Source organism: Litorisediminicola beolgyonensis, from assembly GCF_042679605.1.
Lineage (GTDB): Bacteria > Pseudomonadota > Alphaproteobacteria > Rhodobacterales > Rhodobacteraceae > Litorisediminicola > Litorisediminicola beolgyonensis.
Genome location: NZ_JBHTMU010000033.1, coordinates 1 through 46,281 on the forward strand (window position 1 = coordinate 1; position 46,281 = coordinate 46,281).

Annotated in this window: 49 protein-coding genes; 39 read left to right on the top strand and 10 right to left on the bottom strand. The window is 67.4% G+C overall.

Going from position 1 to position 46,281, the window contains the following annotated elements; all coding sequences use genetic code 11:
• A partial coding sequence (locus tag ACFQ4E_RS15665) for a UdgX family uracil-DNA binding protein (RefSeq protein ID WP_386805183.1) occupies positions 1–1,375 on the top strand: 1,375 nt, incomplete at its 5' end.
• Positions 1,376–1,378: 3 nt separating this feature from the next.
• On the opposite strand, the gene ACFQ4E_RS15670 is transcribed toward ACFQ4E_RS15665, so the two are convergent.
• Entirely contained in the window at positions 1,379–2,755 is a 1,377-nt protein-coding gene (locus ACFQ4E_RS15670) for an FAD-binding oxidoreductase (protein ID WP_386805184.1), read from the bottom strand.
• 95 nt (positions 2,756–2,850) lie between these two features.
• On the opposite strand from ACFQ4E_RS15670, the gene rimO reads away from it, so the two are divergent.
• Positions 2,851–4,224, top strand: a complete 1,374-nt coding sequence (gene rimO, locus ACFQ4E_RS15675; protein ID WP_386805187.1) for a 30S ribosomal protein S12 methylthiotransferase RimO — start codon at positions 2,851–2,853, stop codon at positions 4,222–4,224.
• A gap of 387 nt (positions 4,225–4,611) precedes the next feature.
• Here rimO and ACFQ4E_RS15680 read toward each other — a convergent pair whose 3' ends face one another.
• On the bottom strand, positions 4,612–5,484 hold the full coding sequence (locus tag ACFQ4E_RS15680; RefSeq protein WP_386805189.1) for a helix-turn-helix transcriptional regulator: 873 nt from the start codon (positions 5,482–5,484) through the stop codon (positions 4,612–4,614).
• 184 nt (positions 5,485–5,668) lie between these two features.
• On the opposite strand from ACFQ4E_RS15680, the gene ACFQ4E_RS15685 reads away from it, so the two are divergent.
• Complete coding sequence (locus tag ACFQ4E_RS15685; RefSeq protein WP_386805191.1) at positions 5,669–6,262, top strand: thymidine kinase; 594 nt, start codon at positions 5,669–5,671, stop codon at positions 6,260–6,262.
• A 41-nt stretch (positions 6,263–6,303) separates the two neighbouring features.
• Here ACFQ4E_RS15685 and ACFQ4E_RS15690 read toward each other — a convergent pair whose 3' ends face one another.
• From ACFQ4E_RS15690 to ACFQ4E_RS15705, 4 genes are all read right to left on the bottom strand, one after another.
• Positions 6,304–7,422 (bottom strand): beta-ketoacyl-ACP synthase III, encoded by a 1,119-nt coding sequence (locus ACFQ4E_RS15690; RefSeq protein WP_386805193.1) that lies wholly within the window; start codon positions 7,420–7,422, stop codon positions 6,304–6,306.
• 65 nt (positions 7,423–7,487) lie between these two features.
• A complete protein-coding gene (locus tag ACFQ4E_RS15695) occupies positions 7,488–7,826 on the bottom strand; it encodes a tRNA-binding protein (protein ID WP_386805195.1) in 339 nt (112 codons plus the stop codon).
• The gene (gene proC, locus ACFQ4E_RS15700; RefSeq protein WP_386805197.1) at positions 7,819–8,634 is read right to left on the bottom strand and encodes a pyrroline-5-carboxylate reductase; all 816 of its coding nucleotides are present in this window, start codon (positions 8,632–8,634) and stop codon (positions 7,819–7,821) included. The genes ACFQ4E_RS15695 and proC overlap by 8 nt, the downstream gene beginning before the upstream one ends.
• A gap of 129 nt (positions 8,635–8,763) precedes the next feature.
• On the bottom strand, positions 8,764–9,264 hold the full coding sequence (locus ACFQ4E_RS15705; protein WP_386805199.1) for a type III secretion system chaperone family protein: 501 nt from the start codon (positions 9,262–9,264) through the stop codon (positions 8,764–8,766).
• A 325-nt stretch (positions 9,265–9,589) separates the two neighbouring features.
• Between ACFQ4E_RS15705 and ACFQ4E_RS15710 the strand changes: the two genes are divergently transcribed.
• The 3 genes from ACFQ4E_RS15710 to preA are packed head-to-tail and all read left to right on the top strand — an operon-like array spanning position 9,590 to position 13,028.
• Positions 9,590–10,918: an NAD(P)-dependent oxidoreductase gene (locus ACFQ4E_RS15710; RefSeq protein ID WP_386805200.1), complete on the top strand. Its 1,329-nt coding sequence runs from the start codon at positions 9,590–9,592 to the stop codon at positions 10,916–10,918.
• Positions 10,918–11,700 carry an Fpg/Nei family DNA glycosylase gene (locus tag ACFQ4E_RS15715; RefSeq protein ID WP_386805202.1) on the top strand — a complete coding sequence of 261 codons (783 nt, stop codon included), beginning with the start codon at positions 10,918–10,920 and terminating at the stop codon, positions 11,698–11,700. Before ACFQ4E_RS15710 ends, ACFQ4E_RS15715 begins: the two co-directional genes overlap by 1 nt.
• Before the next feature lie 20 nt (positions 11,701–11,720).
• Positions 11,721–13,028, top strand: a complete 1,308-nt coding sequence (preA, locus tag ACFQ4E_RS15720) for an NAD-dependent dihydropyrimidine dehydrogenase subunit PreA (RefSeq protein WP_386805204.1) — start codon at positions 11,721–11,723, stop codon at positions 13,026–13,028.
• Between the two features lie 100 nt (positions 13,029–13,128).
• Here preA and ACFQ4E_RS15725 read toward each other — a convergent pair whose 3' ends face one another.
• Both ACFQ4E_RS15725 and ACFQ4E_RS15730 read right to left on the bottom strand, forming a co-directional pair.
• Positions 13,129–13,368 carry an N-(5'-phosphoribosyl)anthranilate isomerase gene (locus tag ACFQ4E_RS15725; RefSeq protein ID WP_386805206.1) on the bottom strand — a complete coding sequence of 80 codons (240 nt, stop codon included), beginning with the start codon at positions 13,366–13,368 and terminating at the stop codon, positions 13,129–13,131.
• Positions 13,369–13,403: 35 nt separating this feature from the next.
• On the bottom strand, positions 13,404–14,027 hold the full coding sequence (locus ACFQ4E_RS15730; protein ID WP_386805207.1) for a TetR family transcriptional regulator C-terminal domain-containing protein: 624 nt from the start codon (positions 14,025–14,027) through the stop codon (positions 13,404–13,406).
• Positions 14,028–14,193: 166 nt separating this feature from the next.
• Here ACFQ4E_RS15730 and ACFQ4E_RS15735 point away from each other — a divergent pair, with 166 nt between their 5' ends.
• The 28 genes from ACFQ4E_RS15735 (at position 14,194) to pnp (ending at position 41,029) form a co-directional block, all read left to right on the top strand.
• Entirely contained in the window at positions 14,194–15,444 is a 1,251-nt protein-coding gene (locus tag ACFQ4E_RS15735; protein WP_386805209.1) for a Zn-dependent hydrolase, read from the top strand.
• A gap of 90 nt (positions 15,445–15,534) precedes the next feature.
• Positions 15,535–15,780 carry a hypothetical protein gene (locus ACFQ4E_RS15740; protein ID WP_386805211.1) on the top strand — a complete coding sequence of 82 codons (246 nt, stop codon included), beginning with the start codon at positions 15,535–15,537 and terminating at the stop codon, positions 15,778–15,780.
• Between the two features lie 86 nt (positions 15,781–15,866).
• Entirely contained in the window at positions 15,867–17,327 is a 1,461-nt protein-coding gene (gene hydA / locus ACFQ4E_RS15745) for a dihydropyrimidinase (protein ID WP_386805213.1), read from the top strand.
• The gene (locus tag ACFQ4E_RS15750) at positions 17,327–17,653 is read left to right on the top strand and encodes a hypothetical protein (protein ID WP_386805215.1); all 327 of its coding nucleotides are present in this window, start codon (positions 17,327–17,329) and stop codon (positions 17,651–17,653) included. The genes hydA and ACFQ4E_RS15750 overlap by 1 nt, the downstream gene beginning before the upstream one ends.
• Positions 17,644–18,147 (top strand): hypothetical protein, encoded by a 504-nt coding sequence (locus tag ACFQ4E_RS15755; protein WP_386805217.1) that lies wholly within the window; start codon positions 17,644–17,646, stop codon positions 18,145–18,147. The genes ACFQ4E_RS15750 and ACFQ4E_RS15755 overlap by 10 nt, the downstream gene beginning before the upstream one ends.
• On the top strand, positions 18,144–18,917 hold the full coding sequence (locus ACFQ4E_RS15760) for an ABC transporter ATP-binding protein (protein ID WP_386805219.1): 774 nt from the start codon (positions 18,144–18,146) through the stop codon (positions 18,915–18,917). The genes ACFQ4E_RS15755 and ACFQ4E_RS15760 overlap by 4 nt, the downstream gene beginning before the upstream one ends.
• 77 nt (positions 18,918–18,994) lie before the next feature.
• On the top strand, positions 18,995–19,918 hold the full coding sequence (locus ACFQ4E_RS15765) for an ABC transporter permease (protein ID WP_386805273.1): 924 nt from the start codon (positions 18,995–18,997) through the stop codon (positions 19,916–19,918).
• A gap of 79 nt (positions 19,919–19,997) precedes the next feature.
• On the top strand, positions 19,998–20,849 hold the full coding sequence (locus ACFQ4E_RS15770; protein WP_386805220.1) for an ABC transporter permease: 852 nt from the start codon (positions 19,998–20,000) through the stop codon (positions 20,847–20,849).
• 28 nt (positions 20,850–20,877) lie between these two features.
• Complete coding sequence (locus ACFQ4E_RS15775) at positions 20,878–21,861, top strand: ABC transporter substrate-binding protein (protein WP_386805222.1); 984 nt, start codon at positions 20,878–20,880, stop codon at positions 21,859–21,861.
• A gap of 122 nt (positions 21,862–21,983) precedes the next feature.
• Complete coding sequence (locus ACFQ4E_RS15780; protein WP_386805226.1) at positions 21,984–22,856, top strand: DMT family transporter; 873 nt, start codon at positions 21,984–21,986, stop codon at positions 22,854–22,856.
• 272 nt (positions 22,857–23,128) lie between these two features.
• The gene (locus ACFQ4E_RS15785) at positions 23,129–24,385 is read left to right on the top strand and encodes a multidrug effflux MFS transporter (protein ID WP_386805228.1); all 1,257 of its coding nucleotides are present in this window, start codon (positions 23,129–23,131) and stop codon (positions 24,383–24,385) included.
• Positions 24,386–24,422: 37 nt separating this feature from the next.
• Positions 24,423–25,460 carry a succinylglutamate desuccinylase/aspartoacylase family protein gene (locus ACFQ4E_RS15790; RefSeq protein ID WP_386805230.1) on the top strand — a complete coding sequence of 346 codons (1,038 nt, stop codon included), beginning with the start codon at positions 24,423–24,425 and terminating at the stop codon, positions 25,458–25,460.
• A 140-nt stretch (positions 25,461–25,600) separates the two neighbouring features.
• Complete coding sequence (locus ACFQ4E_RS15795; protein WP_386805232.1) at positions 25,601–26,842, top strand: AIPR family protein; 1,242 nt, start codon at positions 25,601–25,603, stop codon at positions 26,840–26,842.
• Positions 26,843–27,066: 224 nt separating this feature from the next.
• Positions 27,067–27,855 carry an exodeoxyribonuclease III gene (locus ACFQ4E_RS15800; RefSeq protein WP_386805234.1) on the top strand — a complete coding sequence of 263 codons (789 nt, stop codon included), beginning with the start codon at positions 27,067–27,069 and terminating at the stop codon, positions 27,853–27,855.
• Between the two features lie 194 nt (positions 27,856–28,049).
• The gene (locus ACFQ4E_RS15805) at positions 28,050–29,534 is read left to right on the top strand and encodes an FAD-dependent oxidoreductase (protein WP_386805236.1); all 1,485 of its coding nucleotides are present in this window, start codon (positions 28,050–28,052) and stop codon (positions 29,532–29,534) included.
• On the top strand, positions 29,534–29,941 hold the full coding sequence (locus ACFQ4E_RS15810; RefSeq protein ID WP_386805237.1) for a hypothetical protein: 408 nt from the start codon (positions 29,534–29,536) through the stop codon (positions 29,939–29,941). The genes ACFQ4E_RS15805 and ACFQ4E_RS15810 overlap by 1 nt, the downstream gene beginning before the upstream one ends.
• Before the next feature lie 3 nt (positions 29,942–29,944).
• Positions 29,945–30,991, top strand: coding sequence for a hypothetical protein (locus ACFQ4E_RS15815; RefSeq protein ID WP_386805239.1), 1,047 nt, complete (start codon positions 29,945–29,947; stop codon positions 30,989–30,991).
• The gene (locus ACFQ4E_RS15820) at positions 30,981–31,271 is read left to right on the top strand and encodes a hypothetical protein (protein ID WP_386805241.1); all 291 of its coding nucleotides are present in this window, start codon (positions 30,981–30,983) and stop codon (positions 31,269–31,271) included. The genes ACFQ4E_RS15815 and ACFQ4E_RS15820 overlap by 11 nt, the downstream gene beginning before the upstream one ends.
• Positions 31,272–31,354: 83 nt before the next feature.
• On the top strand, positions 31,355–32,269 hold the full coding sequence (gene trxA, locus ACFQ4E_RS15825) for a thioredoxin (protein ID WP_386805243.1): 915 nt from the start codon (positions 31,355–31,357) through the stop codon (positions 32,267–32,269).
• 27 nt (positions 32,270–32,296) lie between these two features.
• Positions 32,297–32,938, top strand: coding sequence for an LON peptidase substrate-binding domain-containing protein (locus tag ACFQ4E_RS15830; RefSeq protein WP_386805245.1), 642 nt, complete (start codon positions 32,297–32,299; stop codon positions 32,936–32,938).
• The gene (locus tag ACFQ4E_RS15835) at positions 32,935–33,117 is read left to right on the top strand and encodes a Trm112 family protein (RefSeq protein ID WP_386805247.1); all 183 of its coding nucleotides are present in this window, start codon (positions 32,935–32,937) and stop codon (positions 33,115–33,117) included. The genes ACFQ4E_RS15830 and ACFQ4E_RS15835 overlap by 4 nt, the downstream gene beginning before the upstream one ends.
• Before the next feature lie 77 nt (positions 33,118–33,194).
• Entirely contained in the window at positions 33,195–34,583 is a 1,389-nt protein-coding gene (locus tag ACFQ4E_RS15840; protein ID WP_386805249.1) for an MATE family efflux transporter, read from the top strand.
• Positions 34,584–34,638: 55 nt separating this feature from the next.
• Positions 34,639–35,547: a tRNA pseudouridine(55) synthase TruB gene (gene truB / locus ACFQ4E_RS15845; RefSeq protein WP_386805251.1), complete on the top strand. Its 909-nt coding sequence runs from the start codon at positions 34,639–34,641 to the stop codon at positions 35,545–35,547.
• Positions 35,544–36,074: a DUF1643 domain-containing protein gene (locus tag ACFQ4E_RS15850; RefSeq protein WP_386805253.1), complete on the top strand. Its 531-nt coding sequence runs from the start codon at positions 35,544–35,546 to the stop codon at positions 36,072–36,074. The genes truB and ACFQ4E_RS15850 overlap by 4 nt, the downstream gene beginning before the upstream one ends.
• 77 nt (positions 36,075–36,151) lie before the next feature.
• The gene (locus ACFQ4E_RS15855) at positions 36,152–37,132 is read left to right on the top strand and encodes a calcium-binding protein (RefSeq protein WP_386805254.1); all 981 of its coding nucleotides are present in this window, start codon (positions 36,152–36,154) and stop codon (positions 37,130–37,132) included.
• A 430-nt stretch (positions 37,133–37,562) separates the two neighbouring features.
• Positions 37,563–37,832: a 30S ribosomal protein S15 gene (gene rpsO / locus ACFQ4E_RS15860; RefSeq protein ID WP_386805256.1), complete on the top strand. Its 270-nt coding sequence runs from the start codon at positions 37,563–37,565 to the stop codon at positions 37,830–37,832.
• 126 nt (positions 37,833–37,958) lie between these two features.
• Positions 37,959–38,675, top strand: a complete 717-nt coding sequence (locus tag ACFQ4E_RS15865; protein ID WP_386805258.1) for a sterol desaturase family protein — start codon at positions 37,959–37,961, stop codon at positions 38,673–38,675.
• Between the two features lie 209 nt (positions 38,676–38,884).
• The gene (pnp, locus tag ACFQ4E_RS15870; protein ID WP_386805259.1) at positions 38,885–41,029 is read left to right on the top strand and encodes a polyribonucleotide nucleotidyltransferase; all 2,145 of its coding nucleotides are present in this window, start codon (positions 38,885–38,887) and stop codon (positions 41,027–41,029) included.
• A 51-nt stretch (positions 41,030–41,080) separates the two neighbouring features.
• Here pnp and ACFQ4E_RS15875 read toward each other — a convergent pair whose 3' ends face one another.
• Together ACFQ4E_RS15875 and ACFQ4E_RS15880 are read right to left on the bottom strand one after the other, a co-directional pair.
• Positions 41,081–41,491 carry a DUF4304 domain-containing protein gene (locus ACFQ4E_RS15875; protein ID WP_386805261.1) on the bottom strand — a complete coding sequence of 137 codons (411 nt, stop codon included), beginning with the start codon at positions 41,489–41,491 and terminating at the stop codon, positions 41,081–41,083.
• Between the two features lie 217 nt (positions 41,492–41,708).
• Entirely contained in the window at positions 41,709–42,395 is a 687-nt protein-coding gene (locus ACFQ4E_RS15880; RefSeq protein ID WP_386805263.1) for a response regulator transcription factor, read from the bottom strand.
• A 120-nt stretch (positions 42,396–42,515) separates the two neighbouring features.
• Between ACFQ4E_RS15880 and ribA the strand changes: the two genes are divergently transcribed.
• The 5 genes from ribA to ACFQ4E_RS15905 all read left to right on the top strand — a co-directional run.
• The gene (gene ribA / locus ACFQ4E_RS15885; RefSeq protein WP_386805265.1) at positions 42,516–43,589 is read left to right on the top strand and encodes a GTP cyclohydrolase II; all 1,074 of its coding nucleotides are present in this window, start codon (positions 42,516–42,518) and stop codon (positions 43,587–43,589) included.
• Positions 43,590–43,705: 116 nt separating this feature from the next.
• Positions 43,706–44,707: an LLM class flavin-dependent oxidoreductase gene (locus ACFQ4E_RS15890; RefSeq protein WP_386805267.1), complete on the top strand. Its 1,002-nt coding sequence runs from the start codon at positions 43,706–43,708 to the stop codon at positions 44,705–44,707.
• Complete coding sequence (locus ACFQ4E_RS15895; protein WP_386805269.1) at positions 44,704–45,219, top strand: L,D-transpeptidase family protein; 516 nt, start codon at positions 44,704–44,706, stop codon at positions 45,217–45,219. Before ACFQ4E_RS15890 ends, ACFQ4E_RS15895 begins: the two co-directional genes overlap by 4 nt.
• Positions 45,216–45,809: a uracil-DNA glycosylase family protein gene (locus tag ACFQ4E_RS15900; RefSeq protein WP_386805271.1), complete on the top strand. Its 594-nt coding sequence runs from the start codon at positions 45,216–45,218 to the stop codon at positions 45,807–45,809. Before ACFQ4E_RS15895 ends, ACFQ4E_RS15900 begins: the two co-directional genes overlap by 4 nt.
• 8 nt (positions 45,810–45,817) lie before the next feature.
• Positions 45,818–46,281: SseB family protein (locus ACFQ4E_RS15905; RefSeq protein WP_386805275.1), on the top strand; the 464-nt coding region annotated here is incomplete at its 3' end.

Genomic DNA, 46,281 nt, shown 5'->3' on the forward strand with positions numbered 1-46,281 from the left:
CCGCCGCCTCGCCGCGGACGGCACGCCCCCCGAGGCCGTGCTCTGGTCGGTGCGCGAGGCACCGCGCGATCTCTTCGCCGGAACCGCGCCGCCCGCCTCCGGCCCCGCCCGACAGCTTCACCTCCCGCGCGTCGCCGTCGACGGTCTCGAATCCGCGCTCTGCCATTCCGACCCGCAGCGCTTCGCGCGCGCCTACCGCACGGTGCTCCGCCTCTCGTCCGGGGAGCTCTCTTGGGGCGACCGCCGCGACGCGGAGATGGCGCTGATCCTGCGCCAGGCCAAGGCGGTGGGCCGCGACGTCCACAAGATGCACGCCTTCGTCCGCTTCCGGGAAGTGCCGGGCGACGGCCCCCGCCGTGCCTTCGCCGCCTGGTTCGAGCCCGAGCACCCGATCTGCGAACGCGCCACGCCCTTCTTCGCCAAGCGCTTCGGCGACATGGACTGGATCATTGCGACGCCCACGGTCACCGCGCGCTTTGAAAAGGGACGGCTCAGCTTCGAGGAAACCGCCGACCAGCGCCCGCCGCCCGAGGACGCGACCGAGGATCTCTGGCGCACCTATTACGCCTCCATCTTCAATCCGGCGCGCGTCATGGTCAAAGCCATGTGCGCCGAGATGCCCAAGAAATACTGGAAGAATCTGCCCGAGGCCGAGCTGATCCCCGGTCTTATCGCCGGGGCCGAGACCCGGGTGCGCCAGATGGCCGAGGCGCAGCCGCGTCTCGATACCGACCGGCGCACCGCCGCCATCCACGCCCGCCAGCGCGCGCCCGCGCCCGAGCCGAAACATGCCGCCGAACGGCTCTCCCGCGATCTCGACGCCTGCACCCGCTGCGGGCTCTGCGGTCCCGCGACGCAGGTCGTGAAGGGCGAGGGGCCGATGGACGCGCGGCTGATGATCGTGGGCGAACAGCCGGGCGACCAGGAAGACCTGGCCGGGCGGCCCTTCGTCGGACCGGCGGGCGAGGTCTTTGACGACTGTGCGCGCAGCGCGGGGCTCGACCGGTCGCGCGCCTACATCACCAACGCGGTCAAGCACTTCAAGTTCGCCCCGCGCGGCAAGCGCCGCATCCACCAGCGCCCCGACACGGGCGAGGTCGAGGCCTGCCGCTGGTGGCTCGACATCGAGCGCCGCCTGGTCCGTCCCCGCCTCATCCTCGCCATGGGGGCCACCGCGGCGCAGTCCCTCACCGGGGACGGGACGGGCCTTCTACGACGGCGCGGCACAGTCGAGGAGACGCCCGACGGCCAACCCGTCCTCCTGATGCTCCACCCGAGCTACATCCTGCGCCTGCCCGATCCGCGCGCGCAGTCCGACGCGCGCACCGCGCTCGCCGAGGATCTCGCGGCCGCCTGGGAGGTCTGCACCACCTAGCGCTCAGACGGTGACGAGCTTGCCGGGATTGAGGATGCCGCGCGGATCGAGTGCCTGCTTCAGCTCGGCCATCACCGCGTAAGCCGCGCCATGCTCGGCCTCGAGATAGCGCAGTTTCCCGGTGCCCACGCCATGCTCGCCCGACACGGTCCCGCCAAGCGACAGCGCGATCTCGTTGACCTCTCCGGCCAGCCGCTTGCCGCGCTCCACGTCGCCGGGATCGGCCGGATCGACAAGGATGAGAAGGTGGAAATTGCCGTCGCCCACATGGCCCACGAGCGGCGCGATCAGCCCCGAGGCGGCGATGCGCTCCTTAGTGCGCCGGATCGCCTCGGCCAGCGCCGAGATCGGAACGCAGGTATCGGTGACCATGCCCTCCGCGCCCGGGCGCAGCGCCTTTCCAGCGTAATAGGCGTCGTGGCGCGCCTTCCAGAGCCGGTTGCGCTCTTCCATCTTCGTCGCCCAGGCGAAATCCGACCCACCCATCTCCTCGGCGATCTCGCGGAAGCTTTCGACCTGCTCGGCGACGCCCGCCTCGGTGCCGTGAAACTCGAGAAACAGCGTCGGCACCTCGGCCAGCTGCATGTCGGGGTTGTAGAGGTTCATCCCGCCCATCTGGACCTCGTCCAGAAGCTCGATCCGCGCCATCGGCAGACCGGACTGGATGGCGAGGATCACCGTGTCGACCGCCGCCTCGACGGTCGGAAACCCGCAGACGGCCGAGGAGATCTTCTCGGGAATGCCCCAGAGCTTGACCGTCAGCTCGGTGATGACCCCGAGCGTGCCTTCCGACCCGATCATCAGCCGCGTCAGGTCGTAGCCGGTGGCGCTCTTGCGGGCGCGCGACCCGGTGCGGATCACCCGTCCGTCCGCCAGCACCACCTCGAGCGCCAGGATATTGTCGCGGATCGTCCCGTAACGCACCGTGTTGGTGCCCGAGGCCCGCGTCGCCGCCATCCCGCCGAGGCTTGCATCGGCACCGGGATCGACGGTGAACATCAGCCCGGTGTCGCGGAGCCGGGCGTTGAGCTCGGTGCGGGTCACGCCGGGCTGCGCCACCGCGTCGAGATCGGCGTCATTGACGGCCAGGACCTTGTTCATCCGCATCATGTCGAGCGCCACGCCGCCATGGGCGGGCACCACGTGCCCCTCGAGCGACGAGCCGACACCGAAGGGGATCACCGGGCAGCGCGCCGCGTGGCAGAGGCGCAGGATCTCGGAGACCTCGGCGGTGCTTTCGGGAAAGAGCACGGCCTCGGGACGGGCAGGGGAGGTGTAGCCCTCGTCGCGCCCGTGCTGATCGAGCACGCTCTCGCCGGTGGCGCAGCGGGCGCCCAGAAGGGCAGACAGGGCGTCGAGCGGTGCGGGTCCGTAGGTCATGAACAGTCCTCCTCGTGGCCGCTTATCGCGCCGGCACCGCGCGGCCACAAGTCACGCTCTTTCCCCGAGCATCGCTCTCGCCTATATCCGCGCGCATGGCTCAGAACCCGCCCAACCTCCGTCCCGACCTCGCCAACGCCCGGCTGGAGCGCGACCTCTCGACCGTTCGTCCCGGACAGCAGCCGACGATCGGCATGGTCTCGCTCGGCTGTCCCAAGGCGCTGGTCGACAGCGAACGCATCCTCACGCGCCTGCGCGCCGAGGGCTACGCGATCTCGCCCGACTATGCCGGGGCCGAGGCGGTGATCGTGAACACCTGCGGCTTTCTCGACAGCGCCAAGGCCGAGAGCCTCGACGCCATCGGCGAGGCGCTCAAGGAAAACGGCCGGGTCATCGTCACAGGCTGCCTGGGCGCCGAGCCCGATTACATCACCGGCGCGCATCCGAAGGTTCTCGCCGTCACCGGCCCGCATCAATACGAGCAGGTGCTCGACGCCGTTCACGCCGCGGTGCCGCCCGACCCCGATCCCTTCGTGGACCTGCTGCCCGCGTCGGGCGTCAAGCTCACGCCGCGCCATTACAGCTACCTCAAGATCTCCGAGGGCTGTAACCACAAGTGCCGGTTCTGCATCATCCCCGACATGCGTGGCCGCCTGCAGTCGCGCCCGATGAAGGCCGTCCTGCGCGAGGCCGAGAAGCTCGTCGAGAGCGGCGTGAAGGAGCTTCTGGTCATCAGCCAGGACACCTCGGCCTATGGCACCGACTGGTCCGACCGCGACCACAAGTTCCCGATCCTGCCCTTGGCCGAAGAGCTGGGCCAGCTCGGCATCTGGGTCCGGATGCATTACGTCTATCCCTATCCGCATGTCCGCGACCTCGTGCCGATGATGTCCGAGCGGGGCGTGCTGCCCTATCTCGACATCCCGTTCCAGCACGCCCATCCGGACGTCCTGAAGCGCATGGCGCGGCCCGCAGCGGCCTCGCGGACGCTCGACGAGATCCGCGCCTGGCGCGACACCTGCCCGGACATCACCCTGCGCTCGACCTTCATCGTCGGCTATCCCGGCGAGACCGAGGCCGAGTTCCAGCATCTTCTCGACTGGCTCGACGAGGCCCAGCTCGACCGTGTCGGCTGCTTCCAATACGAGGATGTCAAGGGCGCGCGCTCGAACGCGCTGCCGGATCACGTCGCGCCCGAGGTGAAACAGGAGCGCTGGGAGCGTTTCATGGAGAAGGCGCAGGCGATCTCCGAGGCCAGGCTCGCCGCCAAGGTCGGTCGCCGCATGACCGTTCTGGTCGACAGCGTCGAGGAGGACGGCGCCACCTGCCGCACCCTGTCCGACGCGCCCGAGATCGACGGCAATCTCTTTATCGACAGCGGGTTCGAGGACCTCGCACCCGGCGATCTGGTCGAGGTCACGGTCGACGAGGCCGGGGAATACGACCTCTGGGGCGTGCGCACCGGCTGAGTGCCGGCCGAGTGACGTTGCGTCTCGATTCGGCAATTCCGCTGATAAACTATCCCTAAGGATAGGTGCACCTGTAAGAAGTGACAGTTTGCTCAAGAATTGGGCGCAACTTCGCGCGATTCGGAGTTCGATTCTTGCAAGAACACGCTCACCGCATTGTAGAAATGGGTTAAAATAATCTTGTTTCCCGAGGCACCGTGGGCCAGTCGCGGTTCTTCAAACTCTGTCGAAGCCACGTCGCAATCGCATCCTAGCGGCGCGTCCGAGACATTCCCTGTTGCGCTCCTTCGGGGGCCAAGACCTTTAGAACACATTCTTTTCCATCACCAAAACGGGCGCCCCTCGTGGGCGCCCTTTTTCATGTCCGCGCTGGGCAGGTTTTCCGTCTCAGTGCTCCGCGAAGGGGCCGCCGTCGCTCTCGATCAGCACGCGGGTGTCGGCCGAATCATGCCCCGGCTCGGTCGGCATCGGCAGAAGACCGACCGTCATCGCCAGCGCGGCCAGTTCGGTCCGGCTCGGGACACCGGTATTGGTGTGCAAGGTACCCAGCCGCTGACGCACCGCCGAGACCGACACCCCCAGCGCCTCGGCGATCTCGCGATCCTTCAACCCGCGTCCGATCATGGTCAGAAGCTCGATCTGCTTGGCGGTGAGGTGATTCCGCTCGGGAAATTCCGAGGTGAAATGCTGCATGTAGCGCTGGTGCCCGGTCAGCGCGGCGGTGTGCAGCACCCATCCGTGCGAGCGCGCGATCACCCGCATCTGCCGCGCCGAGATATCGCCGGAAAAGGTGATGAGCCCAGCCTGCGGCGGCGCATGCTGGCGGAGCGGCACCGAGAACCCCGCGCGCAGACCGCGCCGCGCCGCCTCGCGCAGATGCTCTACCCGCTCGGGCGGCACCTGCCGGTACTCGTCGACGAACTCGAGCCCGACCAGAACCGGCGTCAGGTAGCGCATCGCGTGATCGCGGAAATAGGTCCAGCGCCCCAGTTCGGGATCGGAATGCAGCGCCTGCAGCCAATCCGCCTCGTAGGAGGTGCGGATGAAGAGCGTCTTCTTCCAGTCCTGAAGCGACGCGGTCACCACGAAATCGACGAAGGGCAGGCCCACCTGCCGCCCGAGCCGCACCAGAAGATCCCAGACATCCGAAGACCGCCGCGTGCCTTCGAGCGCCAGGAGAAACCCCTGCAGAAGCTCCGGCACGTAATGCTCGGCATCGACCATCTCGCGGGGCGGCTGACCCGATCCGATCAGGGGCATGTCATGCCCCCTCCTGCCGATGGCCGTATCCCGCCAACGTCCGCCACACCGTCTCCTGTCCCCTGCGCCGTGCATGAGCGGCGCCTGTCCCGCGCGCGATCCTATCCGTTCGGATGGGAAAGACCAGACGTTCCGTGATCGCACCCGACTTGCCCGGTCCGCGCGGCTCGGGCAAGGAACGCCCATGGCCAAGCTCTACTTCATGTACTCGACGATGAACGCGGGGAAATCGACGCTCCTGTTGCAGGCCGCGCATAATTACGAAGAGCGCGGCATGGCGGTGATGCGCATGACCGCCGCGGTCGACAGCCGCGCCGGGGCGGGACGCATCGGCTCGCGCATCGGTCTCGGACGCGACGCCGAGACCTTCTCTGCCGACACCGATCTCTTCGCCCGGATCGAGACGCGCATCACTGAGGGCCCCCTGGCCTGCGTTTTCCTCGACGAGGCGCAGTTCCTCTCCGACATCCAGGTCTGGCAGCTTGCCCGCGTCGCTGACGATCTCTCTGTGCCGGTGATGTGCTACGGGCTGCGCGTCGATTTCCGCGGCCAGCTCTTTCCGGGCTCCGCCGCGCTTCTGGCGCTGGCCGACGATTTGCGCGAGGTCCGCACGATCTGCCATTGCGGGCGCAAGGCGACGATGGTGGTGCGGCAGGACAGCGAAGGCCAAGTGATCCGCGACGGGGCGCAGGTCCAGATCGGCGGCAACGAGACCTATGTCAGCCTCTGCCGCAGGCACTGGCGCGCGGCAATGGGCGAGACCGCAGCCACGGGCTGACATCCGCTTCGGATGTCATGCGGATTTCACCGAAATCCGGCTCAGACGCGCTCCACCAGCACCGAGCCCACCGAATACCCCGCCCCGAACGAGCAGATCACCCCCCGGTCGCCCGGTTCCAGATCGCCCGAATGCTTCGAGAACGCGATGATCGACCCCGCCGAGGAGGTGTTCGCGTAATCCTGCAGGATGTTCGGCTGCTCGTCGGACTCCGGCACCCGCCCCATGACCTTCCTGCCGATGAAATCGTTCATCGTCTTGTTGGCCTGGTGCAGCCAGAGCCGTTTGAGGCCCTCCGCCTCCCAGCCCGCATCCTCGAGATGGCCGAGGATATGCGCCGAGACGAGCGGCAGCACCTCCTTGAAGACCTTCCGCCCGTTCTGCATGAACTGCATGTCGCGCCGGTCTTCCATCGCGTCGCGGGTTCGCCGCAGAAAGCCGTTCTCGTTGCGGATATTGTTGGAATACTCGGTCGCGCAGCGGGTCGAGACCACGTCGAACCGCGCGCCCTTGGCGTCCTCGGCGCGCTCCATCAGCACCGCCGTGCAGACGTCGCCGAAGATGAAGTGACAGTCCCGGTCGCGCCATTCGAGATGCCCCGAGGTGACCTCGGGCGACACCACCAGCGCCCGCCGGACCGAGCCCGAGCGGATCATGTCCGCCGCCGCCTGGATGCCGAAGGTCGCCGAGGAACAGGCCACGTTCATGTCGAAGGCGAACCCGCCGGCGCCGAGATGGCGCTGAATCTCGACCGCGATGGCGGGGTAGGGGCGCTCATGGTTCGAGGCCGCGCAGATCACCAGATCGACCTCCGACGCCTCGCGCCCGGCCTGCGCCAAGGCCTTCCCGCAGGCATCGAGCGCGATCTCGGCCATGATCGAGGGCGCTTCGGCGTCGCGCGGGGCAAGCCGCGGATACATCCGGTCGGGTTCGAGAATGCCGTCCTTCTCGTAGACATAGCGCTGCTCGATGCCCGAGGCGTTGAAGATGAACTCGGTGCTCGAATGCCCCTTCGCCTCGATCTCGCCGGCCGCGATGGCCTCGGCGTTCTCGGCGTTGAAGAGATCGGCATGGGCGTTGAACGCCTCGACCAGCTCTTCATTGGTGATGACATGCTCGGGCGTAAAGACGCCGGTGCCGGTGATCGCAGGTGTGAACATGGGGCAGGTCTCCTCGCCCGTTAAACTGTGCCGCCGGGGCGCCCGAGACAAGCGCGGCCTTTACGTCAATGCATCCGCGCGCCGTTCGGGACCGGGTGATCGGGCGACAGGAGCACGATCGCACCCGCCTCGTCCGACGCGCCGAGGACCAGCACCTCGGACATCACCGGACCGATCTGGCGCGGAGGAAAGTTCACCACGGCCATGACCTGCCGTCCGACCAGCGCCTCGGGCGTGTAATGCACCGTGATCTGGGCCGAGCTCTTCTTCTCGCCGATCTCCGGGCCGAAATCGATCCAGAGCTTGATCGCGGGCTTGCGCGCCTCGGGGAAGGGCTCCGCGCGGATCACCGTGCCCGCGCGGATATCGACCTTCATGAAATCGTCGAACGCGATCTCAGTCACGCGACAGCTCCCGCGACCGCTCTGCCGCCGCAGCGACCGTGGCGCGCATCAAGGGCGGCAGGCCGCCTTCCTCCTGCATCAGCACCTCGAGCCCGGCCTGCGTCGTGCCGTTGGGCGAGGTCACGTTCTTGCGCAACTGCCCCGGCGTCTCGCCGGTCTCCTGCGCCAGCGCGCCCGCGCCCGCGACGGTCGCGCGGGCCAATTGCAGCGCGAGGTCCGGCGTCAGCCCCTCGGCTTCGCCCGCCGCCGCGAGGCATTCGATCATGTGGAAGACATAGGCCGGACCCGAGCCCGACACGCCCGTCACCGCATCCATCTGCGCCTCGTCCTCGAGCCGCACCACCTCGCCCACCGCCGAGAGAAGCAGCTCGGCCTGGTCGAGATGCTTTTCCGTCGCCTGCGCATTGCCGATGATCGCGGTGATCCCGCGCCCGATCGCGGCGGGGGTGTTGGGCATCGCCCGGACGATCGGGGTCTTGTCGCCCAGAAGGCTCTCGTAGGTCGCCAGCGGCACGCCCGCCGCCACCGACAGAAAGAGCGTGTCGCCATCCCCGAGCGTCGCCAGTTCCGGCAGCGCGTCGCGCATCATCTGCGGCTTCACCGCGACCAGCACGATGGCCGGGTCCTCGGGCAGCGCGTCGTTCAGATGCACGCCCTGCGCGCTCAGCCAGTCCGAGGGCTTGGGGTCCGTCACCCAGACCGAGCTCTTCGGCAACCCGCGGGCCAGCCAGCCCTCCAGCATCGCCGATCCCATCTTGCCGCACCCAAGAAGCGCCATGCCGCGGCGCGCGATCTCCGTATCCTGCATAAGTTCTCTCCAACCTGACCGCCAACAGGGCTAACGCCTTGCAACCGCTTCGGCAATCCTGAGGCGCCCGGACATGAAAACGCCCGCCGGCAGAACCGGCGGGCGCCTGTCTTCGGAAACCTCTGCCTGTCAGGCGGTGCCGTAAGCCTCGGCGATGGCGATCTGCAGCGCCTCCTTGGGGCTCTTGTCGGACCAGGCCATCAGCTGGAAGGCCGGGTAGTAGCGCTCGGCCGACAGCACCGCGGCGGTGATCATCGTGTCGATCTGCTCGGGGCTCGCGACCTGGTTGCCCGCCAGCACGAGGCCGTAGCGGTAGACCATCAGCTTCTGCTCGCCCCAATAGGTGAAGGCGCCCGCCCAGCACTGGTCGTTGACCCGGTTCAGCCCGTCATAGAGCGCGGCGAGCTTGTCGTCCGGCGGCTCCATCTCGAAGGTGCAGATCAGCCGCAGCGTCTCGTCGTAATGCGACCAGGCCAGGGTGATCGAGTAGGTGCGCCACTGTCCCTCGACCGCCATCGCGATCTGGTCGTCGCCGATCCGGTCGAAATCCCAGTCGTGATGTTCGGCCAGGTGTTCGACGATGTCGATGGGATGAAGCTCTTCTTCGAAAAACTGCTCGGCAAGGGCCATGGCGCCACCTCTTTTGTTGTAGCGGAGGGGGCGGCAGCGCCCCCAAGCGCTAGGTGCCTGCTCAAGGGGCCGAGGCGATGTCCCTGACCCCTTACAAGATATGGTGCATGGGGCGGTGCCGGTCTGTAAAGCGCTAATTTAGCGAATGCCACATTAAGTTGTGGAGAAGGCCGCGCATGGCCGCAAGATGAGCGATGCGGAAATCTGCGGCACTGAGCGGCGGATCGCACCGATTTTTCGCCCCTCAAATAATTTTACCGTTTGATAAAAAAATTTTCCGTGCCAAGCTCGCTCCACGAACAGTGAAAAGAGTCAGGGAGGCATCATGGCCGACACACGGACACCGGGGATCGCAGCAGGCCGTCTGAGCGCGGGCGAGATCGCGGCAAACTTCGCCGATCTCCACGCGCCGCTTGATCCGCATCAGGCCGCCGTCGCCGCGGACCGCTGCTATTTCTGCCACGACGCGCCCTGCGTCACCGCCTGTCCGACGGCCATCGACATCCCGCTCTTCATCCGCCAGATCGCCACCGGCCAGCCCGAGGCGGCGGGCCTCACCATCGTCGAGCAGAACCCGCTCGGCGGCATGTGCGCCCGGGTCTGCCCGACCGAGGATCTCTGCGAGGGCGCCTGCGTGCGCGAGGCCGCCGAAGGCCAGCCGGTCGAGATCGGGCGGCTCCAGCGCCATGCCACCGACGCGCTCATGGCGCGCCAGGATCACCCGTTCGACCGCGCCCCGGACACCGGCAAGCGCGTCGCCGTGGTCGGCGCGGGCCCCGCGGGTCTTTCCTGCGCGCACCGGCTGGCGATGAAGGGCCACGCGGTCACGCTTTTCGATGCCAAGGACAAGCCGGGCGGTCTGAACGAGTTCGGCATCGCCGCCTACAAATCCACCGACGATTTCGCGCAGAAAGAGGTCGACTGGCTCCTGCAGATCGGCGGGATCACCCTCAAGCCCGGTCACGCGCTCGGGAAAGAGCTGAGCCTCGACGCGCTCGATGCCGAGTTCGACGCGGTCTTCCTGGGGGTCGGCCTTGCGGGCGTGAACGCGCTCGACGCCGAGGGCAGCGAGCGCGAGGGCGTCATGGACGCCGTCGCCTTCATCGCCGCGCTGCGCCAGTCCACCGACCTGACCAAGCTGCCCGTGGGGCGCAACGTCGTGGTCATCGGCGGCGGCATGACCGCCATCGACGCCGCCGTTCAGTCGAAGCTCCTGGGCGCCGAGACCGTGACCATCACCTATCGCCGCTCGCAGGACCGGATGGGCGCCTCGGAGTTCGAGCAGCAACTCGCGACCTCCAAGGGCGTGCGCATCCTCTGCGACACGATGCCGGTCGCCGTGCATGGCAACGGCGCCGCGCGCGAGATCGAGCTCGAATACACCGCCGATGACGGCTCGGGCCTCAAGGGCACCGGCGAGCGTCTGCGGCTCCCGGCGGACCAGGTCTTCCGCGCCATCGGCCAGAGCCTTATGGTCGAGGCCGATCTCGATCTCGACGGGCGCAAGATCAAGGTGACCGGCGCAGGCCGCACCTCGCGCCCGGGCGTCTGGGCCGGGGGCGATTGCACCCCGGGCGAGGATCTCACCGTCGTCGCCGTGGCCGAGGGCCGCGACGCCGCCGAGGACATCCACGCCACGCTCATGGCGGGCTGATGCCCGAGTTGCCCGAAGCCGAGGCCAACCGGCGCCGTGTCACGGAGCACTGCCTCAACCGCACGATTGAGGCGGTGCGGCTCGGCAATGACACGACCCATGTCGAGCTGCCCTCCGCTTCCGAGCGCGAGGCGCTGGTCGGGCGGCAGTTCACCGAGACCGCGCGCCACGGCAAATACATCTTCGCGGGCTCGAAAACCGGCCCCTGGATCGCCGTGCATCTCGGCATGACCGGTTCGCTCCGGCCCTATACGTCCGGCGACGCCGCCCCGGATTTCGCCCGGATCACGTTCGAGTTCGAGGGCGACACCCGTCTGGCCTATCGCTGCCCGCGCAAGCTCGGCTGGGTCCGGCCCATCGACGCGCCCGAGAGCTTCGTCGCCGAGACCGGCCTCGGTCCCGACGCGATGGAGATCGACCGCGCGCGCTTTCGCGCGGTCATCGGGGCGACCCGGGGCGCGGTGAAATCCGCCCTCATGGCCCAGAAGAAACTCGCCGGGCTCGGCAATCTCTGGTCCGACGAGACGCTCTTCCGCGCCGGGATCGCGCCGGACAGGACGGCCTCGGGTCTGGACGAGGGCCAGCTCGACAGCCTCTATGACGAGATGCGGCACGTGCTCGGCACGCTGCTCGATCTGAATGCCGATTATTCGAAGCTGCCCGATGACTGGCTGCTGCGCGCCCGCGAGGAGGGCGTGGACTGTCCGCGCTGCGGCGGCACGATCACCAAGACCACGGTGGGCGGACGCTCCGCCTATCATTGCACCGAACACCAGAGCTGAGACCGCAGAGGGAGAGCGCCATGGCCGACCTGAGTTCCGATTTCGTGGGCATCAAGAGCCCCAACCCCTTCTGGCTCGCCTCCGCGCCGCCGACCGACAAGGAGTACAACGTCCGCCGCGCCTTCGAGGCAGGCTGGGGCGGCGTGGTCTGGAAGACGCTGGGCTCCGAAGGACCGCCGGTCGTCAACGTCAACGGTCCGCGCTACGGCGCGATCTACGGCGCGGACCGCAGGCTCCTGGGTCTCAACAATATCGAACTGATCACCGACCGTCCGCTCGAGACGAATCTCGAGGAAATGGCGCGGGTGAAGGCCGACTATCCCGACCGCGCGCTCATCGCCTCGATCATGGTGCCCTGCGAGGAAGAGGCCTGGAAGGCAATCCTGCCGCGCGTGGCCGAGACCAATGCCGACGGGATCGAGCTCAATTTCGGCTGCCCGCACGGGATGAGCGAACGCGGCATGGGATCGGCGGTGGGCCAGGTTCCCGAGTATATCGCGATGGTCACCCGCTGGTGCAAACAATATTACGACCGCCCGGTGATCGTGAAGCTGACGCCCAACATCACCGACATCCGCAAGCCCGCCGAGGCCGCGCGAAACGGCGGCGCCGATGCGGTGTCGCTGATCAACACGATCAACTCCATCACCTCGGTCGATCTCGACCTCATGGCGCCCCAGCCGACAATCGACGGCAAGGGCAGCCACGGCGGCTATTGCGGCCCGGCGGTGAAACCCATCGCGCTCTCGATGGTGTCCGAGATCGCCCGTGCCGAGGCGACGCGCGGCCTGCCGATCTCCGGCATCGGCGGAGTGACCACCTGGCGCGACGCGGCGGAGTTCCTGTCGCTCGGCGCCCATAACGTGCAGGTCTGCACCGCCGCCATGACCTACGGCTTCCGCATCGTTGAGGAAATGGCCCGGGGTCTTTCGGCCTGGATGGACGAGAAAGGCTATCGCTCGGTCTCCGAGATCGTCGGCCGCGCTGTGCCCAACGTGACCGACTGGCAGTATCTGAACCTCGACTATGTGACCAAGGCGCGGATCGACCAGGACGCCTGCATCCAGTGTGGCCGCTGCTACGCGGCCTGCGAGGACACCTCGCACCAGGCCATCTCGATGTCGCCGGATCGGGTCTTCGAGGTGATCGACGAGGAATGCGTGGCGTGCAACCTGTGTGTCGATGTCTGCCCGGTCGAGAACTGCATCTCGATGGTCAAGCTCGAGGCCGGAGAGACCGATCCGCGGACCGGTCGGGTGGTGTCGGGCGAATACGCGAACTGGACGACCCATCCGAACAATCCGATGGCGGTCAAGGCGGCGGAGTGATCCGCCTGAGCCTTCGGAAAGCGCCATCGACATTTCGAAGTTCCTCCAGATTTTTAATTAAAAATCTGGAGGATAGAAAATCTTAACTAAGATTTTCTATTTAAACCACGATCTGCACCTCGCCGTCGTTGCAGATCACGATGAACTGGCCGCCGCATTCCACCATGTGGAACCCGCAACGGCGCACTTCCGACGCCAGTATCGCTCGCCCGACCATGCGTTCGGTGTCGCGCACGGCGCGCCGCACGACCCCGCCTTTCGCCACTGCCCGCGCGCTGAAGACCTGGTCGAGCCATTGGGTCTGGCAGGGCGAAAGGATCGCTTTTCGATCCAGTCTCATGGGCCAACTAGAGACAGAGGCGCGTAAAAGTGAGGTTAAGGCGTGAGAAGATGCCGGAACATCGCGTCGACATGGCGCTCGGCGCGCGCCCAGCCGTCGCGGCGGTCCGGCTGAAGCACCGCGACCTGCGCTTCGAAATCCGCGTAATGCTGCGTCACGGCCCATATGGTCATCAGAAGATGCGCCGGGTCGATCTCGGCCAGCCGTCCCGCCTGCACCCAGCCCGAGATCAGCGCGCATTTCCGGTCGAACAAGGGCTTCAGCCCGCGCTGTAGATGCGGTCCCATCCGCGGTGCGCCCTGCAATATCTCGTTGGCGAAGAGCCGGCTTTCGCGCGGCATCGTGCGGCTCATCTCGAGCTTGGTCATCACATAGGCCATCAGCGCCTCGACCGGATCGGCGTCGTCGCGGAGCGCCCGCAGAGGCTCGACCCATGTCTCCATCAGCCCGTTCAGGAGGGTGACATGGATCGTCTCCTTGCTGTCGAAGTAATAGAGCACGTTCGGCTTCGACATGCCCGCGGCCTCGGCGATCGCGTCGAGCGTCGCCCCGCGAAACCCCTCGGCCGAGAACACGTCGAGCGCCGCTTCGAGGATTCGCCGCCGGTTGCGCTGCTGAATGCGGCTCGGTTTCTTCTCGGGGTCGGGGCGGGCATCCATCGTCGGGGTCTCTCCTGCGGAAATTTCGGGCAGGTGGTTCTGCCTGTGGTCCTTCCGCCCGGCTTCCTCGCTTGACAGCCCCGGGCGGCGTTGCAATCGTGTCCTTGACCAAATGGTAAAAAACCGGCGCGCACACGGCAAGCGCGAAACGAACAGGGAGCACGACATGGCGGCACCGGGTGAAAACCTCCGGATCGATGGCGACCGTCTCTGGGACAGCCTCATGGAGATGGCGCAGATCGGCCCCGGCATCGCCGGCGGCAACAACCGCCAGACCGTGACCGACGAGGACGCGGAGGGCCGGGCGCTGTTCCAGAAATGGTGCGAAGCCGCGGGCTGCTCGATGGGGCTCGACCAGATGGGCAACATGTTCGCCCAGCGCGACGGCACCGATCCCGACGCGCTGCCGGTCTATGTCGGCTCGCATCTCGACACCCAGCCGACCGGCGGGAAATACGACGGCATCCTCGGCGTGCTCGGCGGGCTCGAGATCCTGCGCTCGCTCAACGATCTCAACATCAAGACCAAGCACCCGATCGTCGTCACCAACTGGACCAACGAAGAGGGCACCCGCTTCGCCCCGGCGATGCTGGCCTCGGGCGTCTTCGCGGGCATCCACGATCAGGACTGGGCCTATGCGCGCGAGGATGCCGAGGGCAAGCGCTTCGGCGACGAGCTCGAACGGATCGGCTGGAAGGGCGAGGAAGAGGTCGGCGCGCGCAAGATGCACGCGTTTTTCGAGCTCCATATCGAACAGGGCCCGATCCTCGAGGCCGAGGGCGTCGATATCGGCGTCGTCACCCACGGCCAGGGGCTCTGGTGGCTTCAGGTCACGCTGACCGGCAAGGACGCGCATACCGGCTCGACCCCGATGAACATGCGGGTCAATGCCGGGCTCGGAATGGCGCGGATCACCGAGCTCGTGCACCAGATCGCCATGGATAGCCAGCCCGACGCGGTCGGCGCCATCGGGCACGCGAATGTCTATCCGAACTCGCGCAACGTGATCCCCGGCAAGGCGGTCTTCACCATCGATTTCCGCTCGCCCGACCAGGAGAAGCTCGACGGCATGCGCGCGCGGCTCGAAGCCGAGGCTCCGAAGATCGCCGAGGCGCTGGGTCTCGGGATCGAGATCGAGCCGGTCGGCCATTTCGACCCCGTCACCTTCGACGAGGGCTGCGTCTCGGCGATCCGTCAGGCCGCCGAGCGGCTGGGCTACAGCCACCGAGACATCGTCTCGGGCGCGGGTCACGACGCCTGCTGGATCAACCAGGTCGCGCCGACCGCGATGGTCATGTGCCCCTGCGTCGACGGTCTCAGCCACAACGAGGCCGAGGAGATCACCAAGGACTGGGCGCGGGCCGGAGCGGATGTGCTCTTTCACGCGGTGGTCGAGACGGCGGAGATCGTCTCCTGACCCATGCGGCTGCCCATTGCCTGCGACCCGCCGCTGGCGCAGTCTCGCCCCGGGGCGCGGCTGCGGCGCCCGGAACGGGAGAGTCTGTGTATGAAACTGGGTCTGTGCCTTCTGGCGATTGCTCTTGTCACAACGTCCTGCGGACGGATCGGCGGGCCGCCGCCGCCGGTCCGGCAGGTGGAGGGCAAGACCGTGGTGAACGACGCCGCGGGCGCCACGCTGGTGATCGACGAGAACGGCTGCCAGACGGTCATCCCGGCGGATGGCGGCACGCCCGAGCTGGTGCGCGACGTCAATGGCGCGCCGGTCTGCGTGCCCGTCCTGCCCCAGCCCTGACGGGCGGCGCGGGCGGTCGGGACGGCGTTGCGTATTTGGAAAAAGAAGAAGCCTGAAAAGGCGAGACAGTCACAGGGAGACGCGCCATGAGCAAGGTCATCAAGAACGGCACCATCGTCACCGCCGACCGCACCTGGAAGGCGGACATCCTGATCGAGGGCGAGACCATCGCCCGGATCGGCGAGGATCTGAAGGGCGAGACCTATATCGACGCCGAGGGCGCCTATGTCATCCCCGGCGGCATCGACCCGCACACCCATCTCGAGATGCCCTTCATGGGCACCACCGCCGCCGAGACCTTCGAGACCGGCACCTGGGCGGCGGCGGTCGGCGGCACCACCATGCTCGTGGATTTCTGCCTGCCGGGCGCGGACGGGTCGATCAAGAACGCGATCAACGAGTGGCACCGCAAGTCGGCGCCGCAGATCTGCTCGGATATCGGCTACCACATGGCGGTGACCGGCTGGAACGAGACGATCTTCAACGAGATGAAGGACGCCGTCGACATGGGCGTCAACTCGTTCAAGCATTTCATGGCCTACAAGGGCGCGCTGATGATCGAGGACGACGAGATGTACGCCTCGTTCAAGCGGTGCAAGGAGCTGGGCGCGCTGCCGATGGTGCATGCCGAGAACGGCGATATCGTCGCGGATCTGCAGCAGGAGATGCTGGAGAAGGGCATCACCGGCCCCGAGGGCCACGCCTATTCGCGCCCGCCCGAGGTCGAGGGCGAGGCCGCCAATCGCGCCATCATGATCGCAGATGCCGCCGGTGTGCCGCTCTATATCGTGCATGTCTCCTGCGAGCAGGCGCATGAGGCCATCCGCCGCGCCCGCCAGAAGGGCATGCGGGTCTATGGCGAGCCGCTGGCGCAGTTCCTGACTCTCGACGAGACCGAGTATTTCAACACCGACTGGGACCATGCCGCGCGCCGGGTGATGTCGCCGCCCTTCCGCAACAAGGAGCATCAGGACAGCCTCTGGGCCGGTCTCCAGTCGGGCTCGCTCCAGGTTGTCGCCACCGACCATGCCGCGTTCTCGACCGAGCAGAAGCGCATGGGCATAGGCGATTTCACCAAGATCCCCAACGGCTCGAACGGGCTGGAGGAGCGGCTCGGCGTGCTCTGGACCGCCGGGGTCGAGACCGGGCGCCTGACGATGAACGAGTTCGTCGCGGTCACGTCGTCGAACGTCGCCAAGATCCTCAACATCTATCCGAAGAAAGGCGCGCTGGTCGAAGGCGCGGATGCCGATATCGTCGTCTGGGACCCGTCGATCACCAAGACCATCTCGGCCTCGAACCACCATTCCATCCTCGATTACAACGTTTTCGAGGGCTTCGAGGTCACCGCCCAGCCGCGCTACACGCTGAGCCGCGGCGAGGTGATCTGGGCCTGGGGCCAGAACAGCCAGCCCCAGCCCGGCCGCGGCAAGTTCGTGCCGCGCCCGGCCTTCCCCTCGGCCCATGCCGCGCTGTCGAAATGGAAGGCGCTGACCGCGCCCAAGATGATCCAGCGCGATCCCATGAACATCCCGGCGGGCATCTGATGCGCTGGCTCGCCGCGCTCGCGATGCTGGCCGAGCCCGCCGTCGCGCAGGGCTCGGGCGCCTACGGCACGCCCGAGGGCTGCGCGCGGCTCGCGGGCGACGAGAGCGCGGTCGAGCGGCAGGTGGCGATCCTTCCGGGGCATCTGAGCCTCCGGGGCGAGACCTGCATGATCACCGCCGTCCAGACCGGCACGCTGATGGCGACCTGTCCCGGACCCGCCGAGACCCGCAAGCGCGTCTTCGGCATCGGGCCCTCGGCGGACGGTCTCGGGATCGTGCTCACCGCCGAGGACGGCGCCCAGGAGATCCTGGACCCGTGCGGCTGATGAAGACTCTCAACACAAGCGCCAAGCTGTCCGCCGTGCGAAACCGTGCGACCATGAAACTGGCAAACCGCCATCCATACCGATTTGGCTGCGGCATAGTCGTTCGTGTCGGGTTGTTGCTTGGGGTGGCTGAGTTGATCGCCTCTTTGCATTCCGCGGACCCTGAAAGCGCCTTTTCAGGGACCCTTTTTCAGGGGCTTGCGAATGCCTTCTGGACTACGCAGTTTACGCTTCTCCTGCCTTTTACCTTGGTGGTGATCTGGATCGCGCTGACTTCGATCGCCGCGAACGTTTTCGGTTTTCGGATGAAGAGCGGCTTTTTCTGGCTGATCGTCGGCGGCGTGGCGTTCTCGCTTGCGACAACCGGAATAGGCTGGACTGTATTCCACCGCGCTCTTGAAACCGACCTCTCCTTTCCGCTGATGGCCACTATCTCGGGCCTCTCGATCGTGATGGCGCTCTTCATGACCCGCGACCAGTTGGAGTTTCCATGACCGTTATTCAGGCAAGAGACCTCAATCTCACCTTCGAGACCAATGACGGCCCGGTCCACGCGCTCAAGGGCGTGGATCTCGAGATCGACAAGGGCGAGTTCGTGTCCTTCATCGGACCCTCGGGCTGCGGCAAGACCACCTTCCTGCGCTGCGTCGCGGGGCTCGAGACGCCGAGCTCGGGCACGCTCACCGTTAATGGCATGAGCCCCGACGAGGCGCGGCGCGCGCGTGCCTATGGCTATGTCTTCCAGGCGGCGGGGCTTTATCCCTGGCGCACCATCGGCGGCAATATCCGGCTGCCGCTCGAGATCATGGGCTTTTCCAAGGAGGAAAAGGCCCGTCGCGTGAAGGAGACGCTGAAGCTCGTCGATCTCGACGGGTTCGAGAAAAAATACCCCTGGCAGCTCTCGGGCGGCATGCAGCAGCGCGCCTCGATCGCGCGGGCGCTCAGTTTCGACGCCGACATCCTGTTGATGGACGAGCCCTTCGGCGCGCTGGACGAGATCGTCCGCGACCGCCTGAACGAAGAGCTTCTGCGGCTTTGGGCGCGGACCGAGAAGACCATGCTCTTCGTGACGCATTCGATCCCCGAGGCGGTCTATCTCTCGACCAAGATCGTGGTGATGAGCCCGCGTCCGGGGCGGATCTCGGATGTGATCGACAGCCCGCTGCCGCGCGAGCGCCCGCTCGACATCCGCGACAGCCGCGAGTTCATCGAGATCGCGCACCGCGTCCGCGAAGGTCTGCGCGAGGGGATGGAGGCCGCATGAGCGACACCACCGCGCCTCTCTCCGCGCCGCAGGCGGGCGTCGGCCGCTCGGGCCGCGTGGCGCTCTGGGCGCGCGGCATGGGCCACCATATCGGGCCGGTCCTGGCGGTGGTCGCGGCGCTGGTGGTGCTCTGGTATCTCGCCTGCATCCCGATGAACGCGGCGCAATCGTTGCTTCTGGCCGAGCGGGCCGGGCAGGCGGTCTCGCCCGAAGAACCGGCCGCACGGCGCGCCATGGGCGGCCTGGCGCTGAGCCTCCAGAACCCCGGCGCGGCACTTGCCAGCGCCTATATGCAGGAGCGTCCGCGCCTGCCCGCGCCGCACCAGGTCGCCATCGAGCTCTGGGACACGACGGTCGAGAAGAAGATCACCTCGAAGCGCAGCCTTGTCTGGCACGCCTGGGTCACGCTCTCGGCGACGCTCGCGGGCTTCGCCATCGGCACCGGGCTCGGCATCCTCCTGGCCGTGGGCATCGTGCACAGCCGGGTCATGGATATGAGCGTCATGCCCTGGGCGATCGTCAGCCAGACCGTGCCGATCATCGCCATCGCGCCGATGATCATCGTGGTGCTCTACTCGCTGGGCCTGCAGGGGCTGGTCCCGAAGGCGATCATCTCGGCCTATCTCTCGTTCTTCCCGGTCGTGGTCGGCATGGTGAAGGGCCTGCGCGCGCCCGACGCGATGCAGCTCGATCTCCTGCGGACCTACGGCGCGAGCCGGTCGCAGACCTTCTGGAAGCTGCGCCTCCCGGCCTCGATGCCCTATCTCTTCGCCTCGCTGAAGATCGGCGTCGCCGCCTCGCTCATCGGCGCCATCGTGGGCGAGCTGCCCACCGGCGCGGTCTCGGGGCTCGGCGCGCGGCTCCTGGCAGGGAGCTATTATGGCCAGACCATCCAGATCTGGGCGGCGCTCTTCGGCGCGGCGATCCTCGCGGCGCTGCTGGTCGGCCTGATCGGGCTGATCGAGCGGGTGACACTGGCGCGCATGGGGCTTCGGTCATGAGCGCGCGCGCCCGCCAGAGCCCGCGCGTCGTGGCGGACCGCAGAGGTGCGTATTTGGAGAAAGAAGAAGGGACGATCCCGTGCTTCTGGTGATCTTCGCGCTTCTCCTCTGGGCCGGAGCCTTCTGGCTGAACGTGTCGCTGGCCTCGGGGCCGTCGGCGTCGCGCGCCCCGGTCAAGGCGCTGGTGCCGGCGATCTTCGGCCTGACCATCCTCGCCGTCTGGGAGCTGGTCGTGCGCGGGCTCGAGGTGCCCTCGGTGATCCTGCCCGCGCCCTCGGAGATCGCGGCGCGCTTCGCGACCTCGCTGCCGGTGCTCTGGTCGGATCTCGTGCAGACCTTCGTGAAGGGCGCGCTCTCGGGCTACGTCATCGGTTGCGTCGCGGCCTTCGCGGTGGCGCTTCTCGCCGATCGCTACGCGTTCCTGAAGCGCGGGCTCCTGCCCGTCGGCAATTTCATGGCGGCGCTTCCCATCGTCGGCACCGCGCCGATCCTGGTGATGTGGTACGGGTTCGACTGGCAGTCCAAGGCCGCGGTGGTCGTGGTCATGGTCTTCTTCCCGGTTCTGGTGAACACCGTTGCGGGCCTCGCCGACACCAGCGCGATGCAGCGCGACCTGATGCGCACCTATGGCGCGAGCTACTGGCAGACGCTCTTCAAGCTGCGCCTGCCGGCCGCGCTGCCCTTCCTCTTCAACGGCCTCAAGATCGCGACGACGCTGGCGCTCATCGGCGCCATCGTGGCCGAGTTCTTCGGCTCCCCGACCCTCGGCATGGGGTTCCGGATCTCGACCAGCGTCGGGCAGCTGGCGCTCGACATGGTCTGGGCCGAGATCGTCATGGCCGCGCTTGCGGGCTCGGCCTTCTACGGGATCATCGCGGCCCTCGAGGCGCGGCTCACTTTCTGGCATCCGGCGCAGCGAAAGCGTCGGTAATCAAAGACAAAACCAACGGGAGTACGACATGAAGACCAGGATCATCGCGGCCCTTGCCGCCACGCTCGGAGCCGGGGCCGCCCAGGCCGCCGACGAGGTGACGCTGCAGCTCAAATGGGTCACCCAGTCCCAGTTCGCGGGCTATTACGTGGCCGAGGAGAAGGGCTTCTACGACGAGGAGGACCTCGACGTCACCATCCTGCCCGGCGGCCCCGACATCGCGCCCCCGCAGGTGCTGGCCGGTGGCGGCGCCGACGTCATGGTCGACTGGATGCCCTCGGCGCTCTCGGCGCGCGAGAAAGGCCTGCCGCTCGTCAATATCGCCCAGCCCTTCAAGACCTCGGGTCTCATGCTGACCTGCTGGAAGGACACCGGCATCACCGGCCCCGAGGACTTCAAGGGCCGCACCATCGGCGTCTGGTTCTTCGGCAACGAATACCCGTTCCTGAGCTGGATGAGCCAGGCGGGCATCCCGACCGAGGGCGGCGAAGAGGGCATCACCGTCCTCAAGCAGGGCTTCAACGTCGACCCGCTCCTGCAGCGGCAGGCCGATTGCATCTCGACCATGACCTATAACGAGTTCGGCCAGGTGCTGGACGCGGGCGTCAGCGAGGACGAGCTCGTCACCTTCAAATACGAGGATCAGGGCGTCGCCACGCTCGAGGACGGCCTCTACGTGCTCGAAGAGAACCTGGGCGACCCGGCCTTCGTCGACAAGATGGTCCGCTTCGTGCGCGCCTCGATGAAGGGCTGGAAATACGCCGAGGAGAACCCCGAGGAAGCCGCCGGGATCGTGCTCGACAACGACGCGACCGGGGCCCAGACCGAGGCGCACCAGGTCCGCATGATGGGCGAGATCGCCAAGCTGACCCTGGGCTCCGACGGGTCGCTCGACGAGGCCGATTACCAGCGCACGGTCGACACGCTTCTGGCGGGCGGCTCGGACCCGGTGATCACCAAGGAGCCCGAGGGCGCCTTCACCACCGAGATCACCGATCAGGCGCTGAACTGATCCGCGAAGGCCGCCACGGCTGACGAAAAAGAGACCGCCGCGACACCCTCGCGGCGGTCTTTCCCTGTGAAAGCCCGGGCCGCCGCTTTCCTCGGGGAGGCGCGGGCGCTACCTCGGGCGTCATGGACACGCAGCGCCTCGCCAATCTCATCATCGTGGTCTCGGGCATCCTCTGGGGCATTTACTGGATCCCGGTCCGCGCGCTCGAGGGCCTTGGCCTGACCGGGGCCTGGGGCACGCTCGCCGTGGTCGCGGCGGCGGTTCTGGTCCTGGCCCCCGTCGCGCTCCGGGTGCCGCGCCGTGCGCCCCTGGGGCTCGCCCATGCCAGCTTCGCGCTCGGCGGGCTGGCATTCGTCCTCTATTCCGTCGGGCTGGTGCAGGGGCGGGTCGCGGTGATCGTGCTTCTCTTCTTCCTGACGCCGGTCTGGAGCACGCTGATCGCGCGCCTGGTCCTCGGGCGGCGCACCAGCGCCCACCGGCTTGCCGCCGTGGGCGTCGGGATTGCGGGTCTTGCGCTGATGCTTGGCGATGGCGGCTGGCCGGTGCCGCGGGCGGCGGGCGAGTGGATGGCGCTGGCCTCGGGCGTTCTCTGGGCGGTCGCCACCACCGGGATCAGCGAAACCCCCGAGATCGACCCGCGCCATGGCGCGCTCACCTTCGCGAGCGGTGCTCTGGTCGCCGCGCTGATCGCGGCGCCGCTCCTGTCGCCCTTTCCCACGGACCCCGTGCCGCTTCTGCCCGCGACGCTCTGGGCGCTCGGGACCGGCGCGCTCTTCTGGGGGCTGGCGATGACCGCGCTCACCTGGGCGGTGCGGCGGGTCGAGCCCGCGCGGGTCGGCATCCTCCTGCAATCCGAGGTGCTGGTCGGCGCCGCCAGCGCCGCGCTCTTCGCGGGCGAGACGCTGAGCTTCCTCGAGATCGTCGGCGGCACGCTGGTCGTCTCGGCGGGACTTCTCGAGACCGTTCCCCTGCCGCGCCGCCGCGCCCGAAGCTGAGGCGAGAGACACCGGCGCTCAGGCGGGCAGGGGGCGGAGCGCCGGGCGTCCCCAAGACGACCTCGAAAGCCCCGGACGTCACGCTCCAGCCATGTGAAAACCGCATAGCGCCTATGCGCCCGAATGTGCGGAAAGTCGCAGTTGCAGGCCTGTTCCACGACAAACTGTGCGTTATGTGCGAATGGAAACGATGGGCTGGCCCCGACATGCCGGTCCGTTCCCTGACCGAATGACCGCGATGACGCGTCCCTGGCGCGTCCGGAGCCCTCCTGATGACCGTAACCGCAGATCCAGACGCCGCCATGCCCTCCCGTGTTGCCAAGGCCCAGCCCTACTGGGAATTCGTCGCCATGGTCGCCTTTCTCATGGCGCTCAACGCCGCGGCGATCGACGTGTATATCCCCGCCCTGTCCGAGATCGGCTCCGCGCTTGCGGTCCCCGACGAGAACGCGGTGCAGCTTGTCATCGGCAGCTACGTGATCGGCTTCGGCGGCGCGCAGGTGATCTACGGCCCGCTCTCGGACCGCTTCGGGCGACGGCCGGTGCTCTTCGCGGGCCTCGGCATCTACACCCTTGCCGCCATCGCCGCGATCTTCGCCCCGAGCTTCGGAGCGCTCCTCGCGCTGCGCTTCATCCAGGGCGTCGGTGCCGCCGCGACCCGTGTGATCGCGCTCTCCGTGGTCCGCGACCGGTTCAAGGGCGAACGCATGGCCAGCGTCATGTCGCTCGTGATGATGGTCTTCATGGCGATGCCGGTCTTCGCGCCGAATATCGGCTCGCTCGTCCTGCTCTTCGGCAACTGGCGCGAGGTCGCCATCGTCATGGCGCTCTTCGGCGTCGCCGCCTTCGTCTGGACCTGGACGCGCCTGCCGGAAACGCTCGCACCCGAGAACCGCCGCGAGCTCGACGGCCATCACGTGCTCGAAAGCTTCCGCATCATCTTCACCAACCGCCGCGCCTTCGGCTACACGCTGGCGACCGGCGCGTTCTTCGGCGTGCTCTTCTCCTTCGTGAGCCAGGCCGAGCAGGTCTACACCCAGGTCTACGATATCGGCCCGGCCTTCACCCTCTACTTCGCGCTCGTCGCCACCTTCATGGCCGCCTCGAGCTTTGCCAATTCGCGCCTCGTCTCGCTCTTCGGCACCCGCCGCCTGAGCCACGGCGCGCTCACGGGCTTCGCCCTGATCGGCCTCCTGCATGCGGGACTCGCGTGGTGGATGGGCGGCGCGACGCCGTTCTGGCTGTTCCTGGCGCTCCTGATCCCGCAATTCTGCTTCTTCGGCTTCATCCCCGCGAACTTCAACTCGCTGGCGATGGAGGAGCTCGGCCATGTCGCGGGCACCGCCTCGGCGGTTCTGGGCACCGTCCAGACGCTTGGCGGAGGCCTGATCGGCGCCGCGCTCGGATACCTCTACAACGGCACCACCGTGCCGCTCTTCGCGGGCTTCGCGGGGCTCGGCCTCCTGTCGCTCACGCTGGCGGCATATGCCGAGGGCTGGGGACTCTACCAGCGCCGCCGCGACGGCTGAGCCTTGCACCCGGCGCCGTCCCGGCGATAGTGGCGCCATGACAGAGAGTTTCGAGTTCGGCGGGCGGACCCTCGCGCCCGGCACCCGTGGCACCATCGACCTGCCGGTCTCGGTGCTGTCCGACCACACACCCGTGACGCTCTCGGCGCATGTGATCCACGGACGCCGCCCGGGCCCTCGCGTCTTCGTCTCGGCGGGCATCCATGGCGACGAGGTGATCGGCGCCGAAATCTGCCGCCGCCTCCTGCGCGCCACGCCGATCCGCTCGGTCGCGGGCACGCTGATCGTGGTGCCCATCGTCAACGCCTTCGGCTTTCTCAACCAGTCGCGCTACCTGCCCGACCGGCGCGACCTGAACCGCGCCTTCCCCGGCCATTCCGAGGGCAGCCTCGCCGCGCGCCTCGCCCATCTCTTCCTGACCGAGGTCGTCCTGCGCTGCGACACCGGTATCGACCTGCATTCCGCCGCCGTGGGCCGCACCAACCTGCCGCAACTGCGCCTGACCCCCGGCTCGCAGCGCCTGCGCGAGCTCGGAGCCGCCTTCGCCGCGCCGGTCACACTGACCTCCAAGGTCCGCGACGGCTCGCTCCGCGAGGCTGCCGCGTCGGCGGGCGTCGATGTCCTGCTCTACGAGGCGGGCGAGGGGCTCCGCTTCGACGAGACCGCCGCCCGGGCCGGGGTCGCGGGCGTCCTGCGCGTGCTCCTGCATCTCGGCATGATCCCGGGCCGGGGCGTGCCGCGCGCCCGCGCGGGCTCGGTGCTCTGCGACCGCAGCCACTGGCTCCGCGCCCCGTCAGGAGGGCTCCTGCGCACCCTCAAGGCCGCCGGAGACTGGGTCCGCGAGGACGAGGTGCTGGGCCTCGTGTCGGATCCCTTCGGCGAGAACGAAGAGGAGGTCCGCACCCCCACCCCCGGCATCGTCATCGGCCGCACCAACCTGCCGGTCGTCAACGAAGGCGACGCCCTCTTCCACATCGCCGAACCCGCCCGCGCCATGGCCCCCGAAGCCGCCCAGGCCGGCGTCGCCGAACACCTCGACGCCCCGGCGCTGTTCGATGAGGATGAGATTATTTAAGCTTTAGACGTTCGCCACCATACTTGTAGAGCGGCGCCGATTGGGGTATACTAAATATGGACCATCGTGCCCTCTGCTGAACGCCATCGAGCCAGCAGACCACCAGCTGCATCGTCAGCTGAAAATAGGGAGCCATCTCAATGGCGGCCAAGGCCTACCGATTCGAGGTTGCAGAAGCCCGGAGCTTCAAGCACCCGTACTTCCCGGACATCCAAAAATTTACTTTTTTGGTCCCTGCCTCCAAGTTTCCAAAAAATTTGCCCCAGAAAGCTAACCTTCGTGAAGCGACGGGGATGAAGCGCGCTGTTTACACCGACGTGTTAGAAAGTTTGCGGGGCAACAACGCCCTACCTGGAACTTTCGACCTACTGAACCTCGGGGTAACCGTCATCGCGGAAAGTGTTGAGGCTGTCGATAAGCGGATCTTCGATGTTCTAATTGATGACGAGTATGGAATTGCTAACGGTGGGCATACCGCCAATCTAATTTGGTCTTGTCAGGAAGATGGAACTATCGCTGAAGGTCAGCACGTTGAAGTCAGGATTATTACTGGCGTGGATGGACCAGATGCTCATACTATGCGTGTAGATATCGCGCGGGCTCAAAATACAGGGATCGCAGTGCGGCCTGAGTCCATCTACGAGTTGGATGGTGCGTTTCAGGGCATCAAGAATGCGATATCTAAGTATCCGTGGTCCGGGAGTGTCGCTTACAAAGAAAGTGATGATGAAGATTTGGATGTTCGTGAGATAATCGCTCTCATGGAATTAATGAACATCTTCGACTTCCCGAACCGAAAGGGTAAGTATCCAATTTCCTCCTACGAGAAGTGGTCTACTCCTCTAAAGAAGTTTGGAGAAGATTTCTCTCAATATCGAGATGCGCCAGAGCTGAGGAAGTATCATAAATTAGAAGGTTTGGTTCCTGATATCCTTGCCCTTTACGATATAATTAGGCGGGAGTTTATCAAGTTCCGATCTGAGGCGCTTGGCAACAAGGGCGCCAAGCCGGCCTATATCGAGAGAACTTCCAAGCCGGATGGGTTTTCTTTTCCGTATGCCGGATTTGATAATCATCCAGAGAGACTGACGAAAGGCGCGGCTTATCCAATTCTTGGGGCTTTTCGAAACTATGTGAAAGAAAACTCGGAGAGTGGGCTGGCCGAATGGGATGGCGGCTTTGAGCATGTCAAGAAAGTCTGGAGGCAAGTGGCTCCAGATATTTTTTGGGAGACTCATGCAACCGTGAAAGAAATAGGGCCTGCTCCTAATGTGCTCGGAAAAAACCGAAATCACTGGGCTGGACTTTACAAAACGGTCGAAAATTTTCATTTGCGCGAGCAACTTGAGCGCCTTCAGTCGGGGGCTCGTGATGGGGAGTAAGCGCGATAAAATCATGATCCGTATTGGATCAAACTTCGAAGCAGCAGCGACTGGTAGAACCGCAATAGTGCTGCTGGCGCTATTGGTTGGCCTGTTACTGATCTCGGACACGCTATAACTGCGGGCGCGGGCCGCGTTCATAGCGGTCCGCGCAGGCTTTTTTCTGAGTTCCTGTAAATTCAGCAGTAACTTATCAAGCACACGCCGCAACTCCGGAGACCCCCATGCCCTTCACCCTCGCCACCTGGAACATCAACTCCGTCCGTCTGCGCGAGGGGCTCGTGGCCCGGCTTCTGACCGAGGAGCAGCCGGACGTGCTCTGCCTGCAGGAGACCAAGTCCCCGGTCGAGAAGCTCCCGGTCGAGGCCTTCGAGGCCCTGGGCTACACCCATCGCGTGGCCCGCGGGCAGAAGGGCTATAACGGCGTCATGATCCTCTCGAAGCTGCCGCTCGAAGAGGCGGGGGCCGAGGATTACGCCGGTCTCGGCCATGCCCGCCACGTCGCGGCCAAGCTTGAGAACGGCGTCACCATCCACAATTTCTACGTCCCCGCCGGTGGCGACGTGCCCGACCGCGCCGTGAACGAGAAGTTCGGCCAGAAGCTCGACTACCTCACCGACATGCGCGACTGGGCCCATGCCGCGCGCCCCGAGAAATCCATCCTCGTCGGCGATCTCAACATCGCGCCCCGCGAGGACGACGTCTGGTCCCACAAGCAGCTTCTCAAGGTCGTCTCGCACACCCCCATCGAGGTCGAGCATCTCGCCCAGACGCAGGAGGCCGGCGCCTGGGTCGACGTCACCCGGCAGGACATCCCCGAGGGCCAGCTCTATTCCTGGTGGTCCTACCGCGCCCGCGACTGGGATGCCGCCGACAAGGGCCGCCGTCTCGATCACATCTGGGCCACGCCCGACATCTCGAACGCCGCCCATTCCTCGCGCATCCTGCGCCCGGTCCGCGGCTGGGACCAGCCCTCGGACCACGCGCCGGTCTTCGCCACCTTCGATCTCTGAGGCAGCGGCCCAAAACGGCGCGAAACCCACGCCAAACGCCCCAATCACGCCCGAAACCCGCGCCTCAGGACAGACCCTTTCAGCCGCGACCCGTGTCGCGCGCGCCACGTCGCGGACGAGCGTGATTTCCGCAGGTGCGAAACGCCGTCCCGATGCGCATACTCTCCGATGGGATAGGTTAACGGGATTAGGTCATGAGTCTCACGCGTCGTGCTCTTTTGTTCGGGTCGGGCGCTGCCATCGGAGCGGTCGCCGCGATGGTGGAAGCCCAGAAACTGCCGTCGCTCGGCGGCACCGTGTCGCTGGCGCCCGAAGGCGGGGAGGGGGTGCTGAACGACGCCTCGAAGCTCTCCGAGACCCCGGTCTTCAAGCACATCACCGTCACGCGTGACCCCGGCGAACGCCTGGTCGAGGCGATCCGCGCCGAGATGGACGAGGCCCGCGAAGAGGGCCGCCCCGTCGCGCTCTCGGCCGCGCGCCACTCGATGGGCGGCCACGCACTGCCCGAGAACGGCCACGCGGTGACGCTCGAGAACGCCACCGTCGAGGTCGACACTGACGCCCGCACCGCGCTTGTCCATGCCGGGGCGCGCTGGTCCGAGGTCATCCCCGCGCTCGACCGCTGGGGCTTCGGGCCCAAGGTCATGCAATCCAACAACGATTTCGGCGTCGCCTCGACCTTCGCGGTGAACGCCCATGGCTGGCCCGTGCCCTATGGCCCGATGGGCTCGACCGTGCGCTCGGTGTTCCTGGTCGAGCCCGGCGGCGAGCTTCTCGAGATCAGCCGCGACAAGGAACCCGAGCTCTTCGCGATGACGATGGGCGGCTACGGCCTGACCGGCGCGATCGTGTCGCTGGTGATCGAGATCGAACCCGACCGCCGTCTCGTGCCCTTCTTCGAGACCATGCCCGCCGAAGAGTTCGGCCCCGCCTTCGTCGCCGCCGTCTCGGGCGAGGAGAGCCGCGCCAACATGGGCTACGGGCGTCTGAACGTCGCGCGCGGCGCCTTCTTCGACGAGGCGCTGATGGTCACCTACCTGCCGACCGAGGACCAGTCGGACCTGCCGCCCGTCGGCACCTCGAACTGGATGAGCCACGCCTCGCGCTACATCTTCCGCGGCCAGCTCGGCCGCGAGGCGGTCAAGACCGCGCGCTGGAGCTTCGAGACCGACATCGCACCGCTCGTCGCGGGTGGCACCACGACCCGCAACACGCTCCTGAACGAGCCGGTCGAGACCCTGCGCGGCTTCGACCCGAGCCGCACCGACATCCTGCACGAGTATTTCGTGCCGCCCGACCGCTGGGAGGAGTTCGTGACCGCCTGCCGCGAGGTGATCCCCTCGTCCTACCAGTCGCTCCTGAACGTCACGCTGCGCTATGTCGCGGCGGACACCGAATCCGTGCTCTCCTACGCGCCCGAGCCGCGCATCGCCGCGGTCATGCTCTTCAGCCAGGAGATGACCGAGCGGGCCGAGACCGACATGCGGCGGATGACCAGCAGTCTGATCGACCGTGTGATCGACCTCGGCGGCACCTACTATCTGCCCTACCGTCCCCACGCGACACGGCGGCAGCTGCGCCAGGGCTATCCGAACGCCCGAGAATTCGCGCAGCGCAAGCGCGAGATCGACCCCGATCTTCTGTTCCGCAACATGTTCTGGGACCGGTATTTCGCCTGATGGGCCCGCTTCGGACGATCGCGCTCGGCTATGCCGTGGTCCTCTTCGGAGCGGCGGCGCTGAACTACATCCCGGGCGTCACCGATGCCGACGGCGTGGCCTTCGGCATCTTCGCTCTCGATCTCTATGACGACGCGCTGCACGCGGCCTCGGCGCTCTGGGCGTTGATCGCGGGGCTGACCTCGCGCCGCGCCGCGCGGCTCTTCCTGGTGCTCTTCGGGGCGCTCTACCTGGGCGACGGTCTCCTCGGGCTTGCGACCGGGTCCGGGTATCTCGACCTCGGCATCTTCACGAACGGCGTGCTGGATCTGGAGTTCGGCTTCAAGATCCTCGCCAACCTGCCGCATATCGCGCTCGGCGGGATCGCTCTGATCTCCGGGCTCGTGCTGGAACGAGACAAGGCATAAGGCATGAAGGCTCTCCTGAAATTCCTGATCAAGACCGCGCTGATCCTGGGCTTTCCGTTCTACGTGCCGATCCTCTACGTGGAGTTCGCCTGCCGCGGCGAGCCGCTCGCCGACGACTACGCGAGCCTCCTGCCGCCCGAGCATCACCGGCCCGAGGCGCGCACGCTGATGACCTATCCCGAATGGCATATCGTGCACGCCTATACCGATTACGCACGGGTGATCGAGGACGAGGACCCGCATGACTTCTCCTTCCTCGGCGCGATCTGGGGGTTCTGGTCCTCGCTCTGCACGCTGAACGAGGCGTCGGCGGCGCATGGCGGCGTCGATGGCGAGACCAAGCAGATGGTCTACGTGATCGGCGCGAGCTTCACCGCCGAGATGCTGCTGAAGGCCGCCTATGAAGAGACCTTCGGCCATATCGCCGCGCTCATCCGCGGACCCGAGCGCGAGCCGCTCGACGATCTCTCCGCCCGGCAGGCGGCGGAATACGCGGCCTTCCTCCGCCAGACGCCCTGGTACAAGTACGATTTCCTCGAGGATGACCGCGAGCTCGACCTCGCCGCCACCGACACGCCGCGCGACAACGAGCGCGAGATCGCGCTCGGGATCGAGAACCGCGTCAAGGCGCGCTACGCCGCCTTCATCGCCGACCGCGTCGCCGAGATCGGCCCGGACGAGCAGAGCCTGCGCATGGTCGCCTGGGGCCTCAGCCCGTCGCAGTTCGGCGCCTATGACGGCGTGAGCGTCATCGGCCCCCGCGAACCCGGGGTCGAGCTGGAGGTGCCGCGCTATGCGAAGCTGACCAAGCTTCTGGAGCAGATGGCGCTCGACGGGGCGGAGTTCGTCGAGATCGCGGGAAATGACGACATCCTGATCACCGTCCTGTCTGACCGGGTGAAACAGGCCCCGGGCTCGCTGATGAGCGTCGGCGTGCAGGGCACCGACGACCGCCGCTTCCTGATGCTCGTCAAGGTCCCGGAGCTGGCCGAGACGCTGCGCGGGATGCAGGAAGGCCTCCTGCGGCTCGAACACATCCATGATTACTAGCCTCCTGAAGGCGCTGCCCCTGGTGGCGCTGGGATGGCTCGGCACGCTCTCTCTGGTGATGCTGGTGACCGACGAGGCCCCCGGCGCGGTGGTGCTCTTTCCTGCCGACGGCTTTGTCTCGGCGCTGCCCGAGGGCCTCGGCATCGCCGGGGCAGGGCCCTTCTGGATCGCGGTCCGCGGCGAGGTCCCGGGCATGGGCCGCGCGCTCTATGCCGCCGGGGGACGGCTCGTCCTGCCCGCGGGCCTGCCGGGCTGCCTGCCGCTTCCCGGCGGCGCCTGATCCGCTTCTGCCCTTGCATCGGACGGCGGCCTTCTCCATCTGAACGGGGACATGAGAGACGAGAGCCCCGGAGGGACGAGACGATGATCGAACTTGGCACCAGTCAGCAAACCGGCGGACAGGACCTCATCAAGGACGTGGCCGAGCGCGACTTCATGGCCGAGGTCGTCGATGCTTCGCGCGAAGTTCCGGTGATCGTCGATTTCTGGGCGCCGTGGTGCGGCCCCTGCAAGACGCTCGGCCCGATGCTCGAGGACGCCGTCCGCGCCGCCAAGGGCGCGGTGAAGATGGCCAAGGTCAATGTCGACGAGGCGCAGAGCATCGCCGGTCAGCTCCGCATCCAGTCGATCCCGACGGTCTACGCCTTCTGGCAGGGCCAGCCGGTCGACGGCTTCCAGGGCGCGGTGCCGCAATCCGAGATCAAGGCCTTCATCGACCGGCTCGTCCAGCAATCGGGCGGTGACGCCTCGGGCGGGCTCGACGAGGCGCTCGACGCCGCCGACGAGATGCTGGAGCAGGGCGCGGCCACCGACGCCGTGCAGATCTTCACCGCCGTTCTCGGCGAGGACGACAAGAACCCCCGGGCCTATGCCGGGCTGGTGCGCGCCCATGTCGCACTTGGCGAGATCGACCAGGCCGAGGCCATCCTGAACGGCGCTCCGGTGGAGATCTCGAAGGCGCCCGAGCTCGAGGCCGCCCATGCGCAAATCCAGCTCGCGCGGCAGGCCGAGAACGCCGGACCGCTCGCGGAACTCGGCCAGCAGGTCGAGGCCGATCCCGACAATCATCAAGCCCGCTTCGATTATGCGCAGGCGCTCGCCGCCAACGGCAAGACCGGCGAGGCCGTCGACCAGCTGCTCGAGCTCTTCCGCCGCGACCGCGAGTGGAACGACGGCGCCGCCAAGAGCCAGCTCTTCACGCTCTTCGACGCGCTGAAGCCCAACGATCCGATCGTTCTCAACGGACGGCGCAAACTCTCGTCGATGATATTTGCCTGACCGGGCCCTAGGACTAGCTGCAAGGGCATGACGCGGCCAACCGATTTGCCTGACGTAATCCCGGTATTTCCGCTTCCCGGGGCGCTGCTCCTGCCGCGCTCTCGGTTGCCGTTGCACCTGTTCGAGCCGCGCTATCTGGCGATGCTGGATGACGCGCTGAAAACCGATCATCGCCTGATCGGCATGGTCCAGCCGCAGCAGATCCCCGGCCGGAGCGACCGCCCCCTGCATCTCATCGGCTGCGCGGGGCGGGTGACGCAGATGTCCGAGACCGAGGACGGGCGCTACATGATCACCCTCACCGGCATCTCGCGCTTCCGCATCCGCCAGGAGATCGAGGGCTTCCCGCCCTATCGCCGCTGCGAGGTCAGCTGGACCGGGTTCGAGGCCGATCGCGGCGCGACCGAAGAGGACACCAATTTCGACCGCCCGCGCTTCCTGGCGCTTCTCGACCGCTATTTCCTCGCCCGCGAGCTGTCCGCCGATTGGGACACGCTGAAAGAGGCCGAGGACGAGCTCCTGATCAATTCGCTGGCGATGCTTCTGGATTTCGACCCCGAGGACAAGCAGGCGCTCCTTGAGGCGCCGTCGCTCTCGACCCGGCGCGAGACGCTGGTGACCCTGATGGAATACGCGCTCCGGGGCGGCGGAGAGGATGTGATGCAATGACCGAGACCCAACGCTTCGACCGCCGCATGCTCGACGGCCTCGTCTGCCCCGAGACACAGGGGCGCCTCGACTATGACGCCGACAAGCAGGAGCTGGTCAGCCGCAATGCCGGTCTGGCCTATCCGATCCGCGACGGCATCCCGGTGATGCTCGTCGACGAGGCGCGGCGCCTCGACTGACGGCGCCCCGGCGCCCGCAGGTCTCGCCAAACGCCGCCGCAGGCCTAGATGCTGGCGCTGAACCAGCGGGCGGGCTCATGTCGCAAAGCCGAAATCTGAACGAGATGAGCGTCGCGCGCGCGCTCTGGACGGTGAGTGCGCCGATGTCGGTCGGCATTCTCGGCGTCCTCTCGGTCGGGCTTGCCGACAGCTACTTCCTCGCCCGCGACGGCAGCACCTCGCTCGCGGCCATCGGCTATATCTACCCGGTCATCCTGACGATCACCTCGCTCTCGATCGGGCTCAGCGCCGGCACCTCCGCGGTGGTCAGCCAGGCGCTCGGGAAATCGGGGGCCGACGACCCGGTGCAGGCGCGGCTCGCGCTGCACGCGCTGGTGCTCGCGGTGGGCTGCGCCATCGTCGCGGCGCTCCTGCTCTGGGTCCTCTCGCCCTGGATCTTCACGGCGATGGGCGCGACGGGCGATGTCCACGCGGCGATCCTCGCCTACATGCCGTGGTGGTGCCTGGGCTTTCCCTTCATCGTCGCCAGCCAATCCCTGAACGCCGTCTTCAAGGCCGGGGGCGAGAGCGGCATCGCCGCCACCGCGATGGTGGCGCAAAGCCTTCTGAACGTCGCGCTCGACCCGCTCCTGATCTTCGGCTGGGGACCGGTCCCGGCGATGGGCACCGAGGGCGCGGGCATCGCAACCGCCGCCGCGCGCACGCTCGCGTTTCTCGGCCTTCTCGCCTACGCGCTCCGCTCCGGGCGGCTGGCCCTCACCCGCGAGGCGACCGACGGGCTCGTCCGCTCGGTCCGCAGGATCGGCGCGACCGGCGTGCCCGCGGCGCTCTCGAACGCGATCAACCCTCTGGGCATGGCGCTCGTCACCTCGGCCGTGGCGACGCTCGGCGAGGCGGCCGTCGGCGGCTTCGGCGCGGCGACGCGGGTGCAGTCGCTCCTCTTCGTGCCGATGCTCGCGCTCTCGGCCGGGATCGGCCCGGTCGTGGGGCAGGCCTGGGGCGCGGGCGACCACGCCCGCGCGCGCGCCACCGTGCGCCTGACCTTCCTCGTCTGCGCGGGCTACGGCGCGGCGCTCGTCGCGCTGATGTGGCTCACCGCCGGTCCGGTGGCGCGGCTCATGACCAACGGTCTCGACGCCGTGCCCTATGCCGCCGACTACCTGCGCTGGGTCAGCCTCGGCTTTTTCGGCTACGGCATCCTCGTGACCGCGAATGCCGCGATGAACGCCCGCGAAAAGGCGATCTGGTCGATGACCCTCTCGGCGGCGCGCATCGCGCTGATCTACGTGCCGCTCGCCTGGGCCGGGGCGCTGGCGCTGGGCTACCCGGGCATCCTCGGCGCGGCGATCGCCGCCAATCTCGCCGCCGCCTGGGGCGCGCTCGTCCTTTGCCAGGCGGTGGGGCTTCTCGACCTCGATCAGCCGCTTGTCCGCACCCCGGCAGAGCGGCTCGCGCCGTCGAATTGACACCCCCCGAGGCCTGCGCTACCCGACCGGCCTTCGCGGCAGAACGGGACGGATCATGGCACGCAGGCGCAAGGGGCGGGACATCTCGGGATGGCTGGTGGTGGACAAGCCCGCCGGTCCAAGCTCGACCCAGGTCGTCAACAAGGTGCGCTGGGCGCTCGGCGCCAAGAAGGCGGGCCATGCCGGCACCCTCGACCCCGAGGCCACCGGCGTTCTGGCCATTGCGCTCGGCGAGGCGACCAAGACCATTCCCTTCGTGACCGACGCGCTCAAGGCTTATCGCTTCACCGTCACGCTCGGCGCCGAGACCAATACCGACGATGCCGAGGGCGAGGTGGTCAAACGCTCCGATCTCCGCCCCTCGGACGAGGAGATCAAGGAAGCGCTGCACGGCTTCGTCGGCGAGATCATGCAGGTCCCGCCGCAATTCTCCGCCGTCAAGATCGACGGCGAGCGCGCCTATAAACGCGCCCGCGACGGCGAGGAGATGGAGATCGCCGCGCGCCCCCTCTGGGTCGAGGAGCTGACCTTGGTCGACCGCGAGGATCCCGACCACGTCACGCTGGAGATGGTCTGCGGCAAGGGCGGCTACGTGCGCGCCATCGCCCGCGACCTCGGCCGCGCGCTCGGATGTCTCGGCCATGTGCGCGAGCTGCGCCGGACCTGGTCCGGCCCTTTCGACGCCGCCGAGGGCGTAAGCTTCGAGACGCTCGACGCCGAAGCCAGGACCGAAGCGCTCGACGCCCGTCTGATGCCCCTCGAAATCGCGCTCGCCGACCTGCCCGAGGCGCGCTGCGACAGCGCCTCGGCCTCGAGTCTCAGGAACGGCAATCCCGCTCCGGTGATCGCCCGCGATGTCGAGTTCGGCGACACCTGCTGGGCTTCCTTCGAGGGCCAGGCCGTCGCCGTCGGCCAGTATCGCGGCGGCGCGCTGCACCCGAGCCGCGTCTTCGCGGGCGCATGACGGACCGCCTGATCCGGCGACAGCACGCGGACGGCGACACCGTCTCCGAGGCGCTCTATTCCCCCTGCGAGCGCTATCGCTACGGCCTCCGCCGGGTCTGGAACGCCGACGCGGGCGAGCTTTTGTTCGTGATGCTCAACCCCTCGACCGCCACCGAGCTCAGGAACGATCCGACCATCGAGCGCTGCGAACGTCGCGCCCGGCAGCTGGGCTTCGGCGCGCTCGGCATCGTCAACCTCTTCGCCTGGCGCGCGACGCGCCCCGCCGATCTCAAGGCCGCGCGCGATCCGATCGGCCCCGAGACCGACGCGGTGATCGACGATTGGCATGCAAGCGCGTCGGTGACGCTCGCCGCCTGGGGCGTCCACGGCGCGCATCTCGACCGCGCCGCGACGCTGGCGCGGCGGCTCGGCCCGCTCTCGCATCTGGGCCTCACCCGCGACGGCCACCCGCGCCATCCCCTCTATGTCTCCTACGCGACCGAGCCCGCGCCCTGGCCCGCCGAGGCGCGCTACCTCGAGCGTTAACCACCGGGCGCGAAAACCGTTGAAAGGGGAGAACAAATGGGGGACATTTCCCGGGGCTCTTTCTGGGATGTCGCGCCATGTTATGGCTTACGGGTTTGATGGGTATGATGGTTCTGGGATCGGTCGCGATCATCGGAACCGAAGACGCGGATGTCGCGGAAGACGACGAGAGCAGCGGCGATGAGGCGCCCGCCTACGAGGCTCCCGCCTCCCTGCAGCTGATGGACTCGGCCTTCGCCGACGACGCCTCGGCGGTCGAGGCCGAAGAGCACAGCGCCGAGACCTCAGGCGGCCTCCAGCCACAGACAGGACCGGAAGCCGCCGATCACCTGGGCGGCAGCGCGCTCGCCGACTGGCTGTCGGGGCTCGCCGGTGGCGACGAGACGAGCGGCGGCGACGGCGACGACTGGCTCGATGGCGGCGCGGGCGACGACCTGATGCATGGCGACGAGGGCGCCGATACGCTCGAGGGCGGCAGCGGCGACGACACGCTCTTCGCCCACGCGGGCGGTGACGAGATCTTCGGCGGCGACGGAGAGGACTCGCTGCATGGCGGGCTCGACGCCGACCTCCTTGATGGCGGCGCGGGCGATGACGCACTCGACGGCCGCGAAGGCGACGACACGCTGCGCGGCGGCGCGGGCACCGACACGCTCTTCGGCGGCTGGGATGACGACCTGCTCGAAGGGCAGGGCGATGGCGAGACCGACTTCCTGAACGGTGGCGCCGGGGCCGACACGCTGGTCGGCGGCGGTGGCGATGTGCTGACCGGCGGCGCGGATGCCGACAGCTTCATCCTCGCCGCGAGCGACATGACCGGCGGCGGCGCGGAGATCGTCGATTTCGACGGCGCGGAGGACCGGATGCTGGTGCTCTACGACGATGCGCTCGACACCGATCCCGACCTCAGCATCGAGCCCGATCCCGACGATCCCGACCTGACCCATATCCGCCTCGACGGCGACGTGGTCGCCTCGCTTCCAACCGCCGATGCCCCGAGCCTCGACGCGATCGTCCTGATCCCGATGAGCGCTGCGGGCACGCTGGCGGGCCTCTGACAACGCGCGGTCGATCCCGGACAGGCGCGCAGCGGGGCGCGGCGCTTCTGCGTCGAAGCGATTTTCCCCGCGAACGGCGATCCAAGTAAGCGTCGATGAAAGTGAACGGGATCGCAGTGAACGGCGATCACCGCCCGAGGGCGCGCCTCCCACGAGATGAGAGCGCGACACGCCAACACGCCTTCGAGCGGCAAGAACAGTCTGCGGGGGCACATCCGCACACCCCTGACCCTCACCGGAAAGGCGCGATCCGTCCGTCCGACCTGCGCTCTCCGCAGAGCCGACACCACCCCCGCGCCCTTTTCCCCTTCCCTCCCGACCCGAAAGCGCCTATATTCGCGCGACCGCTCAAGGGCGGCCCTCCACGGGCCCTGCTGGACGACATCCCGGCTTGCGCCATGACCTGACACACATATCCAAGGAGACCCCGATGTCGATTACCGCGGAAGAAAAGACCCGCCTGATGAAGGAATACGCGACCAAGGACGGCGACACCGGTTCGCCCGAAGTCCAGGTTGCCATCCTGACCAGCCGCATCTCGACCCTGACCGAGCACTTCAAGACCCACAAGAAGGACAACCACTCGCGCCGTGGCCTTCTCAAGCTCGTGGCCCAGCGCCGCAAGCTGCTCGACTACCTCAAGGCGCGCGACGAAGAGCGCTATCGCAAGCTGATCGGCAGCCTCGGCATCCGCCGCTGAGCCACCGTCGGACCGACAGGTGAAGGGGTCGCTCGCGCGGCCCCTTTTTGCATGTCCGACGCAGGGTCAGGTTTGACGCAGGGCGCATCGCCGCGGGATACTGGCGCTAAGGGAAGGAGACCCGCGATGCGCCAGACCCTGAGCGTCCTGATCCGCATGGGCAGCCTGCAGCGGCTGGCCCCGTTCACGATTGCCGCGCTCATGGCCGGGCTGATCTGGGGCGCGCCCTGGATGATCCTCGCCGTGCTCTACGGCGCGGCCGTTCAGGTCTTCGTCGAATACGGCATGCACCGCTTCCTCTACCACCGCGAGCCGCCGCAGGAGCAGGGCGTCTTCAACGCCCTCTACCGCGCCCATATCGGCCATCACGAATTTCCCTCGGACCCCGAGTTCTTCACCGGCGACGATCACTGGTTCCCGGTGCGGTTCGCCGCCACCTCGGTGGTCCTGCACACGCTGGCGCTCTGGCCGCTCATGGGCCTCGCCGATGCCGCGCTCGCCGCGTCGCTCGCGATCTTCGTCGGATCGGCCAGCGCCTTTGCCTTCTACGAATACTGCCACACGCTGGCGCATCTGAACGTGCCCAAGGGCTGGTTCGGCCAGCGCGTCACCCGCAGCCACCTCGCGCATCACTTCCAGGACCACGACGCGACCTTCCACGTCACCTTCGGCATGGGCTGGATCGACCGGCTCTTCGGCACCGCGCATGACCCCGAGACAGCCCGCGCCCGCTACGACCGTGCCACCATCCTGAGCCTCGGCATGGACCCCGAGGATCTGCGCCTCGTGACCGCGCGCAAGGCCTGGAACCTGCCCGCGCGCCCGGGCACCAAACGGGCCTGAGCGGACCCGCGATGCCGCGCTGAGACACGCGCGCGCCTCACGCCCTTCTTCTTTGCAAATGCCGCGCATCTCGTGTACGCCCCGCGCATCTGAGACGTGACGCTTCGACCCCGGCGCATGGCAGGATGAAGGGGTCGGCGGCAATGGGGCCGCCATGACAACGGAAGACCCGGGAGGGCCCGGGAGTGCTTCCAGACAGGATACGCTAGATGTTCAATATCACTAAGAAATCCATGCAGTGGGGCGAAGAGACGCTCACGCTGGAAACCGGCAAGGTCGCGCGCCAGGCCGACGGCTCGGTCATCGCCACCCTGGGCGAGACCTCCGTCATGGCCAACGTGACCTTCGCCAAGGCGCCGAAAGAGGGGCAGGACTTCTTCCCGCTCACGGTGCACTACCAGGAAAAATACTACGCCGCGGGCAAGGTGCCCGGCGGCTTCTTCAAGCGCGAGGCCCGTCCGACCGAAAAGGAAACGCTGACCGCGCGCCTGATCGACCGTCCGATCCGCCCGCTCTTCGTCCCCGGCTTCAAGAACGAAGTGCTCGTGATGTGCACCGTGCTGAGCCACGACCTCGTCAACGATCCCGACATCGTGGCGATGATCGCCGCGTCGGCGGCGCTGACCATCTCGGGCGCGCCCTTCATGGGCCCGATCGCGGGCTGCCGCGTGGGCTTTGAGGATGGCGAATACATCCTCAACCCCGAGGTCGAGGATATGCAGGACCTGCGCAACAACCCCGACCAGCGCCTCGACCTCGTGGTCGCGGGCACCAAGGACGCGGTGATGATGGTCGAGTCCGAGGCCTATGAGCTGACCGAGGACGAGATGCTGGGCGCCGTGACCTTCGCGCACGAGCAGATCCAGCCGGTGATCGACCTGATCATCGACCTGGCCGAAGACGCCGCGAAAGAGCCCTTCGACTTCCAGCCGCCGGATTACTCGGCACTCTACGAGCGCGTGAAAGCCGAGGGCGAAGAGAAGATGCGCGCCGCCTACGCGATCCTCGACAAGCAGGAGCGCACCACCGCCGTGGCCGAGGCCAAGGCGGCGATCAAGGAGGCGCTGTCGGAAGACGAGCGCGCCGATCCGAACCTCGGCTCCGCGCTGAAGAAGCTCGAGTCCGGCGTTCTGCGCGGCTCGGTGGTCAAGGAAGGCAAGCGGATCGACGGCCGAGCGCTCGACCAGGTGCGCTCGATCGTGGCCGAGACCGGCATCCTGCCGCGGACCCACGGCTCGGCGCTCTTCACCCGTGGCGAGACGCAGGGCCTCGTGGTCACCACGCTCGGCACCGGTGACGACGAGCAGATCATCGACGCGCTGCACGGGAATTTCCGCTCGAACTTCCTCTTGCACTACAACTTCCCGCCCTATTCGGTCGGTGAAGCGGGCCGCGTCGGCCCTCCGGGACGCCGCGAGATCGGCCACGGCAAGCTGGCCTGGCGCGCGCTCCAGGCGGTTCTGCCGGCTGCGACCGACTTCCCCTACACCATCCGCGTGGTCTCCGAGATCACCGAGTCGAACGGCTCCTCCTCCATGGCCTCGGTCTGTGGCGGGTCGCTGTCGATGATGGATGCGGGCGTGCCGCTCAAGGCCGCGGTCGCCGGTGTGGCGATGGGTCTCGTGCTCGAAGAGGACGGCTCCTACGCGGTCCTGACCGACATCCTGGGCGACGAGGATCACCTCGGCGACATGGACTTCAAGGTCGCGGGCACCGAGAACGGCATCACCTCGCTGCAGATGGACATCAAGGTCGCAGGCATCACGCCCGAGATCATGAAGAAAGCCCTGGCCCAGGCCAAGGAAGGCCGTCTGCACATCCTGGGCGAGATGAACAAGGCGCTCTCCGAGACCGGCGAGTTCTCGGTTCACGCGCCGCGCATCGAGACCATGCAGATCCCGACCGACAAGATCCGCGAAGTGATCGGCTCGGGCGGCAAGGTGATCCGCGAGATCGTCGAGGTCTCGGGCGCCAAGGTCGACATCAACGACGACGGCATCATCAAGATCGCCTCGCCGAACGGCGAAGCCATCCAGAAGGCCTACGACATGATCCACTCGATCGTGGCGGAGCCGGAAGAAGGCGGCATCTACAAGGGCAAGGTCGTGAAGATCGTCGATTTCGGCGCCTTCGTGAACTTCTTCGGCAAGCGTGACGGCCTCGTGCATGTCAGCCAGATCGAGAACCGCCGCCTGAACCATCCCTCGGACGTTCTGAAGGAAGGCCAGGAGGTCTGGGTCAAGCTTCTGGGCTTCGACGATCGCGGCAAGGTGCGCCTGTCGATGAAGGTCGTCGACCAGGAGACCGGCCAGGAGGCCGCGCCCGAGAGCAAGCAGAAAGAAGACGCGGAGTAATCCTCCGCCCCTTCGAAACCGGAAAGGCCCCGTTGCATGGCGGGGCCTTTTTCATTGAGCCTGAGGATGCTCTGCGGACAGAAGGTCGCGCAGGTCGCGCGACACGAGCCCGGCTATGTCGCTCTGCGCCAGGGCCTCGGCCAAATGCGCGAGCGTGGTCAGCCCGTCGATCCGCGCAAAGAACCCGGCCATGTCGCGGGCCTTCAGGCTCTCGGCGCGGGTCCGAAACGGCATCTTGCTCTCGGCCGGGGTCGGTGGCGCGCCCCAGACCAGTGGCCAGAGCGCGAAGTTCAGATACCGCCTGTCCGGGTCGTATTGCGAGCGCTGGAGATGGACCACCTGCAGGACCTCTGCGCAGCCCCGCGTCCAGACGCGCGGCCTCCGCCGGGCGAAGCCCCGCGCGATGAGCATCTCGGACAACGCGGCCTCGGTCGGGACGGGAAAGCTTTGAGGGGCGGACATGGCCGCAGGGTAGGCCCGCGCCGCTTCAGGACCTAGCCGAAACGCTATGGCCTCATTCAAAAAAAAGACCGGGTCTCCGAAGAGCCCGGTCAGTCCAACAGGGAGGTGCATGTGATTGACCGCACATGCGACGGGTTGCCTTCGTAACGCCTTGATCCCGGAAGGGTTCCCAAGCTCTGCCAATTATTTTGGCATCTTGGGAACACCCCCGATCAGGTTACGAAACCAGCCGGTAGCCGCCGCTTTCGGTGACCAGGAGCCGGGCGTTCGAGGGGTCAGGCTCGATCTTCTGGCGCAGGCGGTAGATATGCGTCTCGAGCGTGTGGGTGGTCACGCCCGCGTTGTAGCCCCAGACCTCGTGCAAGAGCACGTCGCGCGGTACGACCCCGTCGGGCGCGCGATGCAGGAACTTCAGGATGTTGGTCTCTTTCTCGGTCAGGCGGATCTTCTTGTCGTCCTCGGTCACGAGAAGCTTCATCGACGGGCGGAAGCTGTAGGGCCCGAGCTGGAAGATCGCGTCCTCGGACTGCTCGTGCTGGCGCAGCTGCGCGCGGATGCGGGCAAGGAGCACCGGGAACTTGAAGGGCTTGGTGACATAGTCGTTCGCGCCCGCGTCCAGCCCGAGGATCGTGTCCGCGTCCGAGTCGTGGCCCGTGAGCATGACGATCGGAGATTTCACCCCCTGCTTGCGCATCAGTTTGCAGAGCTCGCGGCCATCGGTGTCGGGCAGGCCCACGTCGAGGATGATCAGATCGTAGATCTGCTCCTTGGCGCGTGTCATGGCGCTCTGGCCGTTCTCGGCCTCGAACACCTCGAAATCCTCGGTCAGGACCAGCTGCTCGGCCAGGGCTTCGCGCAGGTCGTCATCGTCATCGACGAGCAAGATGTTTTTCAGCTGAGCCATCGTCTTGTCCTCCTGTCTTCGTGATCGACATGTGAAGCCGCGTGCGCGCTGCCAAGTTTTGCTGCAACTCTCTCACGGGGTCGTGTAATCGGGGGGCGTTACGTTACAAACGGACCCTCCATGGCCCTCACTCCGACCCTCTCCGAGACCCTTGCCCGCGCCCGTGCCGACCTGCGAATGGGCCTGCCCGTGGTTCTGGAGGGTGCGGAGCGCCTGGCGCTGGTCGCGGCGATCGAGACGCTCTCGCCCGCGCGGCTCGGCGAGATGCGCAGGCTCGGAGAGCCCGAGCTGGCGCTCACCGCCCGGCGGGCCGAGACGCTGAAGGCGCGCGCCTATGATGGCGACCTCGCGCGCGTGGCTCTGCCCGATGGTGCCAGCGCCGACTGGCTGCGCGCGGTGGCCGATCCGAAGGACGATCTGCGGCGGCCGATGAAGGGCCCGCTCCTGACCCGTCGCGGTGGCGATGCGGGGCTCGAGCGGCTGGCGATCCGGCTGGCGAAATCCGCGCGGCTCCTGCCCGCGGCGCTGGTGCTGACGGTCGCCGACGCGCCCCCGGGCCTCACCTGGATCGACGCGGAGACCGCTGCCCCGCATCTCGACGCGCTGCCCGAGCTGGAGCATGTCGTGACCGCGCGCGTGCCGCTCTTCCATGCCGAGGAGGCGCGGCTCCATATCTTCCGCCCCGAGGACGGCTCGGACGAGCATTACGCCATCGAGATCGGCCGCCCCGACCGCGCCCAGCCGGTGCTGGCGCGGCTGCATTCGGCCTGTTTCACCGGCGATCTCCTGGGCTCGCTCAAATGCGATTGCGGCCCGCAGCTCAATGCCGCGCTGGGCAAGATGGGCGAGGAGGGGGCGGGCGTGCTTCTCTATCTCAACCAGGAGGGCCGGGGCATCGGGCTTGCCAACAAGATGCGCGCCTATGCCCTGCAGGATCAGGGCTTCGACACGGTCGAGGCCAATCACCGGCTTGGCTTCGAGGATGACGAGCGCGATTTCCGGCTGGGCGCGCAGATCCTGTCGCGGCTGGGCTTCGGATCGGTGCGGCTTCTGACCAACAACCCCGCCAAGATCGCGCGGATGGAGGAATGCGGCCTGTCGGTGACCGAGCGGGTGCCGCTCAAGGTCGGCGAGACGCGCTTCAACCATCACTACCTCCTGACCAAGGCGGCGAAGTCCGGGCATCTCCTCTGACCCTCCGCGGGCGACGGGTGCGGAGTGCGTATTTGGAAAAAGAAGAAGCCTGCAGGGGCGGGGCTTGGAGCGGCGACCGGCGGCCCTTAGGTAGCCTTGGGAAAGGAGCTTTCTCCATGCGTTATTCCCTTCTCGATCTGGCGCCGGTGCCCGAGGGCGCGGACACCGCGACGGCGCTGGCCAATCTGGGCGAGCTGGCCGAGGCGGCCGAGCACTGGGGCTATCACCGCTACTGGCTGGCCGAGCATCACAACATGCCCGGGATCGCGTCGGCGGCGACGGCGGTGCTGATCGGCCACGTCGCGGCGCGGACGCGGGAGATGCGCGTCGGCGCGGGCGGGATCATGCTCCCGAACCACGCGCCGCTTGCGGTGGCCGAGGCTTTCGGCACGCTGGCGACGCTCTATCCCGGGCGGATCGACCTGGGGCTCGGACGCGCCCCCGGCGGAGATCACGCGGTGATGCAGGCGCTGGGCGTGAGCCATGAGCGTGCCGAGCGCTTCCCCGAGGAGGTGGCCGAGCTCACGCGGCTCTTCGGCCCGCTCGATCCCGAGGCGCCGGTCAACGCCCATCCCGGCGCGGGCACCGGCGTGCCGCTCTGGATCCTCGGCTCGTCGCTCTACGGCGCGCAGGTCGCGGCCTATTTCGGGCTGCCCTACGCTTTCGCCTCGCATTTCGCGCCTGCCGCGCTCGAGGAGGCCTTTGCGCTTTATCGTGCGAAGTTCCGGCCCTCGGAGGCGCTGGAGCGGCCGCATGCGATGCTCGCGGTCAATGTCTTCGCCGCCGACAGCGATGCGGAGGGCGCGCGGCTCCGGACCTCGATGCAGCAGGCCTTCTACCGGCTGAGGACAGGACGCCCCGGCAAGCTGCCCGCGCCGGTCGAGGATCTGGACCAGGTCATCCCGTCCGGCGCGCAGGTGCAGGTGAACCAGGCGCTGTCGGTGAGCGCCGTCGGCGCGCCCGCCAGCGTCGAGCGGCAGCTCGGCGCGCTGATTGCGCGACACCGGCCCGACGAGGTCATCCTGACCGGGCAGATCCACGACCACGGGGCGCGCCTGCGCTCCTTCGAGATCGCGGCGGAGGTGATGGCGCGGCTCGGCGAAAAGGCCGCCGCATGAGCGCGCGCGACATGGTGCTGACACGGGGTGGCCTGCGCTTTGCGGGCAGGCTCTGGCCCTGCACCATCGGCAAGGGCGGCGTCCGCACCGACAAGCGCGAGGGCGACGGCGCGACGCCCGCGGGCGTGCACCGGATCGTCGGGCTCCTCTACCGGCCCGACCGGATCGCACAGCCCGCCGATTGGGCGGTGCCGATCCGGCCCGGCGATCTCTGGTCCGACGATGCGCGGGACGAGGACTACAACCTCATGGTGCGCGCGCCCTATGCGGGCAGCCACGAACGGCTCCGCCGCGCCGACCCGCTTTATGACATCGTGCTGATCACGGACTGGAACTGGCCCAGGGCCGAGCGCGGGCGCGGCTCGGCGATCTTTCTTCATCAATGGCGCCGCCCGGGCTTTCCGACCGAGGGCTGCATCGCGTTCCGGCGCGATCACCTGCGGCGGATCACCCGGCTGATCTCGTACGAGACGCGGCTGATCGTGCCCGAGGCGCTGGCGCGGGAGCGATGAGCGACGCCGCCGACCTGGTGACCGAGATCCGTGGCTGCCGCCTCTGTGCGGAGCGCTTCGCCGCCACCGCCACGGCCCATGCGCCACGCCCTGTGCCCTGGTTCGAGGCGGGTGCGCGGCTCCTGATCGCGGGGCAGGCGCCGGGGATGCGGGTGCATGAGAGCGGCCGCCCCTTCGACGACCGCTCGGGCGACCGGCTGCGCGACTGGCTCGGGATCGACCGCGACAGCTTCTACGACCGGACCCGCGTGGCGGTGGTGCCGATGGCCTTCTGCTTTCCGGGCTACGATGCCGCTGGGTCGGACCTGCCGCCGCCGCCCCTCTGCCGCGCGACCTGGCACGATCGGGTGATGGCAGCGCTCGGGCCGAAGCCCCTGACGGTCGCCATCGGCCAATACGCCCAGCGCTATCACCTGGGGACAAAGGGGACGGTCGCTGACGCGGTGTCCCGCTGGCGCGACCTTTTGCCCGCCGCCATCGCCTTGCCGCACCCCTCCTGGCGCAATACCGGCTGGCTCAAACGTCACCCCTGGTTCGAGGCCGAGCTTCTGCCCGCGCTTCGCGCCCGTGTCGCGGAGGTCCTGGCATGAACCCTGGCATCACCGAAGAGACCGCGCTCGACCGCGCCTTCACCGAGATGGAGGCGGGCGACGATGCCGCGCGGCTGCGCTTCTACGCCGCGCTCGCCGATAGCGAGCTGTTTCTCCTTCTCGCGCGCGAGGCCGAGGGCGAGACGCTGGAGCCCGAGCTGTTCGACCTGGGCGACGCGCGCTTCGTGCTGGTCTTCGACCGCGAGGACCGGTTGAGCGGGTTCACCGGGCGGCCGTCGCCCTATGCCGCGCTGCCGGGCCGCGTGGTGGCGCAGATGCTGGCGGGGCAGGGGATCGGGCTCGGGCTCAATCTCGAAGACGCGCCCTCGGCGACGCTCCTGCCACCCGAGGCGATGGGGTGGCTGGTCGAGACGCTGGATCACGGGCCCACCGAGGCGGCGCTCGCGGCGGCCGAGCTGAGCGCGCCCGGGACGCTGCCCGAGACGCTGCTCACCGCGCTCGATGCGCGGCT

What these genes read in the sequence shown, in the direction of transcription:
- ACFQ4E_RS15685 (WP_386805191.1), top strand. Translation starts at nt 5,669, where the DNA reads ATGGCCAAGCTCTACTTCATGTACTCGACGATGAACGCGGGGAAATCG.
- rpsO (WP_386805256.1), top strand. Translation starts at nt 37,563, where the DNA reads ATGTCGATTACCGCGGAAGAAAAGACCCGCCTGATGAAGGAATACGCG.
- ribA (WP_386805265.1), top strand. Translation starts at nt 42,516, where the DNA reads ATGGCCCTCACTCCGACCCTCTCCGAGACCCTTGCCCGCGCCCGTGCC.
- ACFQ4E_RS15690 (WP_386805193.1), bottom strand. Translation starts at nt 7,422, where the DNA reads ATGTTCACACCTGCGATCACCGGCACCGGCGTCTTTACGCCCGAGCAT.
- ACFQ4E_RS15855 (WP_386805254.1), top strand. Translation starts at nt 36,152, where the DNA reads ATGTTATGGCTTACGGGTTTGATGGGTATGATGGTTCTGGGATCGGTC.
- ACFQ4E_RS15810 (WP_386805237.1), top strand. Translation starts at nt 29,534, where the DNA reads ATGGGCCCGCTTCGGACGATCGCGCTCGGCTATGCCGTGGTCCTCTTC.
- ACFQ4E_RS15775 (WP_386805222.1), top strand. Translation starts at nt 20,878, where the DNA reads ATGAAGACCAGGATCATCGCGGCCCTTGCCGCCACGCTCGGAGCCGGG.
- rimO (WP_386805187.1), top strand. Translation starts at nt 2,851, where the DNA reads ATGGCTCAGAACCCGCCCAACCTCCGTCCCGACCTCGCCAACGCCCGG.
- preA (WP_386805204.1), top strand. Translation starts at nt 11,721, where the DNA reads ATGGCCGACCTGAGTTCCGATTTCGTGGGCATCAAGAGCCCCAACCCC.
- ACFQ4E_RS15780 (WP_386805226.1), top strand. Translation starts at nt 21,984, where the DNA reads ATGGACACGCAGCGCCTCGCCAATCTCATCATCGTGGTCTCGGGCATC.
- ACFQ4E_RS15790 (WP_386805230.1), top strand. Translation starts at nt 24,423, where the DNA reads ATGACAGAGAGTTTCGAGTTCGGCGGGCGGACCCTCGCGCCCGGCACC.
- ACFQ4E_RS15680 (WP_386805189.1), bottom strand. Translation starts at nt 5,484, where the DNA reads ATGCCCCTGATCGGATCGGGTCAGCCGCCCCGCGAGATGGTCGATGCC.
- ACFQ4E_RS15705 (WP_386805199.1), bottom strand. Translation starts at nt 9,264, where the DNA reads ATGGCCCTTGCCGAGCAGTTTTTCGAAGAAGAGCTTCATCCCATCGAC.
- hydA (WP_386805213.1), top strand. Translation starts at nt 15,867, where the DNA reads ATGAGCAAGGTCATCAAGAACGGCACCATCGTCACCGCCGACCGCACC.
- ACFQ4E_RS15890 (WP_386805267.1), top strand. Translation starts at nt 43,706, where the DNA reads ATGCGTTATTCCCTTCTCGATCTGGCGCCGGTGCCCGAGGGCGCGGAC.
- ACFQ4E_RS15735 (WP_386805209.1), top strand. Translation starts at nt 14,194, where the DNA reads ATGGCGGCACCGGGTGAAAACCTCCGGATCGATGGCGACCGTCTCTGG.
- ACFQ4E_RS15785 (WP_386805228.1), top strand. Translation starts at nt 23,129, where the DNA reads ATGACCGTAACCGCAGATCCAGACGCCGCCATGCCCTCCCGTGTTGCC.
- trxA (WP_386805243.1), top strand. Translation starts at nt 31,355, where the DNA reads ATGATCGAACTTGGCACCAGTCAGCAAACCGGCGGACAGGACCTCATC.
- proC (WP_386805197.1), bottom strand. Translation starts at nt 8,634, where the DNA reads ATGCAGGATACGGAGATCGCGCGCCGCGGCATGGCGCTTCTTGGGTGC.
- ACFQ4E_RS15865 (WP_386805258.1), top strand. Translation starts at nt 37,959, where the DNA reads ATGCGCCAGACCCTGAGCGTCCTGATCCGCATGGGCAGCCTGCAGCGG.
- ACFQ4E_RS15875 (WP_386805261.1), bottom strand. Translation starts at nt 41,491, where the DNA reads ATGTCCGCCCCTCAAAGCTTTCCCGTCCCGACCGAGGCCGCGTTGTCC.
- ACFQ4E_RS15820 (WP_386805241.1), top strand. Translation starts at nt 30,981, where the DNA reads ATGATTACTAGCCTCCTGAAGGCGCTGCCCCTGGTGGCGCTGGGATGG.
- ACFQ4E_RS15830 (WP_386805245.1), top strand. Translation starts at nt 32,297, where the DNA reads ATGACGCGGCCAACCGATTTGCCTGACGTAATCCCGGTATTTCCGCTT.
- ACFQ4E_RS15880 (WP_386805263.1), bottom strand. Translation starts at nt 42,395, where the DNA reads ATGGCTCAGCTGAAAAACATCTTGCTCGTCGATGACGATGACGACCTG.
- pnp (WP_386805259.1), top strand. Translation starts at nt 38,885, where the DNA reads ATGTTCAATATCACTAAGAAATCCATGCAGTGGGGCGAAGAGACGCTC.
- ACFQ4E_RS15835 (WP_386805247.1), top strand. Translation starts at nt 32,935, where the DNA reads ATGACCGAGACCCAACGCTTCGACCGCCGCATGCTCGACGGCCTCGTC.
- ACFQ4E_RS15725 (WP_386805206.1), bottom strand. Translation starts at nt 13,368, where the DNA reads ATGAGACTGGATCGAAAAGCGATCCTTTCGCCCTGCCAGACCCAATGG.
- ACFQ4E_RS15840 (WP_386805249.1), top strand. Translation starts at nt 33,195, where the DNA reads ATGTCGCAAAGCCGAAATCTGAACGAGATGAGCGTCGCGCGCGCGCTC.
- ACFQ4E_RS15760 (WP_386805219.1), top strand. Translation starts at nt 18,144, where the DNA reads ATGACCGTTATTCAGGCAAGAGACCTCAATCTCACCTTCGAGACCAAT.
- ACFQ4E_RS15805 (WP_386805236.1), top strand. Translation starts at nt 28,050, where the DNA reads ATGAGTCTCACGCGTCGTGCTCTTTTGTTCGGGTCGGGCGCTGCCATC.
- ACFQ4E_RS15740 (WP_386805211.1), top strand. Translation starts at nt 15,535, where the DNA reads ATGAAACTGGGTCTGTGCCTTCTGGCGATTGCTCTTGTCACAACGTCC.
- ACFQ4E_RS15710 (WP_386805200.1), top strand. Translation starts at nt 9,590, where the DNA reads ATGGCCGACACACGGACACCGGGGATCGCAGCAGGCCGTCTGAGCGCG.
- ACFQ4E_RS15900 (WP_386805271.1), top strand. Translation starts at nt 45,216, where the DNA reads ATGAGCGACGCCGCCGACCTGGTGACCGAGATCCGTGGCTGCCGCCTC.
- ACFQ4E_RS15765 (WP_386805273.1), top strand. Translation starts at nt 18,995, where the DNA reads ATGGGCCACCATATCGGGCCGGTCCTGGCGGTGGTCGCGGCGCTGGTG.
- ACFQ4E_RS15750 (WP_386805215.1), top strand. Translation starts at nt 17,327, where the DNA reads ATGCGCTGGCTCGCCGCGCTCGCGATGCTGGCCGAGCCCGCCGTCGCG.
- ACFQ4E_RS15795 (WP_386805232.1), top strand. Translation starts at nt 25,601, where the DNA reads ATGGCGGCCAAGGCCTACCGATTCGAGGTTGCAGAAGCCCGGAGCTTC.
- ACFQ4E_RS15800 (WP_386805234.1), top strand. Translation starts at nt 27,067, where the DNA reads ATGCCCTTCACCCTCGCCACCTGGAACATCAACTCCGTCCGTCTGCGC.
- ACFQ4E_RS15730 (WP_386805207.1), bottom strand. Translation starts at nt 14,027, where the DNA reads ATGGATGCCCGCCCCGACCCCGAGAAGAAACCGAGCCGCATTCAGCAG.
- ACFQ4E_RS15815 (WP_386805239.1), top strand. Translation starts at nt 29,945, where the DNA reads ATGAAGGCTCTCCTGAAATTCCTGATCAAGACCGCGCTGATCCTGGGC.
- ACFQ4E_RS15715 (WP_386805202.1), top strand. Translation starts at nt 10,918, where the DNA reads ATGCCCGAGTTGCCCGAAGCCGAGGCCAACCGGCGCCGTGTCACGGAG.
- ACFQ4E_RS15895 (WP_386805269.1), top strand. Translation starts at nt 44,704, where the DNA reads ATGAGCGCGCGCGACATGGTGCTGACACGGGGTGGCCTGCGCTTTGCG.
- ACFQ4E_RS15850 (WP_386805253.1), top strand. Translation starts at nt 35,544, where the DNA reads ATGACGGACCGCCTGATCCGGCGACAGCACGCGGACGGCGACACCGTC.
- ACFQ4E_RS15670 (WP_386805184.1), bottom strand. Translation starts at nt 2,755, where the DNA reads ATGACCTACGGACCCGCACCGCTCGACGCCCTGTCTGCCCTTCTGGGC.
- truB (WP_386805251.1), top strand. Translation starts at nt 34,639, where the DNA reads ATGGCACGCAGGCGCAAGGGGCGGGACATCTCGGGATGGCTGGTGGTG.